Annotated in this window: 57 protein-coding genes (1 of these 57 only partly in view); 22 read left to right on the top strand and 35 right to left on the bottom strand. The window is 55.2% G+C overall.

From position 1 onward, the window contains the following. Positions 1 to 359, top strand: a 359-nt coding sequence (locus tag G523_RS21255; RefSeq protein ID WP_233347321.1) for a hypothetical protein, incomplete at its 5' end; no start/stop codon positions are given. A 160-nt stretch (positions 360 to 519) separates the two neighbouring features. Here the strand turns inward: G523_RS21255 and G523_RS0116940 are convergent. Both G523_RS0116940 and G523_RS0116935 read right to left on the bottom strand, forming a co-directional pair. Continuing rightward, positions 520 to 951 (bottom strand): CBS domain-containing protein, encoded by a 432-nt coding sequence (locus G523_RS0116940; RefSeq protein ID WP_027441855.1) that lies wholly within the window; start codon positions 949 to 951, stop codon positions 520 to 522. Positions 952 to 1,120: 169 nt separating this feature from the next. Continuing rightward, a complete protein-coding gene (locus tag G523_RS0116935) occupies positions 1,121 to 1,366 on the bottom strand; it encodes a YdcH family protein (protein ID WP_022696260.1) in 246 nt (81 codons plus the stop codon). Between the two features lie 311 nt (positions 1,367 to 1,677). On the opposite strand from G523_RS0116935, the gene hfaA reads away from it, so the two are divergent. Genes hfaA through hfaD form a run of 3 tightly spaced genes read left to right on the top strand, consistent with a single transcriptional unit; the run spans position 1,678 to position 4,434 of the window. Continuing rightward, positions 1,678 to 2,103, top strand: coding sequence for a holdfast anchoring protein HfaA (gene hfaA, locus G523_RS19860; protein WP_022696259.1), 426 nt, complete (start codon positions 1,678 to 1,680; stop codon positions 2,101 to 2,103). Then, positions 2,096 to 3,100, top strand: a complete 1,005-nt coding sequence (gene hfaB, locus G523_RS0116925; RefSeq protein ID WP_022696258.1) for a holdfast anchoring protein HfaB — start codon at positions 2,096 to 2,098, stop codon at positions 3,098 to 3,100. Before hfaA ends, hfaB begins: the two co-directional genes overlap by 8 nt. 53 nt (positions 3,101 to 3,153) lie before the next feature. After that, positions 3,154 to 4,434 carry a holdfast anchor protein HfaD gene (gene hfaD / locus G523_RS0116920; protein ID WP_022696257.1) on the top strand — a complete coding sequence of 427 codons (1,281 nt, stop codon included), beginning with the start codon at positions 3,154 to 3,156 and terminating at the stop codon, positions 4,432 to 4,434. 170 nt (positions 4,435 to 4,604) lie between these two features. On the opposite strand, the gene G523_RS20555 is transcribed toward hfaD, so the two are convergent. Then, positions 4,605 to 5,504 carry a hypothetical protein gene (locus G523_RS20555; RefSeq protein ID WP_022696256.1) on the bottom strand — a complete coding sequence of 300 codons (900 nt, stop codon included), beginning with the start codon at positions 5,502 to 5,504 and terminating at the stop codon, positions 4,605 to 4,607. A gap of 178 nt (positions 5,505 to 5,682) precedes the next feature. Between G523_RS20555 and G523_RS0116910 the strand changes: the two genes are divergently transcribed. Further along, positions 5,683 to 6,225: a PAS domain-containing protein gene (locus G523_RS0116910; RefSeq protein WP_022696255.1), complete on the top strand. Its 543-nt coding sequence runs from the start codon at positions 5,683 to 5,685 to the stop codon at positions 6,223 to 6,225. A 22-nt stretch (positions 6,226 to 6,247) separates the two neighbouring features. Here G523_RS0116910 and G523_RS0116905 read toward each other — a convergent pair whose 3' ends face one another. Beyond that, a complete protein-coding gene (locus G523_RS0116905; protein ID WP_022696254.1) occupies positions 6,248 to 7,858 on the bottom strand; it encodes a choline dehydrogenase in 1,611 nt (536 codons plus the stop codon). 119 nt (positions 7,859 to 7,977) lie between these two features. Here G523_RS0116905 and G523_RS0116900 point away from each other — a divergent pair, with 119 nt between their 5' ends. Then, entirely contained in the window at positions 7,978 to 8,565 is a 588-nt protein-coding gene (locus tag G523_RS0116900; RefSeq protein ID WP_022696253.1) for a PilZ domain-containing protein, read from the top strand. A 54-nt stretch (positions 8,566 to 8,619) separates the two neighbouring features. On the opposite strand, the gene G523_RS0116895 is transcribed toward G523_RS0116900, so the two are convergent. The 4 genes from G523_RS0116895 to G523_RS0116880 form a co-directional block, all read right to left on the bottom strand. After that, positions 8,620 to 9,603: a malate dehydrogenase gene (locus G523_RS0116895; RefSeq protein WP_022696252.1), complete on the bottom strand. Its 984-nt coding sequence runs from the start codon at positions 9,601 to 9,603 to the stop codon at positions 8,620 to 8,622. A gap of 177 nt (positions 9,604 to 9,780) precedes the next feature. Further along, positions 9,781 to 11,730, bottom strand: coding sequence for a S9 family peptidase (locus G523_RS0116890; RefSeq protein WP_022696251.1), 1,950 nt, complete (start codon positions 11,728 to 11,730; stop codon positions 9,781 to 9,783). Between the two features lie 104 nt (positions 11,731 to 11,834). Then, complete coding sequence (locus G523_RS19850; protein ID WP_155802874.1) at positions 11,835 to 12,161, bottom strand: hypothetical protein; 327 nt, start codon at positions 12,159 to 12,161, stop codon at positions 11,835 to 11,837. Between the two features lie 72 nt (positions 12,162 to 12,233). Beyond that, on the bottom strand, positions 12,234 to 14,120 hold the full coding sequence (locus G523_RS0116880) for an outer membrane protein assembly factor BamB family protein (RefSeq protein WP_022696249.1): 1,887 nt from the start codon (positions 14,118 to 14,120) through the stop codon (positions 12,234 to 12,236). A 168-nt stretch (positions 14,121 to 14,288) separates the two neighbouring features. On the opposite strand from G523_RS0116880, the gene G523_RS0116875 reads away from it, so the two are divergent. From G523_RS0116875 to G523_RS0116840, 7 genes are all read left to right on the top strand, one after another. Further along, positions 14,289 to 15,146 carry an AAA family ATPase gene (locus tag G523_RS0116875; RefSeq protein WP_022696248.1) on the top strand — a complete coding sequence of 286 codons (858 nt, stop codon included), beginning with the start codon at positions 14,289 to 14,291 and terminating at the stop codon, positions 15,144 to 15,146. Positions 15,147 to 15,368: 222 nt separating this feature from the next. After that, positions 15,369 to 15,545 (top strand): hypothetical protein, encoded by a 177-nt coding sequence (locus tag G523_RS21080; RefSeq protein WP_022696246.1) that lies wholly within the window; start codon positions 15,369 to 15,371, stop codon positions 15,543 to 15,545. 139 nt (positions 15,546 to 15,684) lie between these two features. Continuing rightward, positions 15,685 to 15,960: a YqaE/Pmp3 family membrane protein gene (locus tag G523_RS20550; protein ID WP_051134882.1), complete on the top strand. Its 276-nt coding sequence runs from the start codon at positions 15,685 to 15,687 to the stop codon at positions 15,958 to 15,960. Between the two features lie 99 nt (positions 15,961 to 16,059). Then, a complete protein-coding gene (locus G523_RS0116855; RefSeq protein ID WP_022696244.1) occupies positions 16,060 to 16,527 on the top strand; it encodes a transcriptional repressor in 468 nt (155 codons plus the stop codon). 11 nt (positions 16,528 to 16,538) lie between these two features. Then, positions 16,539 to 17,561 carry a Gfo/Idh/MocA family protein gene (locus G523_RS0116850; RefSeq protein WP_022696243.1) on the top strand — a complete coding sequence of 341 codons (1,023 nt, stop codon included), beginning with the start codon at positions 16,539 to 16,541 and terminating at the stop codon, positions 17,559 to 17,561. A gap of 116 nt (positions 17,562 to 17,677) precedes the next feature. Next, positions 17,678 to 18,616 carry an acyl-ACP thioesterase gene (locus G523_RS0116845; RefSeq protein ID WP_022696242.1) on the top strand — a complete coding sequence of 313 codons (939 nt, stop codon included), beginning with the start codon at positions 17,678 to 17,680 and terminating at the stop codon, positions 18,614 to 18,616. Between the two features lie 84 nt (positions 18,617 to 18,700). Continuing rightward, on the top strand, positions 18,701 to 20,230 hold the full coding sequence (locus G523_RS0116840) for an AMP-binding protein (RefSeq protein ID WP_022696241.1): 1,530 nt from the start codon (positions 18,701 to 18,703) through the stop codon (positions 20,228 to 20,230). Here the strand turns inward: G523_RS0116840 and G523_RS0116835 are convergent. From G523_RS0116835 to G523_RS19835, 9 genes are all read right to left on the bottom strand, one after another. Next, positions 20,227 to 20,589, bottom strand: a complete 363-nt coding sequence (locus G523_RS0116835) for a DUF779 domain-containing protein (RefSeq protein WP_022696240.1) — start codon at positions 20,587 to 20,589, stop codon at positions 20,227 to 20,229. The two genes, G523_RS0116840 and G523_RS0116835, sit on opposite strands and share 4 nt — an antisense overlap. 95 nt (positions 20,590 to 20,684) lie before the next feature. Then, positions 20,685 to 21,395 (bottom strand): TorF family putative porin, encoded by a 711-nt coding sequence (locus G523_RS19840; protein WP_022696239.1) that lies wholly within the window; start codon positions 21,393 to 21,395, stop codon positions 20,685 to 20,687. Positions 21,396 to 21,647: 252 nt separating this feature from the next. Then, positions 21,648 to 23,171 carry an aldehyde dehydrogenase gene (adh, locus tag G523_RS0116825; protein WP_027441853.1) on the bottom strand — a complete coding sequence of 508 codons (1,524 nt, stop codon included), beginning with the start codon at positions 23,169 to 23,171 and terminating at the stop codon, positions 21,648 to 21,650. A gap of 145 nt (positions 23,172 to 23,316) precedes the next feature. After that, entirely contained in the window at positions 23,317 to 24,312 is a 996-nt protein-coding gene (locus G523_RS0116820) for a GAF domain-containing protein (RefSeq protein ID WP_233347320.1), read from the bottom strand. A 151-nt stretch (positions 24,313 to 24,463) separates the two neighbouring features. Beyond that, entirely contained in the window at positions 24,464 to 25,897 is a 1,434-nt protein-coding gene (locus tag G523_RS0116815) for an NAD(P)(+) transhydrogenase (Re/Si-specific) subunit beta (RefSeq protein ID WP_022696236.1), read from the bottom strand. A gap of 6 nt (positions 25,898 to 25,903) precedes the next feature. Further along, entirely contained in the window at positions 25,904 to 26,296 is a 393-nt protein-coding gene (locus tag G523_RS0116810; RefSeq protein ID WP_022696235.1) for a proton-translocating transhydrogenase family protein, read from the bottom strand. Between the two features lie 4 nt (positions 26,297 to 26,300). Further along, positions 26,301 to 27,422: a Re/Si-specific NAD(P)(+) transhydrogenase subunit alpha gene (locus G523_RS0116805; protein WP_022696234.1), complete on the bottom strand. Its 1,122-nt coding sequence runs from the start codon at positions 27,420 to 27,422 to the stop codon at positions 26,301 to 26,303. Between the two features lie 223 nt (positions 27,423 to 27,645). Beyond that, positions 27,646 to 28,596: an alpha/beta fold hydrolase gene (locus G523_RS0116800; protein ID WP_022696233.1), complete on the bottom strand. Its 951-nt coding sequence runs from the start codon at positions 28,594 to 28,596 to the stop codon at positions 27,646 to 27,648. 6 nt (positions 28,597 to 28,602) lie between these two features. Further along, positions 28,603 to 29,343 carry a DUF4197 domain-containing protein gene (locus tag G523_RS19835; RefSeq protein ID WP_022696232.1) on the bottom strand — a complete coding sequence of 247 codons (741 nt, stop codon included), beginning with the start codon at positions 29,341 to 29,343 and terminating at the stop codon, positions 28,603 to 28,605. A 194-nt stretch (positions 29,344 to 29,537) separates the two neighbouring features. Here G523_RS19835 and G523_RS0116790 point away from each other — a divergent pair, with 194 nt between their 5' ends. Then, positions 29,538 to 29,831: a hypothetical protein gene (locus tag G523_RS0116790; protein WP_022696231.1), complete on the top strand. Its 294-nt coding sequence runs from the start codon at positions 29,538 to 29,540 to the stop codon at positions 29,829 to 29,831. A gap of 13 nt (positions 29,832 to 29,844) precedes the next feature. On the opposite strand, the gene G523_RS19830 is transcribed toward G523_RS0116790, so the two are convergent. Continuing rightward, positions 29,845 to 30,549, bottom strand: a complete 705-nt coding sequence (locus tag G523_RS19830) for a DUF2270 domain-containing protein (RefSeq protein WP_022696230.1) — start codon at positions 30,547 to 30,549, stop codon at positions 29,845 to 29,847. A gap of 132 nt (positions 30,550 to 30,681) precedes the next feature. Between G523_RS19830 and G523_RS0116780 the strand changes: the two genes are divergently transcribed. After that, positions 30,682 to 31,863 carry a vWA domain-containing protein gene (locus G523_RS0116780; RefSeq protein WP_022696229.1) on the top strand — a complete coding sequence of 394 codons (1,182 nt, stop codon included), beginning with the start codon at positions 30,682 to 30,684 and terminating at the stop codon, positions 31,861 to 31,863. Between the two features lie 15 nt (positions 31,864 to 31,878). On the opposite strand, the gene G523_RS0116775 is transcribed toward G523_RS0116780, so the two are convergent. Beyond that, a complete protein-coding gene (locus G523_RS0116775; protein WP_022696228.1) occupies positions 31,879 to 33,606 on the bottom strand; it encodes a tetratricopeptide repeat protein in 1,728 nt (575 codons plus the stop codon). A gap of 192 nt (positions 33,607 to 33,798) precedes the next feature. Between G523_RS0116775 and G523_RS19825 the strand changes: the two genes are divergently transcribed. Both G523_RS19825 and G523_RS0116765 read left to right on the top strand, forming a co-directional pair. Next, positions 33,799 to 35,157 carry a TCR/Tet family MFS transporter gene (locus tag G523_RS19825; RefSeq protein WP_022696227.1) on the top strand — a complete coding sequence of 453 codons (1,359 nt, stop codon included), beginning with the start codon at positions 33,799 to 33,801 and terminating at the stop codon, positions 35,155 to 35,157. 36 nt (positions 35,158 to 35,193) lie between these two features. Then, entirely contained in the window at positions 35,194 to 35,721 is a 528-nt protein-coding gene (locus G523_RS0116765) for a D-glycero-alpha-D-manno-heptose-1,7-bisphosphate 7-phosphatase (protein WP_022696226.1), read from the top strand. Here the strand turns inward: G523_RS0116765 and G523_RS0116760 are convergent, their stop codons facing one another. From G523_RS0116760 to cysG, 15 genes are all read right to left on the bottom strand, one after another. Beyond that, positions 35,722 to 35,943: a helix-turn-helix transcriptional regulator gene (locus G523_RS0116760; RefSeq protein WP_022696225.1), complete on the bottom strand. Its 222-nt coding sequence runs from the start codon at positions 35,941 to 35,943 to the stop codon at positions 35,722 to 35,724. After that, entirely contained in the window at positions 35,943 to 36,398 is a 456-nt protein-coding gene (locus tag G523_RS0116755; protein WP_022696224.1) for a hypothetical protein, read from the bottom strand. The genes G523_RS0116760 and G523_RS0116755 overlap by 1 nt, the downstream gene beginning before the upstream one ends. 64 nt (positions 36,399 to 36,462) lie before the next feature. After that, complete coding sequence (arsN2, locus tag G523_RS0116750) at positions 36,463 to 36,900, bottom strand: arsenic resistance N-acetyltransferase ArsN2 (protein ID WP_022696223.1); 438 nt, start codon at positions 36,898 to 36,900, stop codon at positions 36,463 to 36,465. Between the two features lie 14 nt (positions 36,901 to 36,914). Next, positions 36,915 to 37,103, bottom strand: coding sequence for a hypothetical protein (locus tag G523_RS0116745; protein WP_022696222.1), 189 nt, complete (start codon positions 37,101 to 37,103; stop codon positions 36,915 to 36,917). Beyond that, a complete protein-coding gene (locus G523_RS0116740; RefSeq protein ID WP_022696221.1) occupies positions 37,100 to 37,519 on the bottom strand; it encodes an EVE domain-containing protein in 420 nt (139 codons plus the stop codon). The genes G523_RS0116745 and G523_RS0116740 overlap by 4 nt, the downstream gene beginning before the upstream one ends. A gap of 26 nt (positions 37,520 to 37,545) precedes the next feature. Then, positions 37,546 to 38,373 carry a heme-dependent oxidative N-demethylase subunit alpha family protein gene (locus tag G523_RS0116735; RefSeq protein WP_162141070.1) on the bottom strand — a complete coding sequence of 276 codons (828 nt, stop codon included), beginning with the start codon at positions 38,371 to 38,373 and terminating at the stop codon, positions 37,546 to 37,548. A 5-nt stretch (positions 38,374 to 38,378) separates the two neighbouring features. Then, positions 38,379 to 39,002, bottom strand: a complete 624-nt coding sequence (locus tag G523_RS0116730) for a class I SAM-dependent methyltransferase (RefSeq protein WP_022696219.1) — start codon at positions 39,000 to 39,002, stop codon at positions 38,379 to 38,381. An 11-nt stretch (positions 39,003 to 39,013) separates the two neighbouring features. Beyond that, the gene (locus tag G523_RS0116725; protein WP_022696218.1) at positions 39,014 to 39,685 is read right to left on the bottom strand and encodes a hypothetical protein; all 672 of its coding nucleotides are present in this window, start codon (positions 39,683 to 39,685) and stop codon (positions 39,014 to 39,016) included. A 90-nt stretch (positions 39,686 to 39,775) separates the two neighbouring features. Further along, positions 39,776 to 40,450: an outer membrane protein gene (locus G523_RS0116720; RefSeq protein WP_022696217.1), complete on the bottom strand. Its 675-nt coding sequence runs from the start codon at positions 40,448 to 40,450 to the stop codon at positions 39,776 to 39,778. Positions 40,451 to 40,654: 204 nt separating this feature from the next. Next, on the bottom strand, positions 40,655 to 41,098 hold the full coding sequence (locus tag G523_RS0116715) for a DUF934 domain-containing protein (protein ID WP_022696216.1): 444 nt from the start codon (positions 41,096 to 41,098) through the stop codon (positions 40,655 to 40,657). Beyond that, on the bottom strand, positions 41,085 to 42,746 hold the full coding sequence (locus G523_RS0116710; protein ID WP_022696215.1) for a nitrite/sulfite reductase: 1,662 nt from the start codon (positions 42,744 to 42,746) through the stop codon (positions 41,085 to 41,087). The genes G523_RS0116715 and G523_RS0116710 overlap by 14 nt, the downstream gene beginning before the upstream one ends. A gap of 3 nt (positions 42,747 to 42,749) precedes the next feature. Beyond that, positions 42,750 to 43,106 carry a VOC family protein gene (locus G523_RS0116705; protein WP_022696214.1) on the bottom strand — a complete coding sequence of 119 codons (357 nt, stop codon included), beginning with the start codon at positions 43,104 to 43,106 and terminating at the stop codon, positions 42,750 to 42,752. Continuing rightward, positions 43,103 to 43,744: a glutathione S-transferase family protein gene (locus tag G523_RS0116700; RefSeq protein WP_022696213.1), complete on the bottom strand. Its 642-nt coding sequence runs from the start codon at positions 43,742 to 43,744 to the stop codon at positions 43,103 to 43,105. Before G523_RS0116700 ends, G523_RS0116705 begins: the two co-directional genes overlap by 4 nt. After that, positions 43,737 to 44,066, bottom strand: coding sequence for a DUF2849 domain-containing protein (locus G523_RS0116695; RefSeq protein WP_022696212.1), 330 nt, complete (start codon positions 44,064 to 44,066; stop codon positions 43,737 to 43,739). Before G523_RS0116695 ends, G523_RS0116700 begins: the two co-directional genes overlap by 8 nt. Continuing rightward, entirely contained in the window at positions 44,063 to 45,466 is a 1,404-nt protein-coding gene (cysG, locus tag G523_RS0116690) for a siroheme synthase CysG (protein WP_027441849.1), read from the bottom strand. The genes G523_RS0116695 and cysG overlap by 4 nt, the downstream gene beginning before the upstream one ends. Before the next feature lie 191 nt (positions 45,467 to 45,657). Between cysG and gcvA the strand changes: the two genes are divergently transcribed. The 4 genes from gcvA (at position 45,658) to G523_RS0116665 (ending at position 50,229) form a co-directional block, all read left to right on the top strand. Beyond that, positions 45,658 to 46,590 (top strand): transcriptional regulator GcvA, encoded by a 933-nt coding sequence (gene gcvA, locus G523_RS0116685; RefSeq protein ID WP_022696210.1) that lies wholly within the window; start codon positions 45,658 to 45,660, stop codon positions 46,588 to 46,590. A gap of 150 nt (positions 46,591 to 46,740) precedes the next feature. Next, positions 46,741 to 47,526, top strand: a complete 786-nt coding sequence (locus G523_RS0116680; RefSeq protein ID WP_027441848.1) for a ferredoxin--NADP reductase — start codon at positions 46,741 to 46,743, stop codon at positions 47,524 to 47,526. 165 nt (positions 47,527 to 47,691) lie between these two features. Beyond that, a complete protein-coding gene (locus tag G523_RS19820) occupies positions 47,692 to 49,788 on the top strand; it encodes a putative bifunctional diguanylate cyclase/phosphodiesterase (protein WP_081648867.1) in 2,097 nt (698 codons plus the stop codon). 51 nt (positions 49,789 to 49,839) lie between these two features. Further along, positions 49,840 to 50,229: a chorismate mutase gene (locus G523_RS0116665; protein WP_456107081.1), complete on the top strand. Its 390-nt coding sequence runs from the start codon at positions 49,840 to 49,842 to the stop codon at positions 50,227 to 50,229. Here G523_RS0116665 and G523_RS20545 read toward each other — a convergent pair. After that, positions 50,190 to 50,561: an Hpt domain-containing protein gene (locus tag G523_RS20545; RefSeq protein WP_022696205.1), complete on the bottom strand. Its 372-nt coding sequence runs from the start codon at positions 50,559 to 50,561 to the stop codon at positions 50,190 to 50,192. The genes G523_RS0116665 and G523_RS20545 overlap by 40 nt on opposite strands. 147 nt (positions 50,562 to 50,708) lie before the next feature. On the opposite strand from G523_RS20545, the gene G523_RS0116655 reads away from it, so the two are divergent. Continuing rightward, positions 50,709 to 50,738, top strand: partial view of a hypothetical protein gene (locus tag G523_RS0116655; protein WP_022696204.1) — the 5' portion only. 183 nt of this gene lie beyond the right edge of the window; the window shows 30 of its 213 coding nt (coding positions 1–30); its start codon is at positions 50,709 to 50,711; its stop codon lies off the right edge, out of view.

Genomic DNA, 50,738 nt, shown 5'->3' with positions numbered 1-50,738 from the left:
GCGTCCTTCCGAAACTCAACCAACCAGCTGGCCAGTTCGTCTCGGCGAGGAGCGGGATATATGCCCCTCATTCCATCCAGTCAACCACTCTTTTGAAGCCTTTTTCAATTTTTTCTGCGGAGCAGAAAACCTCAAAATCAGGCGTCAAAAACACTCAGAGCGAAACGTTTGTTTTGTTTCGCACCCGAGAGCGCTTCGACTGGAGAAGAGGATCGTTGATACTCTCCCCAATCTCCACAGTCAACCATCTTTTTCTCTTTTTACCAGAAGAACGGTTAGTCCGTTTACCCAGCGAAAGTGACAAAGAAACTCCCGTGTCGGCCTCAATAAGTGACCGGCGCGTTCGCGTCGTTGACTGAAGAAGGGGCGCTTATAAGCCTCGTACTTCTGACTCGGCAAGCGCTTTTTTTACATGGAAATGCGTTTTCTTTTCCACAGCTGTGGAGGTCGTGTGGATAAGCCCTGATAGCGGAGGTTTTGCGGGCCGGACATAAAACGCCCTGCCCGCAATCTGAATAATCAGCCGGCGACAATATACTGCTTCATCGCTTCAGCCTCGGCTTCAGCCACGGAAATCTTCTGTTTCACGAGGTCTCCGATCGAAACGATTCCGACGAGCTTGTCGCCCTCCATAACCGGAAGGTGGCGAATCCTGCGGTCGGTCATTCGCTCCAGGCCATCTTCAATAGATGTATCCGGGCTTGCTGTGATGACATTGCGAGTCATCACATCGGCGACGGTCAGCTGAAGTGCATCAGCGCCCTTCTCAGCGATAAGCCTTACAATATCCCGTTCGGACAACATACCGACGAGTTTACCTGATGCATTCACGGCAACAGCGGCACCGATTCTCTTGGAATCGAGAATGCGCGCAGCTTCCTGCAAATCCATGCGCGGATCGAGCGCAACAATATCGCGCCCTTTGTCGTTGAGAATGTTGAAAAGTTTCATATCCAAGTCTCCTTCCCTGACGGCCTCTGACGGGCCCTACAGTAAGGAGAGTGCGCCTAAACGTGTTTTCAGGCAAGCCACGCGGGAATCGTGCATTAAATCACACTCCCGCGCGCCGTTATTTTTTACTCTATATATAGAGCATAAGCAGAGCCGCTTTTGGCGAGACCTAAGCCGCAGCCTCGCGCAGCATTTTTGCGATCTCGTCTTTCAGCTTCATGCGCTGCTTTCTCATGTCTTCTTCTGCAAGATCGCTCACTGGCTCCACCTTCGTTTCAGCCCGGTGAATATCGCGATTGATATCATGATACGCATCGGCCAGTTTTGCAAAGTGAGCATCACTGGTTTTGAGTTTATGGATCAGGTCTGCAGCCTCAGGAAATTCTTCAGTCAGTTCGTGTGGTGTATGGCTCATGAAAAGCTCCCTTAATTATCCTTATAAATATTGGGAGTTTATTGGGCCGCACCATTGGTCAAAAACGCGCAGGCCGCATAATGAGTCAGTCAGGTTCAGCATCGGCGGGATGCGTCCCGCAATGAAACACCCTCGAAAATTCTTAACGATAACTGATGCTTCGAAACACAGTTTCACACGTATCTTAACTTAAAATCCGTCTTTTCCCCGTAGAAGCGATATTGAACAGGATTATCGCACGTCGAGACGGGGTGGCTTGCGGGCTGCAGATTCCTCTGCACTACGCCTCCCCCCGCGAATGGGGATTAAGTATGAAGTACAGCGCAAAGACACTCTCTGCTGGCATGGTCGCAATTGTTGCGACAGGCTTCGGCATGACGTCCGCTGCACATGGACAGGCAGCACAGTTCTCCGGTCAGTTTGAAGTGCCATATGGCATGGGGCTGGGTCTGGCTGAAACGCCTTACGATCCGACCACTCGCGATTCAGCCGGAAACCGGCTCGTCATCGACGGACGCATCATCAATTCGAGCACATACTCAACACTGGGCGCCGGTATGAACACGCCATGGGGCGCCACCTCCGGTTCCGGCATGCTGGGCTACAACATGGCTATCGGTAACCAGCTGAACGTCATCACGAACGGCAATAACAACACGATCATTATCGACAGCACTCAAATCAATAATGGTAACCAGACCGCTATTCTGAACGGAGAGCAGGCTAACAATGAATAACTTTGTGAAATCGCAGAAGCGTAACGCCACCAAGTTCGTCGCTCTCGCTACGGTCGGTGCTCTAGCGCTTGCCGGCTGTGTCAGCCCGGTTGCAGGACCGCGCGGTAACTATACTGCGCCGATTGGCAACGCCCCGGTCACGACCAACCCGACACCATATTCCACGGCGCTGAACTGCCTTGCAAACTATGCAGCGGTCAACAATCTGCGCGCCCCGCGCGTCGCAGTTGGCCGCATCCTCGACTACACAGGCAAAGCCGACCTTGAAGGCGGCCGCCGCGTAACACAGGGCGCGTCTCTCATGGCGATCTCCGCTTTCGCGAAAGCTGGCGTCAGCCTTGTCGAGCGTTTTGATACGTCTGTATCCGAACTCGAGCTCACATATACAAACAACCGCCTCATCAGCGATGATGGTGCTAACTTCCGCGAGATCCACGCAGGCTCTATTCCGGGTTCTGACTATTATCTCGTCGGCGGTATCACCGAGATGAACTATAATATCCGCTCCTTCGGCCTCGAAGCTTATGCAGGCGATCAGGATATTGAAGACCTGAACGGCACATTCACGAACCGCATGTTTGTGATTAATGTCGGCCTCGATCTTCGCCTCGTCGACACACAGTCTCTCGAGGTTGTTGATGTGATCTCTTATCAGAAACAGATCATCGGCCGTGAAATCTCTGCGGGCGTGTTCGACTTCCTGAACGGTAACGTGTTTGACGTCGGTCTCGGCGAGCGTGCCCAGGAGCCAATCCAGCTGGCAATCCGCTCTGTTGTTGAACGTGCCGTTGTTGAAATGACCGCGACGCTCTACGGCATTCCGGGTCCTGATGCTTGCATCGGCGGCGACATGGTCACAACGACAGGCGAATCCGGCGGCTTCACGCTGGTTCCACCAAGTATTGGCACGAACAACGCTTCGACGCGTGACGACGATGCGCGCTGGAACGAAAACCGTGACCGTGCCCTGCGCACAGCACTTCGTGGTCGCCAGTAGGCGGCCGCAGGCTTTACGGGCTCTGACTAGAAACACCTGAAGGAGCGCACAATATGCGCCAAATCACGACCAGACTTCTCACAGGCACAGCGCTGATCGCCCTCGCCTCAGCGCCGGCATTCGCACAGGAAGTATTTCCCGATCCAGCGCCTGGCGCGGATGTCGTGGTTGTTGATCAGGTCATTCTTGGCAACGTCTTCGCCAATATGAATGTCGTCATTGCAGACACAGAGCCGAATGCCTCTGCTTCTGCGATTGCGACCGGCAATATCTCGACAGCCGAATCTATCGACAACGACATTGATTTCGATGGCGTCCAGCAACAGAACGGCACCGTTTCAGCGTCTACCTCCCTCACGGGCGGCTCGGTCTATGGCGGCGGAAATGGCGCGAGCAGCGAAACAACCGCCTACGGTAATTCTGCGACGACCTCGACCTCTAACGGTTCGACGTTTCACTACATCACGCAGACCAGTAATAATGACGTAAGCGCCGATTCCACGACAAACCTTCTGGTCGTTGATGGCGTCTCAGCGAATACGACCGCTGCCGCGAACGTTTCCCAGAATCACAATGTGAATGGTGAGAACCGCGGATTCCAGACCCAAACCGGCAATGCAAACGTGTCCGCCACGACAACCGGCACATTCGATACGGTAACAGATTTCGCCGCGCTCGGTTCAGTTGCGACGGGTAACTCACATCTTGCGACTGGCAGAACGACGACAAGCTATACCGGCGCAGTCCAGACGATGGCTGACGGCACATCGGTTTCAGCTCAGGCTGACGCGACTGTGGCGTATGCAAACAATGTTGCCGCTTCAGCGAGCGCCGCTGGCAACAGCACCGAAATCGACAATGAGTGGGGCTTTGCAACGCTCGGCCGCGATGGCTCGGAAGTATTCCAGTACAATGGTGCCGCAGTCGACGCTGACTCAGCCGTCACGCTCACCAACTGGACAGGCCCATCTGGCTCTACCTCTTATGGTGTTGGGAACTCTGCGCTGATTTCAAATATCGGGTCTGATACCGGCCTTTATGCCGTTCAGAACAATCAGGGCCAGGTCTCTGCGACAGCCAGCTTCAACGGCGGTGTTTCGCCGGACGGCAGTGTTGGCTATGCAAGCGCAACCGCAATCGGTAACGCAGCAACAGCAGCTCTTTGCCGGACTTGCGGACCTGACACGACACTTTATGGCAGCACGCAGCAGCGTAATGACGGTAACATCATCGCCAGCGGCACCGTGAATTCGGGCCTTGGCGGTTATGCGTCAGGCGCAGCGAATGCCATAGGCAACTCGTCGACCTATCAGTCGACTGCTGCAAACCAGTAATCTCTAATCATAAAAAAGCGCCCGTTGAGGCGTTGGGTGAAGAAACGCTCCGGACCATTGGTTCGGGGCGTTTTCCTTTGCCCTGTCTCTGAAGGTCACAAAACACATACAAAAAGCCTCCGGTCTGAGACCGAAGGCTTTCCTGAAATCTACATTGTGCGTTGCGGGCATTATTCGCCGAGATACTGGCCGACACCACCGTCGAGTGTGATAGACGTCTGTGGTAGTGGGCGCTGCACCAGAACTTCGCGTTCGACCGTCTCGTAACGTGTCTGGATCTGAGGCTCACAAATCTCACGCTGCACGCGTGTCTGAACCACTTTAATACCAGGCCCGTAGCGACGAAGTAGTGAACGCTCATTGCAATTACGTTGCGGGATCTGTGGCGCGCACATCAGACCTTCAAGCGGGCTGTGCAGGAGCGCTTCGCCAGGCGCGCAGCTAAATCCGGACGCGTGCTGGAAGCTTGCCTGTCCGTCAATAACTTCGCCGATCATGACCTGCATGCTCGTACCGGCCATGCAGCGATAAAGTTCACCAGTGTACTCGGATGGCACAAGTTCAGTATCGTCAACGCGTGATGCCGGATGCGGCGTCCCCGTAGCATCAATACACGTCGCCTGAATCGCAGCCGTCGCCATTTCGAAGATCACGCGCGGTGCACAGATCTCTTCTTCGACGGCGATCTGCTCTTCAACAGTTTCAACGACTTGCTGGGACCCGGCAACATTCAGGCTAAGCGTCGTTTGCGGAATTGGATCCGCCATCGGAATGTAGCTACCGTTGGCGTAGAAGGTCGTGCGGGAGTCGCGATTTGAAACATAGCCGCTCTGAGAGTAGCTGCTTGAGCCCTCATAAACATACTCTGTTCCCGTGCGTGCAGCACCCGGCGTATAAACAATGTTCGGGCTCGGAATCGAAATGCCCGGCGGCGTGATGTTGTGCGATCCGCCATTACAGCAGTCTGGCGGAGGCGTGCAACAATCACTCTGCGCAAAAGCTGGTGTTGCCAGCGTCAGAGCTGCGAGCGCACTACCCGTCGCCAATGTGTGTCGCCATGATACATGCATGCGGCGTCTCCCTGAAAAGTCGTCTGGAAAGGCACAAAAATCGTGCTTTCTTCCCCCACGACGCGAAGCTTGCACCGTTTTTATACCCATCACCCATGGATAAACCGTTTACGGGTTGGCCCAGACTTTGCCTTTCCAGATCAGAAATCATGAACTCGAAGCCAAAGAGACACACATAATGCTAGATCGGGCAGCTCATCCTCACACGCGTGCAATCATCAATGCGTGGCGACGCCTATCCTCGAATGCGGACCAGACCACATCTGATCCAAAAATCGAAGACTTTCCGAATCTTCTCGGCAGCCTTTTCGTTCTGCGTCACTCAGAAGATGGCATCTGGACGTTCGCCAATGCCGGCAAAGACATTCACAATGTCATCGGCCGCGAACTTCTGGATCATGACTTCCTGAAGCTCTGGCGTGGGCGCGACATGTCTCTGGTTGGTGCGCAGTTGGATGCTGTTCGCTACGGCTCAGCGCCAGGCATCATACGTGGCCGCGCCGAAACCCTTTCAGGTCAGGTTGTTGAGATCGAAGTTGCATTGGCTCCGCTTCGTTCACCAACCACGAACGCAGACCGTATTCTTGGCCTCTATCAGATGCTTGGCGGCGAAGGTCTTCTCGCCGGCCGTCCAATCTGGCGCCACAGTGTTGGCGCTATCTTCCCGCCGGAAGCCCCGCGGGAAGAACCTCAGCTCCGCCTCGTTGCAAGCAACGAGTAGACGCTCACTTATGCGGGGGACACTACCGGCCGGCCTTTAACAGGTCGGCCGTTTTTTCTGCGATCATGATGGTTGGCGCGTTTGTATTGCCACCAATCAGCGTCGGCATGACAGACGCATCGACCACGCGAAGCCCGTCAACGCCGCGAACACGCAGCTGATCATCCAGAGGCGCCGCATCGTCAGCCCCCATGCGGACAGTGCCGACCGGATGATAGATCGTCTCGGCATTTGCGCGAATGAAGTCATCAATATCGGCATCTGATTCCGGCGCTTTGGCAGGCAGAACTTCCGACGCGCGATACTCGTCAAACGCAGCCTGATAGGCGATCTCGCGGCTCATCTTCACAGACTCGCGCATGACGCGCATGTCTTCCTGACTATCCAGATAGTTTGCATCAATCAGCGGGTCCGCGAACGGATCAGCCGAAGTCAGTCCGACTGTGCCACGGCTTTCCGGACGCAGCTGGCAGGCATGGATGGTGAAGCCATCATAGTCTGCGTCGCCCTTACCGTGATCGATCATCGCCGCGTTCACAAAGTGCAGCTGGATGTCCGGACGGTCCAACCCTTCGCGGGATTTAAGGAAGCCGCCGGCCTGCAGGAAGTTATCGCGGCCCGGCCCCTGTTTGCGGAGCAGATAGTTGAGACCGACAAACAGCTTTTTAATGCCAGACTGCTTGCTGTACGCGGTGATCTTCTGCGAGCATTTATAGACCATAGAGATGTCGAGGTGATCCTGCAGGTTCGCGCCGACACCCGGCAAATCAGCCTTCACGTCGATACCTTGCGCGCGCAGATCGTTAGCCTTGCCTAGACCTGAGAGTTGGAGAATCTGCGGAGACTGTACCGCACCGGCACAGACCAGAACCTCCGCGTCCGCATAGACCTGTTCCGGCACACCGCGCTTGCCTGCCACATACTCGACGCCGACCGCCTTTCCGTTCTCGACCAGTACTTTCGTGACGCGACCTGTGGAAATAACTGTCAGGTTTGGACGCTCCAGAGCCGGACGTAGATACGCAAAACTCGCGCTCCAGCGTTCGCCATCATGAATAGTCAGCTGATATGGTCCAACACCTTCCTGCTGTGCACCGTTAAAGTCAGGCGTGTAGGGATAACCGGACGCCTTTCCCGCTTCGATAAAGGCTTCATAGAGCGGCTCGCTCGCAGCGCTGGTCGAGACCTGAAGCGGCCCCTCACCGCCATGGAACTCATCTGCGCCCTTATCCAGCGTCTCGGACTTTTTGAAGTATGGCAGGACATCATCATAGCCCCAGCCATTCAGCCCCATCTGACGCCATTGATCATAGTCACCGGCATGGCCGCGAATATAGATCATCCCGTTAATCGAGGATGATCCGCCCCAGCCTTTGCCGCGCGGCCACCATAGCTTACGATTATTCAGATGCTTTTGCGGCGCGGTCCAGAAGCCCCAGTTATAGTCGTTCTGGTCGCCGATCAGATTGCCAACACCCGCTGGCATTCGGACCAGCAGAGAATCGTCTTTTTTACCCGCTTCGATCAGCGCGACCCGGATATTCGGGTCTTCGGTAAGCCGCCCTGCCAGGGTGCAACCGGCGCTGCCTGCGCCCACGATGATATAGTCATATCCCGCATTTGACTGAGCCATCTGCGTCTCTCTCCCTCATAATATTTTTCGCGATGGTAAGGCATTTCTTAGGACCAGCAAGCTAAACTGACGCGGGAGTCATCTTTTTTTAACCTTGGCGGGAAGGGTTACCTAACGGCATGACGCAGAACATAATCCTCTCTCCGCCCGGCTCTGCCGTGACGGTACGAAAGCGCGATCGCCGCCTGAATGTCCGCGTGAAACTTCGCATACCGGTTAAGTTCATGACGGCCTCGGATGTCGAGGGTCACGGCATGACGGTGAACCTCTCGACGAGCGGCGTTCACTTTCAGACGGAAACCCGTCTGCGCCATGGTGACCCGCTCGTCTGCTACTTCAAACATCTCGGTCGGTTTGATGGTCAAATCGCACGCGTCAGCGGCGACAATGTCGCGTTCGCCTTTGCCGTATCAGATGCGAAGCGGGACCGGATGGCCGATCAGCTGACCTGGCTGATCAATAAAGACCGCCTCGGTCTGGAAGAAGAGCGCATGGCCGAGCGCGTCGCCGCGTCCGGCGATCTCACGGTCACCTGCGAAGACGGCCGCACGCTTTCCTGCAATGTCGTCGACATGTCGCTTACCGGCGTCGCTGTAAAGACGACGAATGAACGCCCGTTTGTTGGTGAAAACATCACCTGCGGTATCCGCAAAGGAACCGTCGCGCGCTGGCTGGACGGCGGGTTTGCCGTCGAGTTCACGCTTTAGCGCAACAAAAAAGGCGAGCCGAAGCCCGCCTTTTCAAATCCGTTTCCGGACAGCTTATTTGCCGAACAGGCCTTCAACAGCTGCACGCTCTTCACGGAGCTCAGCTTCTGTTGCGTCCATTTTCGCACGGGAGAACTCGTTGATTTCGAGGCCCTGAACGATTTCGTATTTGCCGTCTTTGCATGTGCAAGGATAGCCGTAGATGACGCCTGGCTCGATGCCGTAAGAACCATCGGAAGGAACAGCCATAGACACCCACTCGCCGTCTGGTGTGCCGAGAGCCCAGTCACGCATGTGGTCGATTGCAGCAGATGCCGCAGACGCAGCGGAAGACGCGCCGCGTGCTTTAATGATCGCCGCACCACGCTGCTGAACGTCCGGAATGAACGTGTCTGTGTACCATGCATCGTCAACCATCGGCTTCGCAGCGTCGCCTTTGACTGTGCAGTGGTGGATGTCTGGATACTGCGTAGAAGAGTGGTTACCCCAGATGATCATGTTTTTGATATCTGTGTTGTGCGTACCGGTCTTCTCAGCCAGCTGGCTCATTGCACGGTTGTGGTCGAGGCGAACCATAGCGTGGAAGCAGCCCGGGTCGAGGTCTGGTGCGTTCTGCTGAGCGATCAGCGCGTTTGTGTTCGCAGGGTTTCCAACGACGAGAACCTTCACGTCACGGCTAGCATGATCGTTGAGGGCTTTACCTTGTGGGCCAAAGATACCGCCGTTTGCTTCGAGCAGGTCTTTACGCTCCATGCCTGCTTTACGTGGCATAGCGCCAACGAGCAGAGCGTAGTCAGCGTCTTTGAAAGCAACGTTTGGATCGTCAGTTGGAACGATGCCCGCGAGTGTTGGGAATGCGCAGTCGTTCAGCTCCATGCAAACGCCTTCGAGCGCGCCGAGTGCTGGCGTGATCTCGAGGAGCTGAAGGATAACCGGCTGGTCCGGGCCAAGCATTGCACCTGAAGCAATACGGAAAAGAAGCGCGTAGCCGATCTGGCCCGCTGCACCTGTAATCGCGACGCGAACTGGTTCTTTCATGAGATATCCTCTCTGGCTCATTCTGTGGAAACGTTCTGTGCGACGGGCTTATAAGCCTGAATTGAAAGAGTCGATAGTCCTCACGAGCGCGCGCGCGAAAATTCACCTCAGACACGACAAAAGTTGAAGGAATATGGAAGAAAAAGCCCCGCCAGTGACTGACGGGGCTCTTCGGATTTACTCTTCGCCGACCAGATAGGTGTCGAGGAAACTCACAAAAGCTTCCGATGCTGTGATCCGGTTTTCCCGTTTCGAGAAGCCATGCCCCTCATCCGGGAAGATCACGTATTCCACCGGAACGCCGTTCTCGCGGACGGCTTCAACAATCTCGTCGCTTTCCACTTGCAGAACGCGCGGATCGTTTGCGCCCTGCACCACCAGAAGCGGTACCTGAATATTCTCCGCATGGAAGAGCGGAGAAATTGCGCGGTGGCGTTCGCCGTCGGTCGCAGGATCACCCATCTCGTCATAGAGCGCCTCACGGAAGCTCTCCCACCACGGCGGAATGCTTTCCAGTGTGCGCACCCAGTTCATGACACCAAAAATGTTCACGCCGACTTTGAAGACATCAGGTTCGAACGCGAGTGCCGCGCCGACCATATAGCCGCCGTAAGAGCCGCCAATAATGCCGATCTGATCCGGGTTCACCCAGTCTTGTTCAGCAAGCCAGCGCTCGCCATAGACGATGTCCTGAAGATCGACTTCACCATGGCGACGGTCATCCATGTGATAGAAGGTTTTGCCATAACCGGATGAGCCGCGATTATTCGCGCCCAGAACGGCATAGCCATGGTTCACCAGGTGCTGGATGGTCGCAGAATAGCCTGCGCGTGTCTGACCGCCCGGCCCCCCATGCACCCAAACGAGTGCCGGAACGGGATTTTCCGCTGATGCGCCATGCGGCACATAGAGAATGCTTGGAATTTCCAGACCGTCAAAGCTCGGATAGCGCACGATCTGTGCGTCTACGAGAACTTCCTCGTCAATGGCAGGGTTCAGCGTGTTGGTCAGTTGCTCTGCTTCACCAGTCTCAAGATCGACAACCATGAGATTGTTCGGAGACGTGTCACGGCTCAACATGAAGGCGATTTTCGTCTCATCCTGATTGAAACGAATGCCGCCAATCTGGCCTTGCGGAATATCGAGGCCCGGGAAGTCGGCATCACCGATTGCCGTGATTTCCACCTCAGTGCGGCCATCAGCATTCACGCCATGCACGCGATAATCACCTGACGGCGAGAAGCTCACATAAGAGACATCCCAGTCGGCACTGACGAGTTCGGTTTTCTCGCCTGACTCGATGTCGTAATCCCAGGCCTGGTTGAACTCACCGAATTCGTTCGTCGCATAGACCAACCCAGAATTATCCGGCGTAAAGCCATACACACCATAGGCAATATTGCCCTCATGCTCGGTCACCAGCGTCATTTCGCCGGTGGCAACTTCATGCAGGAAGACATCGGAATCAGCTGCCGTCCGCTCGCGCCCCAGCGCAATGTAGGCGCCATCAGAGGACACGTCGGCCGGGCTGTAGCCATCATTGTTCTCGAGGATCATTTCGCGTGAGTAATCTGCAGCGCTATAGACGTAGACGTCGAAGAAGCGCGGATCACGCTCATTCGTGATGACATAGAATGTGCTTCCGTCATCGCTCCAGCCCATAAAGCCGGCTTTAGTGTTCTCGGTCGGCGTCAGATCCGTGACTGTGCCATCGAGCTCGCGAACGAAGACATGGTTCAGCTCATCGCCGCCATTATCTGCGTTGTATAGAATGCGTTCGTCATTCGGGAAGAACGAGTCGACATAGATGGAATCGACCGTGCTATCAGTCAGCGCGACCTGCTCACCTGTTTCGATGTCGATTGTGTAGGCATTGTAGATGCCCGTCTCGTCAGAGCTGATCAGAACTTTTGAGCCGTCAGGCGAAAATGCAAAACCGCTTGAAGACGTGCTGCCAAGCGAAACAGTGTCAAAGAATGCCGCGGCATCATATTCCGGCAGAGAGGTTGCTGCGGTTTCCACCGCTTCAGCTGCACTTGTGTCAGTTGTGGGTTCGGTCGTTGTTGGCCCGCACGCCGCCAATAGCCCCAGAATGCTCACGCTTGCGAGCGCTGTTTTGAAAGTCATCTACCTTCTCCATTTCCCTGCGGAGGAGGCTATGCTGGCAATTTCGCCATGGCAAACCCTGTTTGAAAGAAAGAGACGCAGAGCCTGGATCTCGGGCAGAGCTGCTATGAGCCCCGGATTTTTGCAGGTTGAAGAATGTGGTGTCCGAGGATCATTCCGCCAATATCATGCTGGCGCAGGCCCCCGCCCGGCAAATCATCATCGTCATCATCATAAGGCAGCCGCATCACGGCAACACCCATGGTGACCGAAGCGATGGTGATCGTCATCAGGAAGATGAGCGCAAACGCCGCCATCCATTTCACGTCGGATGACATGATCAGCGTCCGAAGGCTCGCAACATCCAGCGCGAAAATCACAAGCACGACTGCAAGCGCGATGATGAATCCGAGCAAGGCGTGGAAGATCAGGAATTTTACGAGCTTAGGCATGAGCTCACCTTTCAGCGACCACAATACCATGCTCTGCGCCAGCCCTCACTGGCGCAGATTGCCTCGGGTATATCAGTCGGACTTTGGACGGAAAGCGAGCATTACATTGCCTGCCCCTGCCCCGAACAGGCCATAGCCCGAATTCATAATGAGGAGCCCGTTGGTTGCGATGATGGAGGCATTATCAATAGCCGCACCATGCGCATCGACTCCGTTCACCGTCTCGAACTCGCGGGCCGTCCGGTACTGCCAGACTAACTCTCCGGTTTCGCGGTTCAGCACATATAGAATGCCATCCAGACCACCCGTCACGACATAATCACCAATGACAGACGGTGCACCGGACAGGCCATACGCCATGGCACAGCGCGGCGTGAACACCCGATCATCTTCTGTACATGTCGCTTCGACATGGAAGGCCCAGTCAATCTCACCGGTTTCGAGGTTCACGGCGTAAATTCCCGGCTTGATATCATCTGGAACTGTCTGATCCGGCAGGTCACGGCCGGGGAAAGAGATTGGCGCGTAAACGTGGGTTTCGTCGGCCGCGATGCCCCAATGGATACCGCCGCTTGGCCCACCCGTACCAATATCACGGCGCCAGACCACCTCTCCGGACGCGGGATCAAGCGCCCAGACCGTTCCGGACTTCTGGCCGCCAATCAGAAGCTCACGGCCTGACGGCGTCGTTGCCAGAATGGTCGATGCGCCAAAGTCTACGTCACGGAAAACCGTTTCTGTGCGTGGAACGCAGTTGAGTTGTTCCTCGCTTCGGCAGCCCACAAGGAAGATATCGTTCGCCGTCGCCTGATAGGACCAGTTGATGTCACCTGTATCAATATCGACCGCGATCAGCGCATCTGTATTAGGATGCGCCGGCGGGGATGTCGCCTCACCCGTACCAACATAAAGCTGGCGACGCTCCGGATCGATCGAAGGCGAATTCCAGATCGGCGCGCCGGATGGGCCGAGCAGCATCTGGCCATCGCCGCGATCCCGCACAGGTTCTGCGTTCGGCATTGTGTGCATTTCCCAGATGCGTTCGCCTGACATTGCATCCAGCGCGACCACGCCGCCATGGGTCGTGCAGCACAGATGAGCATTGTTCGCGCCTTGCATGATCTCCGCCTGTGAGATCGGCACAAATACACGGTCTTCGAAGAGAACCGGCGTACCGGTGATCATTGAGCCACCGAATAGTCCGGCTGGCGCTTTCCAGACAAGCTCGCCCGTCTCGGCCTTCAGCATGTGGACATCGCCCGCACGGTCTCCAACGAACACAGCCTCGGTTCCATCCGGCAGCATCCCATAAGCTGCGCTGGAGCGGAGCGTCATATCCGTATCGTAAATCCACTCAATGCACGGCTCTTCGCCACCGATATCAAAGGCGAACAGGCGCTGATCGCTCTCACCCACGGGCAGGAAAATAGACGTACCGACGACAGCCGCCTGAGAGCGCATGGATACAGCACCCGGGAAGCCCACTGCCCAGGCCAGTTCCAGATTTTCAAAATCTTCAGCCTCAAGACCGGCCTGCTCATAGCTGAGCTGGCGTGAATTATTGAGGTCAAAACCGAATGTCGTGACCGTCGGGGTCGCACCGAGGGATGGCGCCGCGCGATCTGCCTCACACATCATGGCCTCAGTCCAGTTCGTCTCCACCGGACCGGCACGCCCGAGATAATCAGCAACCGCTTCCAGTTCGGCGGAGGAAAGCATCCCGCCCTGCGCACTCATAATGCCGGACACGAGCGCAGCGCGAACCTGCGTCCGGTCGAACTGATTCAGAGCATCCATGCTCGGTGCGCGCGTCACTTCACTATTGTCATGGCAGGCGGCGCAATACTCTTCATAGACAGCCGCGCCCGGATGCGGCGCATCACCTTCGCTTTGAGCAAAAGAGGCAGGCGCAATGCAGCACAGGCTGAGGGCGGTGAGCCCTTTGAAGAGATGTTTCATTTTTCCTCCCTGATCGCTCCGCGGCGATACATATTGTGATACTGAGCTATCACGAGTTTTCGCCATTGCAAATTCTTCCGCGGCGTGACGCGTGGTTAGCGCTTGCAACATGCGCGGCATGAACTAGTGTTAGCGCCAATAATCAGTTCGACCCGCGGGAGAGGTTTTATGCGTTTTGAAGGATCAGATAACTATGTGGCGACAGACGACCTGCAGGTCGCAGTCAATGCTGCGATCATGCTGGAGCGCCCTCTTCTGATCAAAGGTGAGCCGGGCACAGGTAAAACCGTTCTCGCGATTGAAGTCGCCAAAGCGCTCGGCACAGAGCTGATCGAATGGCACGTAAAGTCCACCACAAAAGCGCATCAGGGACTTTATGAGTATGACGCCGTATCGCGTCTGCGTGATGGCCAGATGGGCGATGAGCGCGCGACCGACATCTCCAACTACATTAAGAAGGGCAAGCTCTGGGAAGCGTTTGAAGCTGAAAAGCGCCCGGTTCTGCTCGTAGACGAGATCGACAAAGCTGACATCGAATTCCCGAACGACCTCCTGCAAGAGCTCGATCGCATGGAGTTCTATTGTTACGAGCTCGACAAGACGATCAAAGCGAAACAGCGCCCGATCATCATCATCACCTCAAACAACGAGAAAGAGCTTCCAGACGCGTTCCTGCGCCGCTGCTTCTTCCACTATATCAAATTCCCTGACGACCAGACGATGCGCGACATCGTCGAAGTCCACTATCCGGGTATCAAGCAGAAGCTCGTCAAAGACGCGCTGCAGACGTTCTACTCCATGCGCGACCTTCCGGGTATGAAGAAGAAGCCGTCTACCTCCGAACTGCTCGACTGGCTGAAGCTTCTTATGAATGAAGATGTGGATCTGGATACGCTGAAAGAGCAGAACCCGGACAAGCTGACGCCGCCACTTCACGGCGCGCTCCTCAAGAACGAAGCCGACGTTCAACTCTTCGAACGTCTGGCATTTCTTTCCCGCCGCGAACGCCGCGGCCCTGAGGGCTGATCTGAAAGGAGCAGCAGGTGACAAAAAAATTCGTCGATGATCTGGCGGCACTCTTCGCCATTTTCTTCTCGATTTATCTCGCCTGCGTCCTCGCCTGGCATCTCAATGTTTATTTCTTCAGCGCCGGCTAGCGGGCGCTGAAACACGGTATTTTGGAACCGTGTAGCTACACTTCCGTTATTTCCTCATCGCAAAAACGCGTTCTGATTACAGGAGACGGAAATGGCTAATAACAACTCCAATAGCGGTAATGGCGCAATTTACTTCATCGTTGGCGCGCTCGTCGCAGTCGTCGCCGCATTCGGTGTCTATTATTTCGGCGGCCTTGAAGGCACGCCGTCTGACGATGCAGACTTCTCCATTTCGGTGAATGAAGACGGCATCGAAGTTCGCGAATAGCCGGACTTTTTAGCTCTGAACAAATATGACGGGTCGTCCTCACAGACGGCCCGTTTAATGTTTTTCGATAAATCATCTTGCGTATTCTGAATAATCAGTTATATTGTTTTTCAATAAGACTTGTTTGAAAGGCAATACAATGAACGTCCGATATAATGATGGTTATGACTCATACGACTATGAGCGCCGTTATGATCGTCGTCGCCACGCCTTCCGCGATTACGGCGATGACAGAGCAGAAGATGGCGTCGCAAGCCGCATCCTTCTGATCGTCCTGGCTATTCTCATTCCACCGCTCGCAGCATTCCTCGTGACCGGTTTTCGTGGTCACTTCTGGCTGAACCTGCTGCTCACCATTCTGTTCTATCTGCCAGCGCAGGTGCACGCAGTCTGGCTGGTTATGGATCGACGCTAACAGCGACCACTCAGCGCCCGTATGTCACGGGCGCTTCTTCGTATTCGCACCCCGCGGGTTAGGACTTGGCGAAATGCGCCATTCCTGCGAAAAAGACCTATGACCGACTCACATCTTGATTGCGCTCCGACTGATGTCGATGAAGCTCTGAATGAAGCAGAAGCCGTATGCGAAGCACGCGGCGCGCGTCTGACAAAGATCCGTCGCAAGGTTCTCAGTCTCATGCTGGAACACCGCGAACCGGCAAAAGCCTATGATCTGCTTCAACGCCTCGACGGCGAAGGTGCAGCCAAGCCGCCGACGGTTTACCGCGCGCTTGAATTCCTTCTGGAAATGGGTCTCGCCCACAAGATTGAGAGCCTGAACGCCTATGTTGCGTGCGGCCATTGGGGCCACAAACATATGGCGGTTTTCCTGATCTGCGATAACTGCAAAGCGATCTCAGAGCTGCATGCCGATAAAACCCACGCCGCACTGGACGAAGAAGTGCAGGCTGCAGGGTTTGATCGCACATCCAGCGTGATGGAAGTACACGGCAAATGCGCGAATTGCGCGGCCGCGGCCTGATCCACGACTGAATGACATCCCACATCCGTACAGCACTGGCAGGGTTTGGCCTTGCCGGTCGCATACTTCATTCGCCGCTCCTTAAAGCGGCCGGCTTCGATGTGTGCCACGTCCAGACGAGCCGAACGAGCGAAGTCGCTGAAGTCTGGCCTGACGCAGTTGCGGTAACATCGTTTGACGAACTGATCGCCACGAACCCGGAACTGCTCGTCATCGCAACGCCCTCACATCTGCACGCCAACCAGACCCGCCAGGCACTCGAAGCGGGTATTCCAGTACTGGTCGACAAGCCTCTTGGCGTTACAACGGAGGAAGTCGAAGCACTGGCGGAGCTATCTGCAACGACGGGCACACCGCTCACGGTTTTTCAGAACCGCCGATGGGATGCAGACTTCCTCACTCTGAAACGCGCGATTGATAATAACGAGATCGGCAAGCCGGTGCGCCTCGTGTCCGCATGGCACCGCCATCGCAACGAAATTCGCGACCGCTGGCGCGAACAGCCGGGGCTTGGTTCCGGCGTATTCATTGATCTGGGCGCGCATCTCATTGATCAAGCCGTGACGCTATTCGGTACACCAGACTGGATCGAGGCCGATATCTGGTCTGCACGTAGCAATGCGCCCGATGCAGTGGACGACAGCTTTCTGATCAATTTCGGTTATCCGGATAGACTGCGCGTGCAGCTCTCTTCCTCCTCGCTTGCGGCAGGACCGTCGCGCGAAATCCGCCTTGATGGAACCAAGGCCAGCCTGACGATGGAAGGCTTTGATACGCAGGAGCCGCAACTTCGGGACAATATTCCAGCTAATGATCCCGCCTTTGGTCGGCCGGAAGGTCACCTCTCCGGAAAGCTGCTCATGCCTGATGGCGCCGGTGAAGACCTTGCGATCGAGACTGGAAACTGGCTGACATTCTACGAAACGCTTGCAGAAGCTTTGCGCTCCGGTTCTCCCCTACCCGTTCTACCGGATCAGGCCGTCGTCACAGCCCGGCTGATCGACCTCGCGCGGGAAAGCGCTACCACCCGCTAAGGGCTCAAATAAATTCGGCACCTGCCGCGACGCGAGCTGTAGGCAAATCACATCACCCCATCTACAGTTGTCCGAGCAATCAGCATCAAAGCTGAAAACAATAAGAGGGAACCAACATGATCGAGCTCTATCGAGGCATCACCAACACATGGGAATGCGATGAGATGGGGCACATGAACGTACGGTTCTATGTGAACAAGCAGACTGAAGGCCTCCAAATTCTCGCCCATGCGATTGGCTTGCCGAATGCGTTCACGCCTGAGAACTCCTCCACGCTCGTACCAGTAGACCAGCACATTCGCTTCATGAAGGAAGTTCATCCGGGGCGCCCTATCTATATGGTGGGCGGCGTTCTTGATGTGACCGAGACAGAAGTCGTTCTGTATCAAGAGCTTATTCACGCTGTTTCAGGTGATACCGCAGCAGCTTTTCGCACCCGGGTTCGCCATGTCGAATCGAAAACACTTCGCGGCTTTGCCTGGAAGGATGAAACGCTCGCCGCCTTTGAAAAGCTGCGTATAACGCCGCCAGACCATACAGCGCCACGCTCACTTGATCCTAATGGCCCATGCCTGCCAGACGCTGAAGCCGTCGCCGCGCTCCCTGAAAAGCTGGGGGTGCCGGTGATCGGGCGCGGTGCGGTACAGATCCAGCATTGCGACTCACATGGCCGCATGATGCCGGAACACTTTATCGGGCGCGTTTCTGATTCTGTTCCAAACCTTATGGCGGCATGGCGCGATGAAGTCGCCAAAGCCGCAGAGGCAAAGGGCGAAAAGGTCCGCTCTGGCGCTGCTGTTCTTGAATACCGCCTGAAATACCGATCATGGCCGAAAGCTGGCGATATTGTCGAAGTCCGCACCGGCCTCGGTAAAGTCATGCCAAAGGTGCACAGTCTCGTTCACTGGATTATGGACCCGCGCACCGGCAAGGCGTGGTGTACATCAGAAGCCGTCGCTGTGACCTTTGATCTGGACACGCGCAAGGTGATCCAGGCTAATCCGGAGCATATGGCTCTGCTGGAAGAGCGAGCCGTGCGAGGCCTCTCAATCTAATCGCCCCCTTCACCCTCGGTCATCATTGACGCCTCCCCCGCCTTCAAAGCATGCTCTTTGAAAACATCATTCTGGGAGGAATAATTGGCCGGAGATCTCTATCTGGCAGGTGTACGGACAACGCAGTCCGAGCATCTGGCAAACGCCCGTCGCATTGCAGCCGATATGGTTTCGCGGGGCGTCGGACCGAATGATTCTGTCGCGCTGCTCCTTCGCAATGACACGATGATGTTCGCGTTGATGGAAGCGTGCCGGCTTGTTGGCGTTCGCTTTGCGCTGATCAACTGGCATGCCGCGCCCAAGGAAGTGAAATACATCGTCGAGGATTCGCAATCCAAAATCCTCTACGGCCATTCCGATCTTTTGCGGCCGGTCATGTCTGAATTGAGCACAGACCTGCCGGTCATCGCCTTTCCCGTGCCGGAATGCATCCAGCTGTCTTATGGCGTCGATAACCGTGCGCCCACCGGTACGATCAGCCTCACCAAACTGCTGGCATCGACCGATCAGTATGAAGGCGAAGCCCAGAAGCTGCGCGGCATGTTCGCCTATACCTCGGGGTCTACCGGACGCCCGAAAGGCATTAAGCGCGCCTTCAATGAAGACGGGCCGGATAGGTGGGATGCCTTTCTCGGCCTCTGTCGAAACCTGATGGGCGCGCAGGATGGCGACCGGTTCTACGTTTCTGCCCCGCTCTATCACAGCGCGCCGAACACGCTCTCCAGTTTCTGTCTTGCCGCGGGTGACGTTGATATCTTTGTCGATCCGAAATTTGATCCGGAAGGCTTTCTCCAGACGGTTGAAAAATTCGGCATCACCCACGCCTATATCGTGCCGACCATGTGCATAAGGCTTCTGAAATTGCCGAAAGAGGTACGCGAGAAATACGATGTCAGCTCGCTCCGCTTCACCATTTCTACAGGCTCGCCGTGGCCAATTGAGGTGAAGAACGAGATGATCGACTGGTTCGGACCGATCCTCAACGAATCCTATGGCGCGAGCGAGATCGGTTTCATGACCCTGATCAGCTCTGATGAAGCCAAAGCCAAGCCCGGCTCTGTGGGAAAAATCCTGCCGGGCGGCACGGTGAAAGTGCTGGATGATGACTTCAACGAGGTCCCGACGGGCGAAGTCGGCACGCTCTATATCCATCTCCCAACCTATGGTGATTTCGAATACACGAATCAGGATGGCAATCTGGACGGCCAGCGTCAGGGCAATCTCTCAACCGTTGGCGATATGGGATACGTCGACGAGGACGGATACATTTTCATCTCCGACCGGAAGAAAGACATGATCATTTCCGGTGGCGCCAACATCTTCCCTGCGGAGATCGAAGCCGAGCTGATTCTGATGCCTGAAATCGCAGACTGCGCGGTGTTCGGTGCGCCTGATCCGGAGTTCGGCGAATCTATTGTCGCTGCGGTCACCTGCCAGCCCGATAAGTCCGTCACACTTCAGGATGTAAAAGTCTGGCTGGAACCGCGTCTTGCGAAGTTCAAAATCCCACGCAAGCTGGATGTTCACGATGAACTGCCGCGTCAGGATAGCGGCAAGATTTTCAAGGCAAAGCTGCGCGCGCCGTATTGGGAAGAAGCAGGCCGGAAAGTCTAACCCAAGGACGCCATTTCCTCATTCGTGAACACACGGGATCGGGTGAGGAAGCGCTTCTCGCGCCCATTGTCGAGGCTGAACATACCGCCGCGTCCCGGCACCACATCCAAAATCAGCTGGGTGTGCTTCCACGCCTCAAACTGCGAGGCTGAAATATAGACGGGCACACCATCAATCTCGCCAAGCTTCACGTCGCTCTCGCCGACTTTGAAATCATCCGCCGGATAGCACATCGGGCTGGACCCATCACAACATCCGCCTGACTGATGGAAGAGAATCTCCGGATGATCTGCTTTGATCTCGGTGATAAAGGCCTTGGCCGCATCGGTTGCGCTTACGCGGTTTGGCTGGTCAGTCATTCTCTTCCTCCTGTTTTATCTTTTACAAAAAGTCTCCCGATGCACCTGCAGATGTAACAGCACCGGCCTCCACATCGGGAGCAGGCGAGAGACAGTTAGAACGCGACGCTGAACGACGCGACAATACGTTCGTCAGCCCCGCCGCCGAGATAGTCGGCGTCCGTATCAATATAGCGAATATCGAGTGTCACATTGTCAGCAACACTTCGTGAGGCACCAATATTCCAATGGGTGAAATTGCCTGCGCTGTTATCCAGCATCTGGTGGCCGACCGAACCGGATATCGTCCAGTTCTCTGATACCAACGTGCTGGCATTTACCTCGATATGCTGGGCACTTGCTTCGGTTGCGAAGAAGTCATCGGTAATCATCGCAGTGATACCTGCGGAGAAGCCGTCAAAGTCATGGCTAAAAGCCAGCTTCAGCTCGACCGTATCAAGATCAAGGCCGGATGGCGCATCGAGATACCCGTAGCGAACGAGGCCAATGTCAAAGGTCGTGCCGTCTGCTATTGGGGCCGCGTAACCGACCCAAAAATCATATTCGGTGTCGATGCCCGCAAAGTCGACATTCTCAATTCCTGCACCAGAGTAGAAGTTGCCGTAAGATGCGCTGACGGCTGCGAACACTGCCGGATCACCGGCCGATTGTTCAACGCCGCGCCAGATATATTCTGTCGCGCCGGTCAGCGAAGCTGACCATGAAATTCCGTTTGTGTCTGCGTCCTGAGCAGTCGCTGCGCCGCTGAAACCAAGTACGCAAGCTGCGCACGCCCCGATCAGTGTTTTTGTTACTCTGCACAACATGGGATGAGACTCCTTTTCCTCCCGAGGTATTTTTCCTCTTCAGTCTCTCGCCTAAAAAATGCCCGGTGCTTCGCCCCTATCCGAAGGCACACGGGGACTCCCGACTGATCATTGAGCGTCAGCGCGTGAAGTCAGAAATTGCCTGAAAAAAAGTGGCAGGCCCTTAGCTAAGCAGACGCCGACTGTTTCAAAGAAGGGAAGGAAACGTAAGTCAGCCTGACGTCTGAGAGCCTGCCAGTTCAGTGGTAGTTCTTAGAAGAAGCCCAGCTTTTGTGGCGCGTAGCTCACGAGCATGTTCTTCGTCTGTTGGTAATGGTCGAGCATCTTGGAGTGGTTCTCACGACCAATGCCGGACTGTTTGTAGCCGCCGAACGCTGCGTGCGCAGGGTATGCGTGGTAGCAGTTCGTCCAGACACGACCGGCCTGAATGGCGCGGCCGAAGCGGTAGCAAGTGTTTGCCTCGCGGCTCCACACACCAGCGCCCAGACCATAGAGCGTGTCGTTCGCGATGGAGAGCGCTTCTTCATCGTCCTTGAAGGTCGTGACCGACACAACAGGACCGAAGATCTCTTCCTGGAAGACGCGCATCTTGTTGTGGCCCTTCAGAACGGTCGGCTTCACGTAATAGCCATTCGCCAGGTCGCCGCCGAGATTCGCAGCTTCACCACCGATAAGAACTTCCGCACCTTCCTGACGACCAATGTCGAAGTAAGACAGGATTTTCTCTTTCTGCTCGGAAGAAGCCTGCGCACCAATCATGGTGTTGATATCGCGCGGGTCGCCCTGAACGATCTGCTCGACGCGTTTCAGCGCACGCTCCATGAAGCGGTCATAGATGTTCTCGTGAATGAGTGCGCGTGACGGACAGGTGCAAACCTCGCCCTGGTTGAGCGCAAACATCACAAAGCCTTCAATCGCCTTGTCGAGATAGTCATCGTCAGCGCGCATGACGTCTTCGAAGAAGATGTTCGGAGACTTACCGCCCAGTTCCAGCGTGACCGGAATGAGGTTTTCAGATGCGTACTGCATGATGAGACGACCTGTTGTCGTTTCACCGGTGAAGGCAATCTTCGCGATGCGGGAGCTAGACGCCAGCGGCTTACCGGCCTCGAGGCCAAAACCGTTTACAATGTTCAGAACGCCAGGTGGCAGAAGATCAGCGATCAGCTCGGCAAAGACGAGGATTGTTGCTGGTGTCTGCTCTGCAGGCTTCAGGACGACGCAGTTACCTGCGGCAAGCGCCGGCGCCAGCTTCCACGCTGCCATGAGCATTGGGAAGTTCCACGGAATGATCTGGCCAACAACGCCAAGCGGCTCGTGGAAGTGATACGCAACTGTGTCGTGATCGATCTCGGAAATGCCGCCTTCCTGCGCACGGATACAGCCAGCAAAATAGCGAAAGTGGTCAACCGCGAGCGGCATGTCAGCCGCCATGGTTTCGCGGATAGGCTTACCATTATCCCAGGTTTCACATGTAGCGAGAAGCTCGAGATTCTCTTCCATACAGTCTGCGATACGGTTCAGAATGTTTGCACGTTCAGTGGTTGACGTGCGTGCCCATGCATCTTTCGCAGCGTGTGCCGCGTCGAGTGCAGCTTCGATATCAGACGCGTCCGACCGTGCGATCTGACAGATGACACCGCCGGTGACCGGAGATGTGTTGTCGAAATAGCGGCCCGCATTCGGCGCAACAAACTGGCCGTTGATGAAGTTGTCATAGCGGGATTTGAACGGTGACGTGTACGTAGCGTCGCTTGAATGAAGCGTGTCTGCCATTTTTTCCTCCAGAATTGCGCCCATCATGAGATCGGGGCGTCTGGAGATATGTCTGACGGAAGGAAGACGGTCTGTCAGCGGGGGTGAAACAGCGGCTGAGACAGTTCTGTCTCACTTCTGAGACACAGTTTCATTGGGAATTGCGTTAGCCGTTCAATAGTCCGAGCTTCTTGGCGCGGCGATAGAAAGTTGCGCGGCTGACGCCGAGAAGACGGGCTGCCTCGCTCATATTGCCTTTGGCACGGGCGATCGCGCGATTGATTTCACGGCGCTCTGCATTGTCGAGGCCGATACCGCGCACTTCCTGCTCACCAAGCAGGTCAGCTGTCGGCTTTGGCGTAAAGGCTTCCCTGGTCGGCAAGCCATAAAGCCTGCGCGCAGCTCGGGTGGCACCAATCACAAGGTCATCGCTATTCACGGCCAGCAGGACGGGTGTGCGGCGGTTATCGCTATTGCCCTTCAGAATGCGCATGCCGGAAAAGACGTCGCAGAAATTATCTGCCTCGATCTGGCCCGCCGCATCATTCACGGCCTGTGAGATCAGCGTAGACATCGCTCCGTTGAGGTCAGACCGGCAGGCAGAGATATCGATCACCGCTGCCAGATTGCCCTCAACATCGAAAATCGGCGCCCCCATGCAGTGGAGCGGCGTATTGCTGGCAATAAAGTGCTGGTCCTGATGGATGGAAACCGCCCTGCCCTCGGCGATACAGGTTCCGATACCATTTGTGCCCTGTGCGCCCTCAGACCAGTCCGCCCCTCGTCCGAGACCAACCTTCTCAAAATGATCACGATCATTCGATGTGCTGTGGCTTTCGAGAATTACACCGTCTTTGTCACAAAGAAAAACCGCGCAGCCTGCCAACGAGACCATACCAAGCAGGCGTTCAACCGTCGGCTGGGACACATGAAGCATGCGGGACATGCGATCGCGGCGCTCAGACAGATCGCTCTCGCTCCAGCGCTGCACGCTTGGAGACAGATCAGGCGCCAACCCGTGAACATTCACCGAGCGCGCCCATGATGCCACTACCATGGATTTAGCCGCCGCAGCCCCCGATTCGATCGTCGTCAGAATACGTTCGGCATGCGGTAATGTTTTATCGTTCTCTATCCGCGCCATGCCAAAGGTTATCCTCATCAGGAATAATTGCCATCCCGATCACGCATAATGCGCTCACATTTGCTCCATAGCCGCAATTAAAAAATAAAAAAAGCCCCGGAGATCGTGAAGACCTCCGGGGCATAAGGGTGCATTTGGTGAGTGCAGTGCTCAAGTGATTTGCTTGTGATTACAAGCCCTTCACGATGTCTTCGACCATCTTTTTAGCGTCTGCGAGCAGCATCATTGTGTTGTCCTTGAAGAACAGCTCGTTTTCGATACCCGCATAGCCGGAGCCAAGCGAACGCTTGATGAAGAGGACCGTACCTGCATTTTCAACGTCCAGAATCGGCATGCCGAAAATCGGAGATGTCGGGTCTGTTTTCGCCGCCGGGTTGGTGACGTCGTTCGCACCGATGACGAAGGCAACGTCCGCCTGAGAGAATTCGGAGTTGATATCTTCAAGCTCGAAAACTTCGTCATAAGGCACGTTTGCTTCAGCGAGCAGAACGTTCATGTGACCCGGCATACGACCCGCAACCGGGTGGATCGCGTAAGCGACATCGACGCCTTCTTCTTTCAGCTTTTCAGCCATTTCTTTGAGAGCGTGCTGAGCCTGAGCAACCGCCATACCGTAACCTGGTACGATGATGACTTTACCCGCGTTCTTCATGATGAAGGCCGCATCGTCAGCCGAACCGATCTTAACCGGACGGTCAACCTGTGGGCCGCCCGCACCAGCGCCGGAATCGTCTGCACCAAAGCCACCAAGGATGACCGAGATGAAGCTACGGTTCATGCCCTTACACATGATGTAAGAGAGGATCGCACCGGAAGAACCAACCAGAGCACCCGTGATGATCAGCGCTGTGTTTGCCAGTGTGAAACCGAGCGCAGCTGCCGCCCAACCGGAGTAAGAGTTCAGCATGGACACAACAACAGGCATGTCCGCGCCACCGATAGGAATGATCAGCGTGATGCCGAGTAGAAGCGCGAGGCCTGTGATCGCCCAGAACATCCATGGCTGTGTGCCGCCTGTCTGAACCATCATCACAACCAGTGCGACGATTGCGACACCGATCAGAATGTTCAGAATGTGGCGCATTGGCAGAAGGATTGGCGCACCGGACATGTTGCCGTTCAGCTTGGCGAACGCGATGACGGAACCAGTGAAGGTGATCGCACCAATCGCAGAACCCAGCGACAGCTCGATCAGAGACGCTGTGTGGAGGTTGCCGATAGAGCCGTCAGCGTTGAGCTCTGCAATGCCGAAATTGATCGGTGCATAGAGCGCAGCCGCCGCCACAAGCACAGCCGCCAGACCAACCAGAGAGTGGAAGGCTGCAACGAGCTGAGGCATAGCCGTCATCGGGATTTTCTTGGCGATGATCGCACCGACAATACCACCGACAGCGATACCGCCGAGGATCAGGCCGAGCGTGACCACATCAAGCGCACCGCCGGTCGCCAGCACAGCCAGCGTTGTACCAACAGCGATCGCCATACCGATCATGCCGTAATAGTTACCCTGACGAGACGTAGCAGGGCTGGAAAGTCCGCGAAGGGACATGATGAAGAGTATCCCGGATACGAGATACAGAAGCGCAGCAATATTCGCGTTCATGAGACTCTAGCGCTCCTTCTTCTTGTACATAGCCAGCATGCGCTGGGTTACGAGGAAGCCGCCGAAAATGTTGACGGCTGCAAGGCCGGCCGCGACGGCACCCATGCCTTTTGAGATCCAGAGATCGCCTGTAAGTTCCATGCCTGCACCAGCCGCCGCAGCGATGAGTGCACCAACGATGATCACAGAAGAAATCGCGTTCGTCACAGCCATAAGAGGCGTGTGGAGTGCCGGTGTAACGGACCAGACAACGTAATAGCCCACGAAGATCGCAAGCACGAAAATAGCGAAACGGAAGATGATCGGGTCAACGCCCTCACCTGCTCCGCCGGCGGCGAAAGCCGGAAGGGCCACAAGGCCCGAAAGGAAAAGCGCAGTCAGCGCACGAACGAAGGTCATGTGATCAACCCTCCTTGAGTGTTGCATGGACGGTTTCGCCGTCGCGGGTCAGTGTCATGGCCGCAACGATTTCATCGTCGAATTTAGGAGCAAATTCGCCGTTCTCACCAGTGATGAGCGGCAGGAATGAAACGAGATTTTTCGCCAGAAGCGAAGATGAGTCCGCTGCGAGACGGGCTGGCAGGTTAGAGAAACCTGCAACCTTAACGCCGTTCACATTGACGACTTCGTCAGGCTTGGAGAGCGGGCAGTTGCCGCCCATCGCCACAGCCATATCAACGATAACAGCACCCGGTTTCATGTTCGCGACCATCTCTTCAGAGATGAGCGTTGGCGCCGGACGGCCAGGAATAAGCGCTGTCGTGATGACAATGTCCTGCTTGGCGATATGGCTTGCCGTAAGTTCAGCTTGTTTTTTCTGATACTCTTCAGACATCTGCTTGGCGTAACCGCCCGCAGTTTCCGCTGCTTTGAACTCTTCGTCCTCTACCGCGATGAATTTACCGCCGAGAGACGCGACCTGCTCTTTTGCAGCCGGACGTACGTCAGTCGCTGTAACAATTGCCCCGAGACGACGCGCTGTCGCGATAGCCTGAAGACCCGCAACGCCCGCGCCCATCACAAAGACTTTAGCTGGCGCAACTGTACCCGCTGCGGTCATCATCATTGGCATGGCGCGGCCATAGAGAGCAGCGCCCTCGATCACGGCGCGATAGCCCGCAAGGTTGGACTGGGATGACAGAGCATCCATAGACTGAGCGCGTGTGATACGCGGCGTGTATTCCATCGACAGGGCCAGGAGTTTACGTGCGTTGAAGTCGCCAAGGCTGTCTTTTATGGAGTGCGGCTCCAGAAGGCCAATCACGCCTGCGCCTTCTTTCACCTGAGAGAGAACCTCTGCAGGTGGACGGCGCACGCCCATGACCAGATCAGCATTGCCCAGTTCCTTATCGGAAATCTGCGCACCAGCTTCTTCGTAGGCCGCATCAGGAAAACCCGCAACGAGACCCGCGCCCGGCTCGATAATGATCGTATGCCCGGCTCCCGTCAGCTTCTTGACCGTTTCGGGAACGGCTGCAACGCGGCTCTCTGCAGAGCTACGCTCTTTTAGAACAACAATTTTCATAATACCCACTTCGAGATTATTTTTGCCCGAAAAGACAACAGATCGGTTGTGCAACGCAAGAAAATTTTTCTAAAGGCAGTATTTACTGCCGAACGTACTTGACTGTAGCGCCACTACTCGAAGTTAAGATTTCTTTGTTTTTTAAGGATTTTCTGGCAACGCCACAAAGACCTCGCAGTTGCAGCATGAGCTGAAAATGTCACACCACAAGTGTGTGATCGGACTAATCCTTCTCACCAATGTGAGATCCGAGGTTCCTCTGTACGCGTCCCTCGTCACCAACTTCGAAGCCTTCGACGAAGCGCGCGAGATATTCAGAAATGGCATCGCGAACCACGTATGGCCGTTCCATCGGCAAAAAGTGAGTGGTACCTGAAGGCTGCAAAACCACCGTATAGGGCTGAGCTTTCATAAACCGGTGCAAAGATGGCTTCGGCATGGTGGAGCCTTTCTCCGCGCGAATCAAAACAATAGGCGCTTTAATCTCTTCGACCGCCGCCCACGGGCGGTATCTGTGTGCGCCAAAATTCGCCGCTTCCCATTGTGGCGCACAGGAGAGTTCCCAATGATCGCCGTCTTGTGAACGTTTCACGCCATCAGTGACATAATCCACGAGGAAGGGTTCGCGCCAGGATTTGAAAGCGCCCCGCCCCGTCAGCGATTCGATGGCATGTTCCTGGCTATCGAACGCGTTGCGGCGTTTGACTGCCTGTTTGGACATCGGCGATCCGCGCTTGCCGAGATATGGCACGAACGGCAGATGCATATGACGGTAAAAGGACGGAGCCATAAGAACAGGATCAACAAGCACAAGACCGGTCACCAGGTCAGGGCGCTTTCCGGCCACAAGCATCGCGGTCGTCGCACCCATTGAATGTCCTGCGAGCACCGTTCCTTCCGGAGCGAGCTCCTCAAGTGCGGCGATGACATCGTCACGGTAAATGTTCCAGCCGATATGCTTTTGAGGATTTGCCTCCGCAGTCGAGCGGCCATGCCCACGCAAGTCCAACGCTGCCACGTGAGCACGAAGCCCAAGCGGCGCGAGAATGGACTGATATGTCATGGCATTAAAGCCGTTCGCGTGGATGAGCAGGCTGTCTACGGACCGCGTCGGATCGCCAAAGGCAATGCCCGCAAGACTTCCATCGTCCAGCTTCACATGAAACCGCCGCATACTTTCCTAACCCCCGAAGACCCGCCTCAGCAGGTCGGTAGACCGTTTGACCGGATTGCTCCGTATCTCCTGCTCTTCCTTGGCAAGATAAAAGAACAATCCGTCAAGTCCTCGCTCGACGGCATGGTCAATTAACTGGTCGCGGAGATCACCACTGAGACTCTGCAAGCCATAACGACCTGCAACTGAGTCTACCATAGTCAACGCGCCTGAATCTTCGAGCGCCGAACGCATATATGGCTCAACCAGCACTATAAGGTCTGCCTCGGTGCGCCCACGCAGATAATTTGTTGCGGCGGTATCGCCCCCGTTCAAAATCTCGAGAGCGTCGCCCATTGTGATAGAGCTGACTGCATCAACCACGAGATCAGCCGCATAAGGGGCTGCGTCCTCTGCCGCATGGTTCATGCGCTCCTGCAAATCATCCAACGGGCCAGATAACCCAAGCCTTGAAAGCTGGGATTGAAGTTCACCCAGTCGCCCCGGCAGCGGAATACGAATGTCTCCATCACCGAAATAGCCATTGTACTGCGAAAGCTGCTGGCCTACTGCCTGCGCGCCAATCGTCAGCGCCTGACGCAATCCGGCATCAGCATCCGACGCACTGATATTGAAATTGCTTGTCTGGCTGGTCGTTTCTTCTTCGGTCTCATTGCCGAGCACCCCACGCAGAAAGTCCCCGAAGGACTGTGCAGACGCAGCCGGCGCTGTCAGAACGAACAGGCTCAAAATGACGGCTTTTTTCATGATCTCTCTCCCGCAATCTGCCTCCAACAGATGTGAAACCCTGTGAATCGTCAATCAGCATATACAGCTGATGCGTTTACGTCAGATACATGCTTATCTGGGCAGGATGCAGTTTCGGGCGCTCTATGCCATGAACTCTCCACATTCCCTGCCAACACTCGGAATGTGACACCTGCCAAATCTGAGTATGTAGAATGACCTTCCCGACGCCGAAGAAATCTGAAGACGCAGCTAACCCTGCAATACAGACCGTCGCGCCGGCGCCTCACATGGATGCGTTGCTGCGCATTCTGGAAGAAACAGACAAGGCACTCGAGCCAATGATGGCCAGCGGTCTGGATGGGCGAACTGCTTCAATCCTTCGCGAGATTGAGAAATCCGGCGCAATCGCGCTGCAGGTCGAAGGCGATGAGCTATGGGTCGACGTAATCGACCGCGACAAGGCTGTCGATATCATCGACAAACTGATGGACGCACTGAAGAAATAGGCCGTTTTACAGGTCAGATCGGCGGATGGTCATCCGGCACTTCATCCCAATCGAGAACATCCTTGGTTTCAGACTTGTCCGCGCGTTCCTGAAACAGCGTGTAGATCGCAATCAGCACCCACCCCAGATGAAAGACCGCGCCACAAGCGAGCGCAATATGGCCATCGATCGGCCCGATGGCAGCTCTTTCGATCAACTGCTCGTAGGATTCCAGATCGGTCGGATGGATTTCCAGCTTCCCAAAATACGCCATGAGCTGGATGATGAAGATGAAGGAATAGTTCCGGCGCAAGCGCTTACCGACCGCTCGCAGGTAAGAGGTTCTGAACCGCGGACGAATATAATCCTCAGATAATGGATTGCCTTTATCCTGCGGGATTGTTGCTGCCTGCCCGCGAAGGATCGGTACGTAAAAGCCGATTTCCAGAATGCGGGCGCGGAAGCGAAAAACGTCGAAATACCGGTACCGGCGCGCTTCCAGATGAAGGAACATCGCAACCAGCAATCCAACGAGCACAAGCGGCAAAGCCGAAGCATCCGCACTGGAAAACGTCAGCGACAAGGCAATGCCTGTCGTCACAACGGCCCAGTTAGTCGTCATATCAAGTCGCTGGCGCCAGATTGTCGATCGGTAGGCTTCCGCACGGTAAAGGTGAGCGATCGCTCCAATTTCCTTGGAGCCCTGAACGGGTTCGGTGGCAGAAGTATTTGAGGTCATGACTCAATTATAGCACCGATTGGTTAGGAAAGTCTGGCCCCCAGAAGCCGTAATACCCGCCGAATTCGCGCTTCTCTCTTGGACAGACGCACCACATCGCGCTAGGTTCAGAGTAATGGGAGAAAGCGCACAATGTTTCTGAAGTTCTTCACCAAATTGCGGGACGCCAAAGTTCCGGTCACGCTCAAAGAATATCTGGCTCTTATGGATGCCATGGATAAGGGCGTTATCGATATGGAAGTCGAGCAGTTCTACTATCTGTCGCGCACAGCGCTGGTGAAGGATGAGCGCAATATCGACAAGTTCGACAAAGTCTTCGGAGAAACCTTCAAAGGCATCGAATCCATGGGTGACGCAGTGGATGTGCAGGACCTTCCGGAAGAATGGCTGCGCAAACTGTCTGAGAAATTCCTGACGCCTGAAGAGATGGAGAAAATCGAATCTCTCGGCGGCTGGGAAAAGCTTATGGACACGCTGAAAGAGCGTCTGGAAGAGCAGAAGAAACGCCATGAAGGCGGCAATAAGTGGATTGGTACTGGCGGCACCTCCCCATTCGGCGCAAACGGCTATAACCCTGAAGGTGTCCGTATCGGGCAGAACAAATCCCGCCACCGCAAGGCCGTAAAAGTGTGGGATAAGCGCGAATACAAAAACCTCGACGACTCCGTTGAGATCGGCACGCGCAACATCAAGGTTGCGATGCGTCGCCTGCGTAAGTGGGCCCGCACAGGCGCACCGGACGAGCTCGACCTCGACAACACAATTCGCGCGACCGCGAAACAAGGCTATCTGGACCTCGTCATGCGACCGGAGCGCCGCAACTCAGTAAACCTGCTTCTGTTCCTCGATGTCGGCGGCTCGATGGACCCGCACATCCGGGTGTGTGAGGAGCTGTTTTCCGCAGCGCGGTCGGAGTTCAAGAACCTTGAATATTATTACTTCCACAATTGCATTTATGAGGGCCTGTGGAAGGACAATCGTCGCCGTCACAACAACAAAATCCCGACATGGGATGTGCTTCACAAGTTCTCATCCGACTACAAAGTGATGATTGTGGGCGACGCGACGATGAGCCCGTATGAGATCACCTATCCGGGTGGCTCGGTAGAGCATTGGAACGAAGAAGCAGGCGGCGTCTGGCTACAGCGCCTTGTGCAGCAATTCCCGGACCTTGTCTGGCTGAACCCGTCTCCGGAAGGCTCCTGGCAGTACACTGCGTCCGTAAAACTGATCGGCGAACTCATCGGACAGCACCGCATGTTCCAGATGACGCTGGCTGGTCTCGAAGACGCAATGAAAGAGCTATCTCGCTAGGACGTTATGAGACGCTTACAGGCCGTAAGCGTCTTTCACGATGTTCAGAAAGCCCCGCTGCCCTGCCGCGCGAGTGATTGCCCCGTGACCTGTAAAATTGTCGAGCTCGTGGATCGTTACGTTCGAATGACTGGCAAACCCCTGCGCGTGGCGAGCATCTTCGTTATCGCCCGTCGGCACATACGCGGTGACAGGGCTGTCACCCATTTCCTCCATGGCATCCGACATCCGAAGTCGGCTCAGATCGCATGATTTATTGATACGGCGAATGACGACACGCGCGCGCTTATCCTGAAACCGGTCAAGAAGTTCTTCGGCATCCACTGAATATACGGGCGAAAAGAGCAAAGACGCCTTGGCGCCGATCTTCGCTCCGTAAATCCCTGCCAGATAGCCGCCTGCAGAATTCCCCATGGTGAAGACTGGCTTGTTCTCACCGTATTGCGCGATGAGTGACTTGAAGCCGTCAATTGTCTCATCGAAGTCGTTTCCCAGCGATTTAATGCCGTTGCAGCCAATCATACGCTGGAAGTCTCGGCAATATACAGCTGTCAGTCCTAATTCGGCGAGGAAGACATCAATCAGGTTGATGGGTACTATCAGCGCATCGGCCAGGCCTGTGAAGATAAATACAATGCCATTAGGCCGCTCCGGGCCGGAGACGATCACTTCCTCCTCCAACGCCGGATGACTGAGCCGCGCTTTACCTGAATCCAGCAATGGCAAGGCCTGTCGCACGAAGGACTTCAGATCTTCGTTGTCAGTGTACGCGATCGCATCATGCCACCGGTCCTCGTTTACCGCCCTCTGGAACGCAGCCATGGGAGAGATTTTTTCGTTTTTGGTCTGTTTAAGACTAATACCCGCAGAGGACGCAAAATCTAGCGCTGCCATAAATAACGGCAAAGGCTCTGATCGTAACAGATCAATATTGTCCTTTAAGAGCGCAACAGCGTCAGGAACTCTTCCTGAGTACTGACGATACCAGACAAGCAACCAGATCAATTCCGCACACGCAGTGCCCTCGGTGACGTAATCAAGTGCAAGTATCTCGAACACGTCCCAATCTATCTCCTCCCGCTTAAACCGCTCCAGGAACGGCTTTGAAAGCCGGTTTTCAGGCGCAATTTTTCTCGCCTCCAGAAACGCATTTATCGCGAGGCTGGACTGACCTTCCAGCATTCGCGCATAGAAGAGAGTTTCATAAAGGAACGCGCAGTCGTGATACTGCCGCGCAACCGAAGGCAGCAATTCGGCGAGCAGAGAAGGCTGGACATTCAGAACAGCCTGCTTGCCTTCGTGTCGGCTCTCCTCACACGCATGATAACGTGCAAACGCTTCAGATAGCGCTTTCAGCGCAATGGGCCTCTCTCCGGTCCGCCAAGCCAGTGTGGATACCCGCATCCAATACCAGTGCTTCAGGTTTGGCTGATCGCTGAGAAAGCCCTTGCGAATGAGCGCAGCTAACTCAGCGGCATCATCCTTCATCGCCCGGGCCAGCAGGATTTCCCGATCCGTGACAGTCACCGCATCACCATTCAGACGCTTGGCTCTGCTTAGACTGTCCAGCGCATCATCAAAGCGTTCAAGGTTTTCGAGAACTTCAGAGCACGCGAGCCATAGATAGGGATTGTTCTGATCGTGCTGCAGAAGCTTCTGGCAAAGCTCTAGCGCCGAAATGAACGCCCCGTCGCGAATCTTCCCGCGGAGCGATTTCATCTCACTCTGTTCAATACGTCCCATCGTCCCACCGATCCAATTCAGAAGAACCTATAATGAGTCAGATCGAGTTGCACCCGTCCTTTTCTCTTTTAACGATAAAATTTCAGCATAGTGGAGACTCATGCCCCCTGCGCCAGAACGTCTATCGACTTCCAAATTGAAACGTCCTATTGCCAACGTCAGGGTCTTTGAACGCGTTGAGGGACAATTCAATTGAACGAGAAGCACGGCAAAAACGCCTTCCTCTTTGTGATCGTTTGCGTCGCGCTGGACATGCTGGCTTTCGGTTTGTTCATTCCGGTCATGCCTGCATATCTGGAAGAAATCACCGGCAAGCCGGGTGAGGATACCGTTCTGGTTGGCGGGCTGCTTATGGCGACCTTCGGCGTGGTGAATTTCCTGTCCATGCCGATCATAGGCAATCTGTCAGACAAGTTCGGCAGACGCCCCGTTCTGATTATTTCGATAGCCGGTCTCTGTATCGACTTCATCATTATGGGCTTTGCGCACTCCTTACTGGTTCTATTCATAGGCCGCGCCCTGGCCGGTCTGACGAGCGCAACCTATTCGACGGCGAGTTCCTATATCGCAGACGTCACCGAACCTGAGGAGCGCGGCAAAGCCTTTGGCATGATCGGCGCAGCCTTCGGCATCGGTTTTGTCCTTGGACCAATCCTTGGCGGTGTTCTGGGCGACATTGATACGCGCCTGCCATTCTTCGTTGCCGCTGGCATAGCTGCATGCAATTTCCTCTATGGTTTGCTGGTGCTTCCGGAATCGCTTTTGAAAGAAAACCGACGCCCGTTCGAGCTGCGACGCGCCAACCCGTTCGGGGCTTTCAAACACTTCTCCAAACTTCCACAAGTCAGCTGGTTCATTGTGGGCGTGGGCATTTTCGGCCTTTCCCATTCTGTCTTCTCCTCGACCTGGAGCTATCACGGTGAAATCCGGTATGAGTGGACGCCTAACGAGATTGGTCTCTCACTCGCGCTTGTCGGCATAGGCTCGGCGTTCGTTCAGGGCTTTCTGACGGGGCGACTCACTAAGAGCATAGGTCCAGTCCGGACAGCGCTGTTTGGCCTCGCCGTTACCACTTTCAGCATGTTCCTTTTCGCAAGCGCCGTTTACGGATGGATGGCTTATGCCTTCCTCGCAGTTTCAGCGTTTGGCGGCGTAGCTGGTCCTGCAACCCAACAATTAATGACTGGTGTCACCCCGAAGAATGCGCAAGGCGAACTACAGGGCGCACTCGCAAGCGTGCAGGCGCTAAGCACGACCATTATCGGGCCACTTATCATGTCTCAGACGCTGAGCTATTTCGCCAAGCCAGAGGCGATTGTTCAGTTCAAAGGCGCAAACTTTGTCCTGGCCGGTATTCTGGCTGCCCTCGCCTTTATCCCGTTTATGAAAGGTGTACGCGCAAACAGAGGCGTCGTCCGCTCCATCGATGAAGAGGTGAAGCATGGCGACACGCCTAAATCTGCCGAAGAGGTCGCCGAACTCGCTGAAGCTAACGCTGCTGCCGAAGCAGAAGGCAGCGATACGGAAAGCACCGACACGCAGACAAATTGATTTGTCTTTCAACCTGCAAAGCTCATAGATCCACTGATGGACCGCATTCGCCCTGCCCTCTTTCTAGACCGTGACGGCGTTCTGAACGTCGATAAGGGCTATGTCTCTCGCGTGGAAGACTTTGAGTGGGTTGAAGGCGCCAGAGAGTGCATCAAAGCCTTTAATGATCGTGGCTGGTGGGTGTTCGTCGTAACAAACCAATCGGGCATTGCGCGCGGCTATTACACTGAAGACGATATGCGGGTGCTGCACGACCATATGTCTACAGAGCTTGCGAAAACCGGCGCACACATAGACCGGTTCTATCATTGCCCCTTCCATGAAGAAGGCGAGATTGCGCGCTATCGCAAAGACAGCTTCGACCGCAAGCCCAAGCCCGGCATGCTGATGTCGGCCATGGCCGACTTCCCGGTCGCGCGTGAGCAGAGCTTCCTGATCGGCGACAAACAGACGGACATAGAGGCAGCGCACGCCGCGGGCGTTGGCGGCTTCTTCTTCACCGGCGGAAATGTGCACCAGTTCGCCGAATGGGCGCTCGCAGACTTTGAAGACGGCGCGCGCTGATCATGCCGAGTCGGTCAGTGAGAAAATCTCTTCGACTGGCATATCAAAATAGCGAGCCAACTTAAGCGCGATCACAGTCGAAGGAATGAATCGTGCGACTTCAATCGTGCTGATCGTTTTTCGCGACACCTCTATCGCCTCGGCCAACTCACTCTGACTGATATTCTTTTCCGCCCTCAAAACACGAATACGGTTTTCCAGCGGCCCGATTGCTTCGCCCATTAAACAACCCGATCATTCGAGTAGATAAAGAATGACGCACACAAGCTGAGAAACAATACAGCGAGAGTGACGTCCACCGCCTGCTCTGACGTGATCCGCGACAGGATCAGATTATCCATGGTCGACATAAGCGTGAGGCAGATCAGCAGCACACCAACCGTTGTCCACGCAGCCTTGCGCATGCTCGCAGCGAGAAAGCTTTCAGACTTCCAAGGATTTACTCGAATGCCGCCAAACCGCGATTTCATAGAGATCATAAACGGCAGATAGATGAGCACCAAAGTCGCTGCGCATGCAATCTGAACATAATCCAGCACCGCCGCCAGATCTGCCTGCACCATGTCTTCTGCAACTTTCGTGACGTAGATGATCGCAGCACCACCAAGCGCACATCCGGTTGCATTCGCGATAATGTCGGCGGCTTCGCTTGCGTTTCTTGGCTTCAGAAATGACATGGCTTATCTCCGTTTGATACCGGAGGTATACATTTTGATACCTAAAGGTGTCAACAGGGTGCCATTAAGTATCAACTCCGATACTTTTCCGCATCACCGTAGCACTGTCCGGACACAGCGAAGAAAACTGCGATGTCGCTCTGATGGCGTCAGGCACTTCATCACGCGTAACCACGCTAAACCCGCGTTTAGCAAAAAAGGTTTCAGCTGAGTTTGTCATCAGATAAAGCTCACGCACGCCGTGCCCTTCTGCTTCTGTTTCGATTTTCCTCAGGCAGGATGACGCTTCCCCAGCCCCCTGCAAATCAGGCCGAACCGCAAGCGAACGCAGCAATGCAATATCACTGTAGATCTCCAGTCCCGCCAAACTGTTCAGCTGATCGCCCTCACAGTCACACCAGAGCTTAACCTGCTCGTCGCGAAGGTCGTCAGCAGGTAGCCCGAAACTCAGAAGCAAACTCGTTGCCGCCTCAAAGGCCTCATCCGTTTCCAGCCGTTCCATCGCTATGCCTCTCGCTATTGCTTCGGCTTCATCCGCCACAGGATGAAGGACATGCCAAAGCCCATAATGCTCATCACGATCAGAGGCAGACCACCGCCAAAATATGAGCCGTAAATCAGGTTAGCCAAAGCAACCACAAACAGGATGAACGCGGCAGCCTGCGCGGCGCTGCGAACCGGCTTGCGCTCAGGTGTCTCGCTCATGATTTAAGGCCTCCCATCCGGCAAACCTCGTTCCATTCGTCTTCCGTAACAGGCTGGACTGACAAACGTGAGTTCTTCACCAGAACCATATCCTCAAGCTTCGGATTGGCTTTGATATCCTTCATAGAGACAGGGGTGGGAACAGGCTCTACAGCTTTAATATCGACGCACTCCCAGCGTTCATCATCAGTCGTAGAGTCAGGATGTGCCTCGGCGCAAACCTCTACAATCCCGACAACTTCCAACCCTTCACGCGAGTGATAGAAAAAGCCCTTATCGCCGATCTTCATCTCGCGCATGAAATTGCGCGCCTGATAATTGCGAACACCGCCCCATTCTTCACCTTCATCGCCTTTTGCGACCTGCTGGTCCCAGCTCCAGGCAGAAGGTTCGGATTTGAAAAGCCAATATGCCATGGCACATCTCCCATCGTGCGATGAAGCTATGCCGAGGCTAGCAGCCAATCAATAGCATGCTGATAGTGAGACCAGCCTTTGTAGGCGGCGACATCCTCTTCTGTAGATCGCCAGGCCTGCGCGAACTGCTCTTTCGTCTGACCATCCGCCAGAATTGGCGCGAGAGGGTCCACGCAGATGCGGATGGTGAACAGCACTGCGCCCGTTTCAGGCAATTTACGGATGGTCTGACGTTCAACGCGCAGAAACAAATCGCTTGCGGTGTCTTTCTCATTCAGTTCAGCGAGCGCGCGCTTCATAGGCTCTGACGACGGCGTAAACCGTTCACCGCCCAGCTGGACGGTCCAGTTGAACCGTTCCAGCACTGGTCCGGCCTGCAGGCCCGAAAATATCCGGTTGATCCGCGATGAAAGTTCGGTTCCGCCCTGTGGCAATAGCGAATGCAGCCCTGACAAAGGCTTTGCGATGTTCTCGGCAAGTGACCAGAATGTCGGCGCGCAGAGGCTGGCGGCACCAAGCACAAACTGACCGTCGCGCGGCACCATCACGCATAAATCATCGCTGACAGTTGAAGCCGCGCGTTCGATTGGCGTGAAAACCGCGTTTTCAAGAGGAGCTGATGATTGTGTGCTCAGCACCAAGCCTGCCGCCTCTTCAGCAGCGTCGATTGGCCAGTCTCCGGCCCGCGCAAACACCTGATCTCGCTGAGCGACCATCAATCGGTGCTTTTCCTCAAGCCATACCTCCGCCTCGGTATCCGGCGTCAGCCACGCGCCCTCGTCAATCGGTCTGAGCTTGGGCGCCATGATCGCCGGACCATCGAGAAACGGCAGATAATGTGGCGTTCGAAGCATACCCATCAACTGACGACAGCCTGCCCCCAATACGCAAAGCCCAGCACTTTCGGCGTACTCGGAAGATACATCGTCTCGCCATCTGTAACGGTGAAACCGTTATGCTCGAGCATGCGCGGCGGCACGCGCGTCAGATGGCAACCACCAGCGAGCGTTTTCTGAATGGGCTCAAGGCGTCTCTGCCATTTAAGAATGCCTTCATCCGGTGCACCGCCATGTTCCGAATAGAGCAGCTTTCCGCCGGGCTTCAAAACCCGTCGGGCTTCGGCGAGCGCCGCATCAATCGGCGGAATAGTGCACATGGTGAAAGTGAAGACGACCGTATCGACGGAGTTGTCGTCCAGCGGCACAGCCTCGCCGCCCGCTTCCATGAATTCGATGTTCAGCCCTTCCGCAGCGTCCGCGCGCTTCTGAGCCTTTTTGATCATTTGCGCGTCTGGTTCGAGCGCGAAAACCTGAGAGACGTTAGAGCTATCATACAGGCCGAAATTCGTGCCGCTGCCACAGCCAACTTCCAGCACGCGGCCTTCAGCATGAGGCACCACTTTTTCCCGCTGTTTCATGATCGGTTTTGTCGAGCAGGCACAATCAATCAGCGGCGGCAGAATGTAACAGCTGTAAAATCCCATAGTCGCTCTCCCTATTCGCCGCGCGTGGGCGACGCCCAACGTCGCAGACCGTCTTCCGCGCTTTCATTCAAAGCACGGGCGATGAGGCCGCTTTGCGTGATGCGGATTTCATATCGCGCGCCGTCGATCATCGGCACATATGTGCCAGACCCATAATAAGCGTCGACTGTGTTCTGCCATTTGCCATGTTCGTTGATGAGGTTGAACGCGCTGACACCCGGATCATTCTGCAACGCATAAAGCGTGCGCTCGCCGGTCCGTTCGTCTTGGATGGAGGTATAGCGGCCGGACATACGGTCCAGCTTATAGATCGCATCATAGCCGATCACATTTGCCCACGGCGTCCATTTGATGATGCGCGCCTCAAAGAGCACTTCATCGCCTCGGATCACATAGTCCGTCGGTGTCGTTTCACCGTCTAGCGTCACCTCGGCGCGAAAATGCTGATCGTCGACACGCTGAAGCTCGATATCAGCGACGTGGCGCTCCTGATTGAGACGGGAATAGGTTTGCAGATTAATGCCGACCATGGTGAGCAGCGCTGCTGCAGATAGCACAAGAATGCCGCCAATGAAGCGCACCCCGCCTGACATGGCTTTACGCTTACCCATGCGGGCAAAACCGGCCAGCGTGACCACAAGTCCGAAAAAGCCGACTGCCGCCGGAACTATCCACCAAATCATCTGGCAACCTTCCCCAGTCGCTACAGTCTGCCACTATAACAGCTGTTTCGACCGGGGACAGGGGCCCGCACGAAGGCGGATCGCGCGAAATTAGAAGCGGTATTTCAGACCGGTACGGATGACAGCGAAGTCAAATTCGTCTTCGGACTGAACGCCGCCTCGGTCGACAGGTGTGTCGAACTCGACGTCGTTAGAGAGGCGGAATTCGGCAATAGTAGACCAGTGATCGTCGAAGCTGATTTCCAGGCCTCCACCGTAAACGAAGGCAACTTCTTCGTCTGAGAGGTCATCAACCGGCGGTGCGAACGTATAAGACGCCTGACCGTCGAAATCGAACTGAGTGACACCCAGAAGACCGTAGATCGCCAGACGGTCCGTTACGTTGTGACCGAATTTGAAGTCGATACCGTAAGAGGCATCGAGTTCGATGTCGGTAATTTTCACGCTGTTGAACGTCTGTGTTTCAGCCTGCTCATCTGAGTAGAAAACTTCTACCGCGCCGTAGAAATCAGGTGAGAAGTCATACTGATAACCACCTGCGATGAAAGCGCTGACGCCTGTGTCTGAATCGGTGACTGAGATGCTCGGGCCACCAACCGGTCCCTGGTTCGGGTCAGACGTGCCTGTGTTGCGGGAGTTGAACTGGTCGACTGTTGTCGAGTTTACACCACCAAGTACGTACCAGCCGGTTTCAGCGTGAGCGATAGAAGTTGAAGCGACGCCGCCAAGAAGAGCGAGCGAGAGCAGAATTTTGCGGTTGTCCATAATGTGTCCTTTCCAAGAAGAAACGCGTTTGCGCCCTTCAGATAAACGGAAAGAACCAGTCACAGACAAACCAAATAGGCGTTTGATTTAATTGACATTTACTCCCGCTTACGTGAGCTAAAATCACGTCTTGCGGAGATGCCGGTCACAAAAAAGGGAGCCCACGCGGAGCTCCCTTTATCGTGTTTGAATACGTGCAAATTATCAGCTGTGTCGGCGTGCAAATACACCCGACTCGCCGTCCGCAGCCGGCTGGTAGAAATGGCTGTATTCTCTGGACGCCGCGGCAAATGCCTGAGCCGCATCTTCACGGCCAAGTTCGAAAGCATCAAAGCCCGAACGCAGCATGAAGAGAAGCTGGTCACGCAGCACATCGCCAACCGCGCGGATTTCACCCTTATAGCCGAGACGGCGGCGAAGAAGCTGTGCCTGACTGTAGCCGCGACCGTCCGCGTAACGCGGGAAGCTGATCTCGACCACTTCGAGCTGCTCAATGAACGGCTCAAGCTGCAGCGGGCAATCATCCGGCATCAGGCGAACGATTACAGCATCTTTCGGATCAGCCGCAGCAATTTCGAGAAACGGCTCCAGTGTCAGAACTTCACCGTGTGGATTGGCGGTCACTTCGCCATTTTTAACCAGCGGCATAGAGCGCCTCCTTGAATGGGTCATGGCCAACACGCTCCAGCGCGTCGATGAAGCGTTCGTCTTTAGAGCTACGAACCTCGCGATATGTCTCGATCACACGCTCCAGCGCAGATGGCACGTCTTCGGCGCGAAGGCCGGGACCGGCGATCTGGCCGATGGCGGCCTTCTCGTCCGCGCGGCCCCCAAAGGTGATCTGGTAGAATTCCTCGCCTTTACGGTCGACGCCCAGAATGCCGATATGGCCGACATGGTGGTGACCACAGGCGTTGATGCAGCCTGAAATCTTGATCTTCAGTTCGCCAATATCATCCTGACGTTCAAGGTCTGCGAATGTGTTTTGCAGGTCCTGAGCAACCGGAATGGAACGCGCGTTCGCAAGGTTACAATAATCGAGACCCGGGCAGCAGATAATGTCTGAAATCAGCTCATAATTGGCGGTCGCAAGACCTGCGCTGTCGAGCTCCTGATAGAGGTCGAACAGATCATCCAGCTTCACGTGAGGCAAAACCATATTCTGTTCGTGCGTGATGCGGATTTCATCGAGGCTGTAACGCTCTGCGAGATCAGCCGTCACGTCCATCTGCGTATCCGTCACGTCTCCTGGAGGCGCACCGATCGGCTTACAGCTGATGGTCACAATGCCGTAGCCAGCCTGTTTGTGAGGACGCACATTCACGCGCACCCAGCGGGCGAACGCGTCGTCTTTGGCTTTCGCCGCTTCCAGCACGTCAGATGTGTCTGGCAGGTCTTCGAACGCTGGCGGCGCAAAATATTGCGTGATGCGATCGACTTCAGCCTGCGGCAGAACGATTTTTTCGGCGTCGCGCTGGGCTTCGAACTCTTCGTCCACCAGACGCGTGAACTCTTCTGCACCGGTTTCGCTGACGAGGATTTTGATACGCGCCTTATACTTGTTATCGCGGCGGCCAAAACGGTTATACACGCGCATAACGGCTTCCAGATAATCAAGCAGCTGATCTTTTGCGACGAACGGCTTGATCGTCACGCCAACATGAGGCGTACGCCCCTGCCCGCCACCGACGATCACTTCAAAGCCGGTTTCACCCGCATCATTGCGGCGCATGTGAAGGCCAATGTCGTGAACACGGATGGCCGCGCGGTCGTTTTCAGCCGCAGTAACAGCGATCTTGAATTTACGCGGCAGGAAGGAGAATTCCGGGTGGAAGGTGGACCATTGACGGATGATCTCACACCATGGACGCGGATCTTCAATCTCTTCAGCCGTAGCACCGGCAAATTGGTCTGATGTCGTGTTACGGATGCAGTTACCAGAGGTCTGGATGGCGTGCATCTCGACTTCCGCCAGCTCGTCCAGAACGTCCGGAATATCCTTCAGCGCCACCCAGTTGAACTGGATGTTCTGACGCGTGGTCCAGTGACCATAACCTTTGTCATATTTACGCGCGATGTGCGCGAACTTACGCATCTGTTCGCCACGCAGCGTGCCGTACGGAATAGCGATACGCAGCATGTAAGCGTGAAGCTGCAGATATACGCCATTCATCAGGCGCAGAGGCTTGAACTGGTCTTCAGTGATATCGCCGCTCAGACGACGTTCGACCTGCCCGCGAAACTGCGCCGCACGCTCACGAACGATCTGAGCGTCAAATTCGTCATACCGATACATGGATTACCCTTTTTCGGACCAGACCGCGAGCTCATTGCCCGACGGATCTGCGAAGTGGAAACGGCGCCCGCCCGGGAAGGCGTAAATGTCTTCCACGATTGTGCCGCCAGCCACTTTGATCTGGTCCAGTTTCTTCTCAAGATTGTTTGTATAGAGGATTACCAGAGCGCCAGAGCGACCGGTGTTTACGTCAGCCTGACGGTTGAAACCGCCTTCGACTTCCGCGCCGTTGAAGCTGATATAGTCGTCGCCCCATCGCTGGAACGTCCAGCCGAAAACGGTCTCGTAGAACATGATGACCGCTTCAGGGTCAGTCATTGGAAACTCGATATAATTGATGGAATTCTCGACGTTCGTCATAACGCGTGCCCCTCCTTCGGCATGGCATGCGGAATGCCGAGCTCTGCCTCGGTACGGCTGACCCAACGTTCAACCGACGGAAACTCGCTCAGATCAAATCCGCCTTCGTGTGCCAGACGAGTATACGCGACGAGCGCGATATCCGCGAGGGTGAAGGTATCACCGACGATCCAGTCGGTGCGTGTCAGTTGAAGTTCCATAACGCCGAGTGCGCGACGCCCTTTGGCCATCAGAGACGGCTCGATCTCGTCATCAGATTTCTTCAGGTAGAGCTTCTGAAAACGGCGTACGGCGATCGCAGGTTCATGGCTGTACTGCTCCCAGAAGAGCCAGCTCATCATCTGCGCTTTGGTAAACGAGTCGCTCGGCACCAGATCGCTTTCAGCCTGTTCTGCCAGATACAGCATAATGGCGTTTGACTGCGGAAGAACGCGGCCATCCGGCCAGCGCGCCAGCGGCACCTGCCCAACAGGGTTCAGCGCCAGAAAATCTTCCGTCTGCGTGGCACCCGCCATCAGGTCCATCTCAACCCAGTCATAATCAAGCTCGAGCAACTCTGCGACCCATTTGGTCTTCATACAGTTGCCGGAGATTGAATCCCCGTAGAGCGTCAGACGCGTGATATCGCGATCAGGCATCGACCACGCCCCGCGCAGCCTTATGAAATTCTGTGTGTGTGGTCGGTCCCGTCGCGCGGATAGTTTCACGAAGAGTTTCACGGCCAGTCACTTCACCGTCTGCGGTCACTTCCATGACATACGGGTCCAGAATGCGAAGCTCGTCGCCCTGAGCCGCTTCAAGCGCCGCATCAGCAGCCTCACCGACGACCACTTCCGCGTCAGCGATGTTCTCAGACCAGTTACGGTCAGCCGTCTGGTACACAGTCGCGCCGGTCGCAACGTCCCAGGCTGTGATGACTTTAGGAATGTCAGCCTTAAGTTTCGGACGTACAGATGTCATTCAACGATCTCCAGACTCTTTTGCATGGATGATAGAAATAGTTCAGGTAGAGCAGCGACTTCACCGATGATCAGAAGCGCAGGCCCTTTAATGCCATTCCCTTCAATCAGGCACGCCAGCTCGCTCAATTTGCCATAGGCGCGGATTTCATTTTCGCGTGTGCCGTTTTCAATAACCGCCACAGGTGTAGAGGCGCCGCGACCTGCCGCTATCAGATTCTCGGAAATCTGCGCGGACGTTCCTACGCCCATATAGACGACGACGGTCTGGTTCTGGCGCGCAAGGGATGGCCAGTCGAGGTCCGGAACCCGTCCGTTGCGGGCATGGCCGGTTACGAAAGTCACGGACTGAGCGTGATCACGATGGGTGAGCGGCAGACCAGCACTTGCCGCGCAGCCAAGCGCAGAAGAAATGCCCGGCACCACTTGAGCCTCTATACCTTCAGCCAGCAGTGCGCCAAGTTCTTCACCGCCGCGACCAAAGATAAATGGATCGCCGCCCTTCAGGCGCACGACACGCTTTCCGGCCTTTGCCGCCATGATCAAAAGCTCGTGAATATCTTCCTGCGGTACAGAGTGATAGCCTTTGGACTTGCCGACAGACACACGATCCGCATCGCGGCGGATAAGGTCCAGAATGTCGGCGCCAACGAGATTGTCATAGAAAACGATGTCCGCGTCCTGCAGTACGCGCAGTGCTTTCAGCGTAAGAAGCTCCAGATCACCCGGACCTGCACCGACAATGTGAACAATACCGGTCTTTTCGGTTTTGCCCGCTTCAATGGCGGCATCCATTTCCACCCGCGCCGCACCTTCATCACCAGCGAGAACCTTCTCGGCAATTGGCCCGCGCAGCATATTTTCCCAGAAAGCACGGCGGTCGGACTCTTCAGCGAAGCGCGCCTTCACCTTGCCGCGAAATCCCCGCGCAAAATTTGCAAGGTCGCCCGTGCGCTTTGGAAGCAAAGCCTCAAGGCGAGAGCGGATATTGCGCGCCATGACAGGAGCTGCGCCGCCTGTCGCGATAGCGCCGACGACGCTGCCACGGTCCAGAATGCTCGGAACGGTGAAGTCGCAAAGCTCCGGTCGGTCCACCACGTTCACAGGCAAATTGTACTGACGCACAAGGTTTAGAGCCGCTTCGAGCGCTGGCTCGTCATCTTCAATCGCGATGATTACAAACTTGGCTTCAGAGACCAGCACTTCGGTCAGCGCTTCAGGCGCGAACCCGACGCGTCCCGCAAACTCGTTGACGAACTCTGGCGAGAAGACAGGCGCAATCACATCGACACGCGCATGGGTCTTGGCCAGAAGCCGCACTTTGCGTCGCGCATTCTCTCCGCCGCCGAACACGACGACGTTCAGAGATTTTGTACCAAAAAAGACGGGAAACAGTTCCACGCGACGCTCCAATGGCTAGTCAGTTAGCCTCAGTCTGCAAAATGCCGTCTGAGCCGCTTATCACAAGTCTTCACCATTAATGCGACCGTTTAGAAATACTTATCTTACATTTTTGGGATAGGCCTTTATGTATTGTGCGGAATACAGGCGGCAAAAGCCTTTCTATACACCATTTTCGGGACCCCTGCCTTATGTCAGACTCAAAAGACAGATTACCTCCTCTAAATGCGCTGAAGGCATTTGAAGCCGCTGCCCGCCATCTTTCCTTCACTAAGGCCGCTGAAGAGCTGGACGTGACGCCGGGCGCGATCAGCCAGCAGATCAGGCTGATGGAAGAATACACCAATGTGCCCCTGTTCCGCCGCACGGGCCGTCAGGTCCTGCTGACAGATGCGGCGCAGGCTGCGCTACCGCTGGTACGCGACGCATTCGACAAGCTGGTTGAGGCTGGCCGGATCATGCGCGCCCCTGCACGCAAGGGTAAGGTGATGATTTCCTGCGCGCCGAGCTTTGCGGCCAAATGGCTCGCGCCAAAACTGGACCGGTTTCACACAGCCCATCCTGAAATCGAAGCCTGGGTTTCTGCCGATATGGGACTCACCGATTTCACGACAGCCGATACCGACCTCGCCATCCGGTATGGCCGCGGCGTGTATGAAGGCCTCAAATCAGAAAAACTCATGGAAGAGACTGTTCTGCCGGTTTGCTCTCCGCATCTCATGGAAGGCCCGGACGCGATCAAACGACCTGAAGACCTCACGCGGCACACACTTCTGCATGATGCGGGCACCGAGCGCGATCCGTCCTGCCCGGACTGGTCGAGTTGGCTGCGGGCACGCGGCGTTGAAAACATTGATGGCCATAAAGGCCCGCACTTCAACCAGTCCATGCTTGCCATCGAGGCCGCAGCGACAGGACGAGGCGTTGCGCTTGCCAAGAAAGCCATTGCTGCCGCTGACCTTGCAAGTGGACGACTGGTAGCGCCCTTCCCTGATGGCTCGACACTGATCGACTTTGCTTACTTTGTTGTCTGGCCGAGGGGCCGGACCCAGACCATTGAATCCCGAACCTTCATTAAATGGCTCAAAACTGAAGCCATCCGCGATGAAATTGTGGGAGTTTAGCATTTCTCAAGGCTCTGTTAGACAGGCGCGACTTGTTGACCGGTTGCTCCTATGTCTATCCAAGCGTAAATGCTGACCCGCAAGTTCAGAAACGTTATAACCTAAAGAAAAGAGGACAGGCCGTTGAGCGAGACGCAAGCAGCCAGCCCGGTGAAAAAGGTAAATCCGAACGCGCCGACAGAGGAGACGGTACTTTCCGTCCACCACTATACAGACCGTTTGTTCAAGTTCCGGATCACGCGTCCAGGTAGCTTCCGCTTCCGTTCGGGCGAATTCGTGATGATCGGTCTGCCAAAAGAAGACGGCAAACCGCTTCTGCGCGCTTACTCTATCGCCAGCCCGTCCTGGGATGAAGAGCTTGAGTTTTTCTCAATCAAAGTGCCTGACGGCCCTCTGACATCCCGCCTCTGTGACATCAAACCGGGCGACAAGGTTCTGCTCGGCAAGAAGCCGACAGGTACGCTGGTGCATGACGCCCTCACACCGGCGAAACGTCTCTATATGTTCTCTACCGGTACCGGCATCGCACCATTTGCGAGCCTGATGCGCGATCCGGAGACATACCAGAAGTTTGACGAAGTCATCCTCACGCATACATGTCGTGAAATCTCAGAGCTGGCCTATGGCGAAGAGCTGACAGCCGCTCTGCCGGACGATCCGCTTTGCGACGAATATGCGCACAAATTCCGCCTCTATAACTCGGTTACACGTGAAGACTTCCCGCGCATGGGGCGTATCACTGATCTTATCGAGAGCGGCAAACTGTTCGAAGATCTGGGTGTTCCGCCTCTCAATGCCGAAACAGACCGCGTCATGATTTGCGGCTCAATGCAGATGATTCAGGACACGAAAGCGCTCTGCGAAAAAGCAGGTCTGGTTGAGGGCTCCAATGCCGCGCCAGCCGACTTTGTGATCGAGAAAGCCTTCGCAGGCTAATTGCCCTTAGCACACTGAAAAATATGAAAGCCATCGGCGCTGCCGGTGGCTTTTTTTTCATTCTCAATCGTAAACGCATTCGAACAAATTATCCGATCTCCCCAACGCCATCTTAATCCGACGCGTTTAGTCAGGTTTGCAACACAAATCACTCGCCGGGACTCGATGATAAACGTAATTTACTGCCTTGCTTTCGAGCATGACATTCGTCTCGTAATGCTTGCAGCCTTTATCTGCATTGCGGGGTCTCTGACCTATGTTCAACTTTTGAGGCAGTGTCTGCACTCAACAGGTCTGGCGAGAGTTAGCTGGATGGGGATCAGCGCTGCTGCACTGTGTACGACCGTCTGGTGCACCCACTTTATCTCAATGCTGTCTTTCCAGGCTCACGTACCCGTCGTTCTGGACCCTGTCCTCACGCTGGTGTCGCTTATCGCGCCAATGTTCGGCTTCTTCATTGCGACAGCGATTGTGATCTATGGCCGTACGCCGCTTACCGCGATGATAGGCAATCTCACACTGGGTTGCAGCATGGCTGCTCTTCATTATGTGGGCATGCTCGCATACCGCGTTGATGGCATTGTTGACTGGGACATGTCCTACGTTGCCGCGTCCGTAATTCTTAGCTGCCTGTTCACTGCAGCATCCGGCTGGGCGTTTAACCGATTTTCCAACCTGCGCTTCAACCTGCCATCCGTCGCACTGTACGCGCTGGGCGTTATCAGCCTTCACTTCACTGGCATGTCCGCGATGGAGATCACATCTCTGTCCATCTCCGATACGCCTATGGATGCAGAAACCTTCATGGCGCTTTCTATCGCGACGGCATTTGCCGGTATGCTGGTAATCGCCCTTGGCGCAGCCACATTCTTCCTTGATCAGGATCAGAAGAAAGCGGGCTATGAGAAACTTTTAAGAATGGCCATGACAGACACGCTGACCGGTCTGGCCAATCGCAATGCGTATATGGATGACCTGAATGGCCGCATCGAAAAGTCGGAACGTAAGGGCTCACGTCTGGCGGTGATCGGAATCGATATGGATCGGTTCAAGGACATCAACGATTCCCATGGCCACAAAGCTGGTGACGCAGCTCTGATCGCGCTTGCCAACAGTTTTAAAGCTCAATGTCATAGCGGTGAGCTTGTCGCCCGGCTCGGCGGCGATGAATTCGCCGCGACGAAGGAGTATTCAACAGAGGAAGATCTGGAAGACTTCCTCTCACGCCTGCAATCGGCTCTGAACACACGCCTTCAGGTCAATGAAACTACGCTCCATCTGAGCGGCAGCATTGGCGTCGCTTGCTATCCAGATGACGGCAAAGACAGTGACACACTGCGCAATAACGCAGATCTCGCAATGTATCGTGCGAAGATTCACGCCTCCAACACAATCTGCTTCTACACGGCCTCCATGGACGAAGAAGCCCGGCAAAAACGCGAGCTTGCCGCGTCTTTGGCTCAGGCGCTCGAAAACAATGAGCTGGAGCTTTATTACCAGCTTCAGGCGTCTGTTAAATCGAGTAAAATCAGCGGTCTGGAAGCACTTCTGCGCTGGACACATCCGAAGCTGGGTCCAATCTCACCAAGCGTATTCATCCCTATCGCGGAAGAAAGCGGCCTTATCATTCGCCTCGGCGAATGGGTTCTGCGCCGTGCATGCGAGGATGCTGCAGGCTGGGATACGCAAGACAAAGTCGCCGTTAACATGTCGGCGCTGCAACTTACTCAGGTGGAACTGCCACGCATCGTACACCAGACACTTCTGGAGACGGGCCTGCCGCCGCACCGCCTCGAAATCGAGCTGACCGAAACAGCTATTCTGGAAGACCGCGACCGCTCCCTTCATGTACTTCGCCAGATCAAGGCCCTTGGCGTTAAGGTTGCACTGGATGATTTCGGTACAGGCTATTCCTCGCTGGAAATTCTCCGCTCATTCCCGTTCGATAAAATCAAGCTGGACCGCTTTTTCATGTCGGAAATCGAAGTCAGCCGCGAATCCCGCGCGCTCGTGCGGTCCGTACTCTCGCTTGGTAAAAGCCTCTCTATTCCGGTTCTGGCCGAAGGTGTGGAGAGCGCGGCTCAGCTCAGCATTCTGAAAGAAGAAGGCTGTGACGAAATCCAGGGCTTCCTGCTCGGGCGCCCCGAGCGAATGGATGAACTCATCCGCCTTCGTAGCATTGGCGCGGATATGGATAGGCTGATAAACACCGCCGATCCTTTGACAGAATCCGGCAATTTGAAACGCATATACAGCGGCTGATTGACCAAATCGCTATAAGGTGTAGTGGACGTTCACCGGATTGCATCACACATGAGCAACCGAAGAAATGAAACTGCTTCAGGAGCTTTCCAGCGTATGACCACCTATCAGTCCGCGCCCCGCAAACACACTGCAGAGACCGCTCAGACGATGGTGGACGTTCGCTATGAAGTGGATCGTCTGGACCGTGTACTCGTAGAAATTCTCGCTGAACGCCAGACTTTCATGGACGCTGCTGCACGTATCAAACCGAAACGTGAAGCCGTGCGTGACGAACCACGCATTGAGCAGGTCGTCTCAAATGTTCTGGAAGCCTGCAAGGAATATGGCCTCGCCCCCGAGATTGCAGAGCCAGTCTGGCGTCTACTGATCGAACAGTCGATTGCTTACGAATTCAAATCCTACGACAATCTCAAAAAGCCGAACACGCGTAGTTCGTGATCGACGCGTGCCACACTTTCCAACGTCGGGTAGAGCACATCCCGGATATCGTTGATCAGCACTGCAGCGCGCGTCCGTGATGGAGGCGGGTCAGAACGGCCGGCTATTTCTGCTGCTTTGCATGCGTCTGCAAGCGCCGCCGCGCCAATTCCAAGAGCTGCGCCCTTAATCGTATGAGCCGCATCAGCCCAACGTTCCGGTGCATCCTCAGCGTTCAGCATCTGGCCCCAGGTTTCGACCTGACCTTTAAAAATCTCAAGAACTTCAAGTGCCAGCTCAACGTCCTGCGCAGTGTTGTCAGCCAGTTGTTTCCGGTCAATCCAGTGATCCATGATCGTTTCCTGCGCGAGCGTCTGTTCGAGTACTCGCAGTAGCAGGAATACATTAACAGGGTTTCATCAAATAATCGGCCCCGCAGTCTTGTTGTAGATGCCATTTTCAGCGATATTGAGCATGCTTCAAGGGGTCTGGAGTCAGTGATGTTAGAAATTCTTGTCATACTGAGAGAC

It is taken from the genome of Ponticaulis koreensis DSM 19734 (assembly GCF_000420665.1).
GTDB classification, from domain to species: Bacteria; Pseudomonadota; Alphaproteobacteria; order Caulobacterales; family Hyphomonadaceae; genus Ponticaulis; species Ponticaulis koreensis.
The sequence above is the reverse complement of the archived record's forward strand: the minus strand, read 5'-3'. Positions and strand labels throughout refer to the sequence as shown.

Bases quoted from the DNA above. Each gene is read 5' to 3' on its own strand.
- G523_RS20555 (WP_022696256.1), bottom strand. From the start codon at position 5,504: ATGCATGTATCATGGCGACACACATTGGCGACGGGTAGTGCGCTCGCA.
- hfaA (WP_022696259.1), top strand. From the start codon at position 1,678: ATGAAGTACAGCGCAAAGACACTCTCTGCTGGCATGGTCGCAATTGTT.
- G523_RS0116725 (WP_022696218.1), bottom strand. From the start codon at position 39,685: ATGATTTGGTGGATAGTTCCGGCGGCAGTCGGCTTTTTCGGACTTGTG.
- G523_RS19850 (WP_155802874.1), bottom strand. From the start codon at position 12,161: ATGCCTAAGCTCGTAAAATTCCTGATCTTCCACGCCTTGCTCGGATTC.
- G523_RS0116815 (WP_022696236.1), bottom strand. From the start codon at position 25,897: ATGAACGCGAATATTGCTGCGCTTCTGTATCTCGTATCCGGGATACTC.
- G523_RS0116705 (WP_022696214.1), bottom strand. From the start codon at position 43,106: ATGACGAACGTCGAGAATTCCATCAATTATATCGAGTTTCCAATGACT.
- G523_RS19820 (WP_081648867.1), top strand. From the start codon at position 47,692: ATGATAAACGTAATTTACTGCCTTGCTTTCGAGCATGACATTCGTCTC.
- hfaD (WP_022696257.1), top strand. From the start codon at position 3,154: ATGCGCCAAATCACGACCAGACTTCTCACAGGCACAGCGCTGATCGCC.
- G523_RS0116850 (WP_022696243.1), top strand. From the start codon at position 16,539: ATGACATCCCACATCCGTACAGCACTGGCAGGGTTTGGCCTTGCCGGT.
- G523_RS0116800 (WP_022696233.1), bottom strand. From the start codon at position 28,596: ATGCGGCGGTTTCATGTGAAGCTGGACGATGGAAGTCTTGCGGGCATT.
- G523_RS0116755 (WP_022696224.1), bottom strand. From the start codon at position 36,398: ATGTCATTTCTGAAGCCAAGAAACGCAAGCGAAGCCGCCGACATTATC.
- G523_RS0116875 (WP_022696248.1), top strand. From the start codon at position 14,289: ATGCGTTTTGAAGGATCAGATAACTATGTGGCGACAGACGACCTGCAG.
- G523_RS0116900 (WP_022696253.1), top strand. From the start codon at position 7,978: ATGACGCAGAACATAATCCTCTCTCCGCCCGGCTCTGCCGTGACGGTA.
- G523_RS0116895 (WP_022696252.1), bottom strand. From the start codon at position 9,603: ATGAAAGAACCAGTTCGCGTCGCGATTACAGGTGCAGCGGGCCAGATC.
- G523_RS0116765 (WP_022696226.1), top strand. From the start codon at position 35,194: ATGGACCGCATTCGCCCTGCCCTCTTTCTAGACCGTGACGGCGTTCTG.
- G523_RS0116855 (WP_022696244.1), top strand. From the start codon at position 16,060: ATGACCGACTCACATCTTGATTGCGCTCCGACTGATGTCGATGAAGCT.
- gcvA (WP_022696210.1), top strand. From the start codon at position 45,658: ATGTCAGACTCAAAAGACAGATTACCTCCTCTAAATGCGCTGAAGGCA.
- G523_RS20550 (WP_051134882.1), top strand. From the start codon at position 15,685: ATGAACGTCCGATATAATGATGGTTATGACTCATACGACTATGAGCGC.
- G523_RS21080 (WP_022696246.1), top strand. From the start codon at position 15,369: ATGGCTAATAACAACTCCAATAGCGGTAATGGCGCAATTTACTTCATC.
- adh (WP_027441853.1), bottom strand. From the start codon at position 23,171: ATGGCAGACACGCTTCATTCAAGCGACGCTACGTACACGTCACCGTTC.
- G523_RS0116710 (WP_022696215.1), bottom strand. From the start codon at position 42,746: ATGTATCGGTATGACGAATTTGACGCTCAGATCGTTCGTGAGCGTGCG.
- G523_RS0116665 (WP_456107081.1), top strand. From the start codon at position 49,840: ATGAGCAACCGAAGAAATGAAACTGCTTCAGGAGCTTTCCAGCGTATG.
- G523_RS0116735 (WP_162141070.1), bottom strand. From the start codon at position 38,373: ATGCTTCGAACGCCACATTATCTGCCGTTTCTCGATGGTCCGGCGATC.
- G523_RS0116935 (WP_022696260.1), bottom strand. From the start codon at position 1,366: ATGAGCCATACACCACACGAACTGACTGAAGAATTTCCTGAGGCTGCA.
- G523_RS19835 (WP_022696232.1), bottom strand. From the start codon at position 29,343: ATGAAAAAAGCCGTCATTTTGAGCCTGTTCGTTCTGACAGCGCCGGCT.
- G523_RS0116890 (WP_022696251.1), bottom strand. From the start codon at position 11,730: ATGACTTTCAAAACAGCGCTCGCAAGCGTGAGCATTCTGGGGCTATTG.
- G523_RS0116910 (WP_022696255.1), top strand. From the start codon at position 5,683: ATGCTAGATCGGGCAGCTCATCCTCACACGCGTGCAATCATCAATGCG.
- G523_RS0116835 (WP_022696240.1), bottom strand. From the start codon at position 20,589: ATGACTGACCAGCCAAACCGCGTAAGCGCAACCGATGCGGCCAAGGCC.
- G523_RS0116745 (WP_022696222.1), bottom strand. From the start codon at position 37,103: ATGAGCGAGACACCTGAGCGCAAGCCGGTTCGCAGCGCCGCGCAGGCT.
- G523_RS0116715 (WP_022696216.1), bottom strand. From the start codon at position 41,098: ATGCCGCTGGTTAAAAATGGCGAAGTGACCGCCAATCCACACGGTGAA.
- G523_RS0116820 (WP_233347320.1), bottom strand. From the start codon at position 24,312: ATGAGGATAACCTTTGGCATGGCGCGGATAGAGAACGATAAAACATTA.
- G523_RS0116700 (WP_022696213.1), bottom strand. From the start codon at position 43,744: ATGCCTGATCGCGATATCACGCGTCTGACGCTCTACGGGGATTCAATC.
- G523_RS0116790 (WP_022696231.1), top strand. From the start codon at position 29,538: ATGACCTTCCCGACGCCGAAGAAATCTGAAGACGCAGCTAACCCTGCA.
- G523_RS0116805 (WP_022696234.1), bottom strand. From the start codon at position 27,422: ATGAAAATTGTTGTTCTAAAAGAGCGTAGCTCTGCAGAGAGCCGCGTT.
- G523_RS0116810 (WP_022696235.1), bottom strand. From the start codon at position 26,296: ATGACCTTCGTTCGTGCGCTGACTGCGCTTTTCCTTTCGGGCCTTGTG.
- arsN2 (WP_022696223.1), bottom strand. From the start codon at position 36,900: ATGGAACGGCTGGAAACGGATGAGGCCTTTGAGGCGGCAACGAGTTTG.
- G523_RS0116695 (WP_022696212.1), bottom strand. From the start codon at position 44,066: ATGACATCTGTACGTCCGAAACTTAAGGCTGACATTCCTAAAGTCATC.
- G523_RS0116730 (WP_022696219.1), bottom strand. From the start codon at position 39,002: ATGGGATTTTACAGCTGTTACATTCTGCCGCCGCTGATTGATTGTGCC.
- G523_RS0116940 (WP_027441855.1), bottom strand. From the start codon at position 951: ATGAAACTTTTCAACATTCTCAACGACAAAGGGCGCGATATTGTTGCG.
- G523_RS0116880 (WP_022696249.1), bottom strand. From the start codon at position 14,120: ATGAAACATCTCTTCAAAGGGCTCACCGCCCTCAGCCTGTGCTGCATT.
- G523_RS0116775 (WP_022696228.1), bottom strand. From the start codon at position 33,606: ATGGGACGTATTGAACAGAGTGAGATGAAATCGCTCCGCGGGAAGATT.
- G523_RS0116905 (WP_022696254.1), bottom strand. From the start codon at position 7,858: ATGGCTCAGTCAAATGCGGGATATGACTATATCATCGTGGGCGCAGGC.
- G523_RS0116740 (WP_022696221.1), bottom strand. From the start codon at position 37,519: ATGGCATATTGGCTTTTCAAATCCGAACCTTCTGCCTGGAGCTGGGAC.
- hfaB (WP_022696258.1), top strand. From the start codon at position 2,096: ATGAATAACTTTGTGAAATCGCAGAAGCGTAACGCCACCAAGTTCGTC.
- G523_RS0116780 (WP_022696229.1), top strand. From the start codon at position 30,682: ATGTTTCTGAAGTTCTTCACCAAATTGCGGGACGCCAAAGTTCCGGTC.
- G523_RS19840 (WP_022696239.1), bottom strand. From the start codon at position 21,395: ATGTTGTGCAGAGTAACAAAAACACTGATCGGGGCGTGCGCAGCTTGC.
- G523_RS19830 (WP_022696230.1), bottom strand. From the start codon at position 30,549: ATGACCTCAAATACTTCTGCCACCGAACCCGTTCAGGGCTCCAAGGAA.
- G523_RS0116760 (WP_022696225.1), bottom strand. From the start codon at position 35,943: ATGGGCGAAGCAATCGGGCCGCTGGAAAACCGTATTCGTGTTTTGAGG.
- G523_RS0116845 (WP_022696242.1), top strand. From the start codon at position 17,678: ATGATCGAGCTCTATCGAGGCATCACCAACACATGGGAATGCGATGAG.
- G523_RS20545 (WP_022696205.1), bottom strand. From the start codon at position 50,561: ATGGATCACTGGATTGACCGGAAACAACTGGCTGACAACACTGCGCAG.
- G523_RS0116720 (WP_022696217.1), bottom strand. From the start codon at position 40,450: ATGGACAACCGCAAAATTCTGCTCTCGCTCGCTCTTCTTGGCGGCGTC.